Origin of the sequence: Paenibacillus sacheonensis, assembly GCF_009909195.1 — a bacterium.
Taxonomy (GTDB): domain Bacteria; phylum Bacillota; class Bacilli; order Paenibacillales; family Paenibacillaceae; genus Paenibacillus_Z; species Paenibacillus_Z sacheonensis.
Genome location: NZ_JAAAMU010000002.1, coordinates 403,700 through 461,370 on the forward strand (window position 1 = coordinate 403,700; position 57,671 = coordinate 461,370).

A 57,671-nucleotide genomic window follows, 5' to 3' on the forward strand; every position below is an offset into this window, starting at 1 on the left:
CGGGAAGGCAGCCGCGGATCGGAAGACGGTTCTCGTTCCGAACGTTCACGAGTTCCCGGGGCATATTGCCTGCGATGCCGCCTCGCAGTCGGAAATCGTCATTCCGCTCGTCAAGGACGGCGAATTGCTCGGCGTGCTCGATATCGACAGCCCCGAGCTGGAACGCTTCGATGAGATCGATCAGCGATACTTGGAGCGTTTCGCGCTGCAGCTCGTCGCTGCACTGTAATTTCGAGATCGGCGAAGATAGCTGGGCTCTCTACCAGCAAGATATAGATATCTGCTAGAACGATTTTTGCTAGAATGATATCTGCAAAAACGAAGTCGAAGCAAATAGAACCTTCCGTTCCACGTCCACGTAGGTGCGGAAGGTTCTATTTGCTGCGTGCGGTTCTCTGCGTCACCGCTGGGCCAAGCTCTGCCGATAAGCGCGCGGGGCCATCCCGTATCGCTGTTTGAACAGCTTGGAGAAATGAAATTCGTCATAGAATTGAAGCGCCGACGCGATTTCCTTCAACGCGGCATTCGTCGTTTCGAGTGCCGCCTTGGCGGAGGACAGCTTGAGCTCCTGCATGTAGCGGCTCGGAGACATGCCCGTTCTGGCGCGGAAGCGGGCGAAGAAGACGGTGCGCGACAGTCCGCTCCGGCGGACGAAATCATCGATCGGAACCGGCTGGCCGATATGCTTATGCATTTGAAATAAGATATCGTCCAATTCGGGATGCCGATTCTGCCCGTTGGCGGACCGTTCCCGCGCGAGAAGCAGCAGCAGTTCTTGCGCGGCCAGCTGCGCCGTGTACGCATAGCCGATCGGTTGAAGGATTAAGCTGTCGATCAGCCGTTCGCATAGACGGATCGCTTCCGTCATGTTGGCGGTGAACGCCGGCTGGCCGACGGCCAAGTCAAGCTCCGATGCCATATCCATCGGATCGAAGTGGAAGAAATAAAACTTCCAATCTCCCTCCGCGCATCGATACGAACAAGGCAGGCGGCGCGGAACGATAATATACGTCCCGGCATCGAGGTCATGCGTGCCGCCGGAGCTCGAGAACTGCCCTTTCCCCTCGTACGTGACGAAGATGCCCGGATACTCAAACCCCATAGAATTAGACACCTGATAGGCTTCATTCGCGACAACTTTCCAGATCGACCTGAAACGAAACGCGGCATTCGAGAAGTTCGGGTCCTGCTCATACGGAATATTCATGATCGCCAATTCGATATCCGCCTCCACCGTTTCGTATCTATTGGTACGATTATACATGTTTTCATAACGTCGTTCCATGGAAGGGATGCGCTTTCAGGCATACAATAATAGCATAATCGACGAGAGACTAGGCGAAGGAGTGAACGTGGATGTTGTTGAAAGTAGGCAGCCGCGAGCTGGAGCTGGGCGGACCGCATTTGACGGAACTCAGGGATTCGAACGATTTGCTGCACGACACGGAAGCGCTGAGAACGAGAATTCAAGAGGACGGCTATTTGCTGCTCCGCGGCTTCCACGATCGGGAGCAGGTGCTGAAGGCGAGGCGCGCCGTTCTCGAGAAGATGAATAAACTGGGCAAGCTGGATCGGGACACGATTCTGGAAGAGGGCATCATGGCGGATGGCAGCAAATCGTTGTTTCTGGGCGGCACCAACGAGGACTTGCCCGAGCTGCTGAACGTGTTGAACGGGGATCATATCATGGGCTTCTTCGATCGGCTGTTCGGCGAGCAATCGCTGACGTACCAATATAAATGGCTGCGCGCCGTAGGCAAGGGGGACTACACGGGCGCCCACTACGACATCGTCTACATGGGCCGCGGCACGCATAATCTCTATACGGCGTGGTCTCCGATCGACGATGTCGATTATGCGAAGGGCGGTCTTGCCATCTGCCTCGATTCGCACCGTTTCGAAGAGCTGAAGCAGTCCTACGGATCCAAGGATTCGGATCGGGACGGCATCGGCCATTATACGGATGATCCGCTGGTCATTACGAATAAATACGGCGGACGGTGGGCGACCACGGAATTCCAAGCCGGCGACGTGCTTATCTTCGGGATGTTCCTCATGCATTGCTCGCTGGAGAACACGACGAACCAGTATCGCATCAGCGTGGACACGAGGTACCAATCCTCGCTCGAGAAGATCGACGAACGTTGGAGCGGCAAGAAGCCGCGCGGTCATTTCAAAGACGCCGCAGCTCAATAGGGACAATAAGGATCAGCCTGAATAGGGGATGGAGACTATGGGTTCAAGGATTATGCATCTCATCATTGCGAATCGAATCGCGGAGACGCTGTCGTTGGAAGATCGCGTGCCGTTCTTGATCGGTAGCCTGGCGCCGGATGCCGTTGCGACGAAGAACGAATCCCACTTCTTCAAAGGCGATTTGAAAGACTTTACAAGGCATGTGGACTTTAAAGGGTTTTTGCAGAAGTACCGCGAGCATGCGGGCAATCCGTATGTACTTGGTTACGCTGCGCATCTGATCGCGGACGATATGTGGATGAAAGGCTTTAATCTTGCTTGGCTGAAGAACAGAATGGAAGCGGACCCCGGCTTGTATGCGCAGTACCATCGCGATTTCCGTTCCTTGAACGGCAAGCTGTTGGAGCATTATGGATATAGGGACGAGCTGCGTGCAAGGCTTCGTTACCTACCATCGATCATGGATTTGGAAGAGGTAACGGCCAAGGATGTAGATGCGTTCATTCCTGATGTACTGGGCGATATGGAGTACGGTGCTGCTGATTTGGACGAGAAGCTTAACGTGTTCACGCTGATTCAGATCATCGGTTATATCGAGACGTCCGTGGAAGCGGGCGTCATGCAGCTAAGGCCGCTGCTTACAACGAACTGCCTTCAGATGCGCGACAGCTCTTGAAGAGAGGCAGCCTATCATTCGAGGTACCCCCACTTGCGAGCGTAACGGCTGCAAGTGGTTTTTTGTTGGCGTTAGCCGTGCCCCCCGTGCTATTTCAGTGGCTTCATTTCCCATTGCTTTATGTCCGCCTGCTAATTAAGATAGTTAAATATTATCGCAATTAAATATAAATCCTCATCGGTCTTGATGAGGTAGAGGTCGCGATGTTGAAAAGTACGTCGGAGGAGGTCCAGCAATGGCCGTCGATTCCGATGGAAAGGCAGCATCGCCGAAGCCGCGCGGTGTGCTGACCGTGCCGGCTGGGGTCGTTTCCGAAAGGGACGGAACTGTCATGCCGTCGCATCAAACGCGGTATGTTGTGCTATCTTGTACAGGGATCCGCGTGGGAATCGAAGCCGCCTTGCTAAGCGATGATGCAGGGCGGCTATTTGCGTTCATTCGGCGATTGCGACGAATGCTAAGAAAGATCATTTTAAAGGGGCATACGGAAAGTGAAAGAGAACAGAGCCATGAAAGGGAACGAAACGTTGAAAGCGAACAAGCTGCGCAGAGGCCTGAAATCCCGCCATATGACGATGATTTCGCTCGGCGGATCGATTGGAACGGGGCTGTTTCTAGCCAGCGGCGGAGCCATTCACGATGCCGGTCCAGGCGGCGCGCTGCTAGGTTATTTTCTCATCGGAATCATGGTGTATTTCCTGGTCACCAGTCTGGGGGAAATGGCGACCTATATGCCGGTATCCGGTACGTTCAGTACGTACGCTACCAGATTCGTAGATCCATCGCTCGGCTTCGCGCTTGGATGGAACTATTGGTATAACTGGGCGATTACCATCGCGGCCGAGCTGTCCGCGGCAACGTTGATCATCAAATTTTGGCTGCCGGACAGCCCGTCGTTCTTATGGAGCGCGTTGTTTCTTGCTCTTATGGTCGGCTTGAACTTATTATCCGTGAAAGGCTACGGGGAATCGGAGTATTGGTTCGCCATGATCAAGATCATCACGGTCATCGTGTTCATCGGCATCGGTCTGCTTATGATCGTCGGCATATGGAACGGCGACGCCGCGGGATTCCGGAATTTCACGTCCGGCGACGCGCCGATCTCGGGCGGATGGCTTGCCGTGCTCGGCGTTTGCATGGCGGCCGGCTTTTCCTTCCAAGGCACGGAGCTCGTCGGCATCGCGGCGGGGGAATCGGAGAATCCGCGGGAAAACGTGCCTCGCGCGATCCGTAGCGTCTTCTGGCGCATTCTCTTGTTCTACATTTTGGCGATTTTCGTCGTCGGCCTGCTGATCCCGTTTACCACGGATACGTTGTCGAGCGACAGCGTCGGGGCAAGTCCGTTTACGGTTATCTTCGAGAAAGCCGGTCTCAGCGTCGCCGCTTCGGTTATGAACGCCGTAATCTTGAGCTCGGTGCTGTCGGCAGGCAACTCGGGCATGTATGCATCGACGCGTATGTTGTGGGTATTGGCGAGCGAGGGCAAAGCGCCGAAGCTGTTCGCGAAGCTGAACAAACGCGGCATTCCCGTCCATGCGCTGCTGGCGACTGCCGTGCTGGGCATGCTGGCATTCCTCGCTTCGTTCTTCGGCGACGGCCAAGTCTATATCTGGCTGCTGAACGCATCGGGCATGTCCGGCTTCATCGCGTGGCTTGGCATCGCGATCAGCCATTACCGCTTCCGCAAAGCGTACGTCGCGCAAGGGAACGACGTCGCCGATCTTCCTTATCGTTCCTTATGGTTCCCGTTCGGACCGATCTTGGCAGGCGTCATGTGCATGACCGTCATCATCGGCCAAAGCATCAGCGCCTACTCGGACGGCGAGGTCGACTGGACGCTCTTGTTCGCTTCCTACGTCGGGATTCCGCTGTTCCTGGCGGTGTGGCTGGGCTATAAGTGGAAGCGAAAAACCAAGGTGCTTAAGCTGGAAGAATGCGAGCTGGACCCTTCGGTGGATTAAGAAAGCCGGGGAGTGGAGCTGCTTGTCCATGACCGGCAAGAATGCAGCCAGCGTTCTGGGAAGATCGCTGCTATCGGATGCTAAGAAAACATCCAGCGGCTGGAGAGAACGGGGCTATCGCAGAGACCGCCTGAAGCTTGACTGCGTCACATTCGGCAGAGGAAGGGTAAACAGAACTATGTTTGCCATGAAAGCCGAAGGGAGAGACGGATAATGACTCCACTCACACAGCATCAAAGCGATGAATTGACCGGCTTGCTTCGCAAGGAGCATCGGGAATTGATGAATCATTTTGAGAACGAACGCTCCGAAGGCTCGGGAGCGGTATCGGAAACGGTATCGACCGGAGAGCTTTCCGCCTACGATAATCACCCCGGCGATTTGGGTACGGAGACATTCGAGCGCGAGCGGGATATGGCCATCGACGAGCATCTGAACGAACAGCTGGAGGAAGTCGAGGCGGCTCTTGGCCGGCTGTCCGACGGAAGCTACGGCATCTGCGAGACGTGCGGAGAGCCGATTCCGTTCGAGCGTCTCAAGGCAGTGCCGACGGCTTCGCGCTGCATCGAGCATGCGTCGGACACGCTCTCGGATGAGAGGCCGGTCGAGGAGCAGGTAATGACGCGGCCTCCATCCGGCGCCGGTGCTGGAAGACAGGCGAATGCCGGCCGATTCGATGAAGCGGACGCATGGGAGTCGCTCGAGGAATACGGCAATGCCAGCGGCACGGTGAATACGGGCAACCAAAGCGACGTAGAGAACACGGGCAAAGAAAGCGTGACGATGGAAACGGGCAAGGAATAGTACGAAGAATAAGATAGGATACCAAGGCGGCATCACGCAGATGCCGTCTTTTCTGTATGCCGAGTTTTGTTTCAGTTGATAAGAGGCGGGGACGGAGGGATGATTCGCCATTCGCATGCGCGGGAAGACAAGTTCTCGCAAGCGATGCTATCATAGAAGATAACGGATGCAGGGATGAACAGACGAAACACGAACATTGCACAGCAGAGCGGAACTTGAATGATAGGGCCGTTATGGATCGACTGCAGCAGAGTAATAACGCGGGTAAACGATGCGGAAGGGGTTGGATCGTATTGAAAGAGTTAATGCCATTAACGATTGAATCGCTGCTTAACCGGCTTCAGAAGAATTATGGATCGAATCTACTGCATATTTTGAACGGGCAAGCCATGTACGAACGTATCCATGCTTGGTCGTTAACGGACAGAGGCAGCTTCGTCCCCTTCAATGAAGCCATGTGTTCCCATGCTGCGACCGAAACCATATTCAGCGATGCCTTTAATGCTTTGCGGGCAGCCGGGCATGGAGTCACTCCTGAAGAATATGCGCGAATCACCCTGGTTCCTTTGCAGCCGCTGTTCGAAACTTCACACGACTGCATTGCGTTATGGTTCGGCGACGATATGTTCTGTCAGATCAATCTGTTGACCTTGCTGGCGTATTTGCGGCAGCGTTCCTATACGGGCCGAATCGTTTTCCTGATGATCAAGGAATCGACGACGACCGGTGACATCGCGGAAACGGAGCTGCCCGACTTGGACTACGAAGATTTATACAGGAAGACCCTCATCCAGAGGGAAGCAGTCGAAGTGCCGCAATTCCCCGTCCTATCCGAAGGAATCAAGCGCTATCTGACGTATCGCGCGCAGGATAACGAAATTACCGCGTACATCCGAGCGCATCAAAATCTGCCCCAGAACGAATTATTGCAGCGTCTCTTCCGGGAGTTCGCTCATTACGGTCTCGGCGATACCCAATATTTGAGCCTTATACGCGCCATGGAAACCTAGTAGAGAACGCTGCATAGACGACGATCTCTTTCACAGCCGCAAGACGAATAAGAGGCTGTCCCGAGCTTGCAGCTCTAGGACAGCCTTGCTCGTGCAGGCGGAGGCGCTTCTGCAGCCTTCGTTATTGAACCACGATCGATTTCTGAATGGCCGTCATCGTATTGCTGCCCAAGAGACCGAGGCGCCAGAAGGCTACGCCTTTCAGTCCATAACGTTTGGCGAGGCCGATCTTGTCCGGTACGGTCTGGCCGTTCTCGCTGCCCATGGAGATTCCGAGCACGAGCTTCGTCTTCGGAACATCGACTAGCGCGAGCCGGATCGCTTCGTCCACGCGTTTCATCGGCTCGGGCCCGCTCTCGTACGAATATTCGTACGCCATCAAGATGATCTCGTCCGCGTACGCGGCCAGCTGCTTATAATCATACCCATGATACGAACTGTTCTGCGGGTGAAGCGCGAGCGTCAGCTTCAATTTGGCCGCCTCGGCGCTCTGATCCAGCTTCTTCACGAAGCTCGTGTACGACTCCCGGATCGTCGGCAGGTCTCCGGACAGGCCGAGTCCTTCAAAATCGAGCGTAATGCCGCTGAAATGATTTTGAGCGGCTAACGCTACCAATTGTTCGATTACGCTCGCTTGGAGCGTCTGATCATGGAGCAGCTTGGTCAACTCGCCGTTGCCGTCCATCGCGACCGCCATCAGATTGGGCTTGCCGCCGGCGTCCGCAGCATCCTGAACGATCGTTTCGGGCGTCACGGTTCCTGCCGCTTGAGGCCAGAAGAAGTCTTTGCCTTCCAAGGTCAGATTGCCGGTCTCATCGATGCGCGTCCAGCCGAACGAGACGGCATTGAAGCTTTGAACGAGATTAACCTCTTTGAAGGAGGAGATCGCGTAAAAGGCCTCTGCGTACATCGGTTCGATCGGCGATGTGATGGAAACGGTCTGCGAAGGTCCGTCCCAGCTGGCAGCAGCGCCGAATTGTGCGCCGAAGAAGCTGAGCGGGACGAAGATGGAACCGTTCTTCGCGGCAGGAGCGACGCGGAGAGGCTGAGGCGTCCCGTTGACCGTGGCTTTCTTGTCGTTCTTGCGGAGAACGACCGTCGTCATCGCGCCATCGCGCATTTTGGTGGCGGTAACGGTCTGCGATTTCTCGGACCATACGACCGTAATATTCAACGCCTCGGCGATGGCGCGGAAGGGGACCATCGTCGTTCCTTGGGTCACGAACGGCGCAGACGGGAACGGCAGAGGAAATCCGTCGAGGAGGATGCCGATCGGCTTAGGGGCCGGTACGGCTGCCGCCGAGGTATGGGGGACGCCAGTAACTAGTAAAAGTGCGGCGCTCGCCGTCAATAGGGATGATTTGAGCGATAAACGCATGGTTGGTTTGTTCAACTCCTCAATGTAATGGTAATGGATTGCAGCGTGCATGCAGGAAGAATGGAATGCTTGCTGCTGCGGAAAGCGCAAGGAACTCTATCAGGGCAAAACAAAGTTCTAGTAAACACTACTATAACGCATTGCGTAGGAAGAAGTTGCATAATGGGTGAAATCCTTGCGTTGACGACTTACGATCCTGGGCCTGACGCATCTTAAGCCCTGCAAAATGACTTGCAGAGCTGTCGGACGAGCTATAAGAATGAATAGGAATGAAATCTCGCCTCATTACGCAGGCTAGTCCATATATCGGGGCTTTCGCCTCCCATGTACCAATACGCGTTGCCGGCTAAATCATAAGATTCGCCCATGGCGGCCTTCATGGATAAGGAACGTCCATCTTCGATCCAGATGCGGTGATTTCGAGAACCGTCCGCATATTGGGCCGTGTATTGACCCAACCGATCATCCCATAGTGGTCGGAGCTTCTTGGCGAGCACAACGCTATTCTGCTTATTGATATCGATATCCTGCGACGCGGCCAAAACTTTCCCGTCCATCGTCCAATCGCGCGTATATAGCGGCAAAGCGAGAATGACTTTGTCGGCAGGCGCCTTCAGAAGCAGCGTCTCGATTCCTTGCTTCAGCCAAGGCAGGGAAGAGACGGAGCCTGCTTGCGGATCGCCGCCCCAATGCTCGTCGTACCCCATCAATACGACGTAATCCGTATGGGCCGCGATAGCTTCATAATCGAATACTTCCGTCCAATCCGTCCCTAAGTCCGGCGAGACGTTCACGGTTAAGACGGCTGGGATGGCCTGTAATTCTTGGCGCAACGACGAAACAAAAGCCGTAAAGGAGTTCCGATCCGCGGGCAGCATGTTCTCGAAATCGATATTCAACCCGTCAATGCCGGATTTCTTAACGCGGTCGGCCAATTGACGAACGAACGATTGGCGAGTTGCCGGGTTCGCCAGCATGCCGTGCGTAGCCGCTTGATCAGCGTGATTGCCGACCATCGCCCAGACACGCTTGCCCCGACTATGCGCCCAGCCCAGCAGGGAAAGGTCGGATTGATCTTCGACAATGGCTGATTTTCCAAGATAATACCAGTGCGGGGAGAGCGTATTGATATTCGATTGCAAGACCGTCTGCTCGAATTGCGAAGTCGTTTGACCATATTGCCAGCCGAGCTGTATGTTCTCCGGCGATGCCGAATGCAGCTGATCGGACCATCCCGCATGCGTCCATATGCGATTCATCACGACGGCAGCCTCTTGCCTCGTCATCTGCTCCTGCGGAAGGAAACGGCCGTCATCGCCGTCCATCAAGTCCAATTGGTACAAGCGATAGACAGATGATGCTGCCCACTCGTGAATGCGTTCCTGATCCTCGAACAGACCTTCCGGCAAATCGGATGATAGCTCCGACGACGACTGCTTCAAGGCGCGTGCCAAGATGACAGCCGCTTCTTCGCGCGTGACGGGACGGTTCGGTTGGAATAAAGCGGCCGTCGTACCTTCGGCAAGCTGCAGTTGAACCGCGGGCTGCAGCCATTCATAGTACCAAGCGGACGATTGTACATCGGCGAAGGCCGGAATCGGACTCGCGGCGGGTTGAATGCCCAGCAGCCGTTCGATCATCGTGATGAATTCCGCGCGCGTGACCGATTTATCCGGCTCGAAGCGCCGATAGCCCGTGCCTGTAAGCAGCTGAAGCTTCGTCATGTTCACGATCGCTTCCGTGGCATAATTCGTGCGAATATCGTCATAGGGAAGAAAGGCTGCCGCTGCTGCCCTGGTTGTGAAATACGGGAAAAAGGAACTGACGCAGCCAACGGCCAGCGACAAGAGTAACGCAGCCGCCGTTCGTCTGACGGCATGAGTAAGCTTCATTTCTGGAATCTCGCTTTCCATTCGTAATGTAATAGATTTTCGTAAGTATGATTCATCTATCGTAACCAAACGGAACAAGAATACCTATCCTCAATTATTGGCAGGCAGTAGCGGTAGAAGAGGAACGTACCAATTACCTAAACCAGCCAAAACCACCGAAACCACTGAAGCAACCGAAACCACCGAAACCACCGAAACCACAGAAACCACAGAAACCACAGAAACCACCCATAAAACGTGTATTCCTTAATTTTCAAAAAGGGATGAATCTGGTCAACGAGGTGACTATGGCCCCAGTTTGCAGCATATAAACCCACAGATGACACAAATCCGGCTTCTACGAGGCAAATCGCGAATGATTCCATAATAGATGCAAATTTGCATTTAATTCTATGAGAAATGACTCGCGAAGATGAATAGGTGCAAATATGCACTTATTATCATTCCTATTCTACTTACATCGTGTTTACGGGCAATATAGCTGCATATTTGCACTTATTTTGAAAAATTCGCTAGAATTACGTCGATTAGTTGCATATTTGCACTTACTTTTGTCATGAGGGGGTGGGCATCGTCTTCATTCCGTCCGAATCCGGAAAGGAGAAAGCGGGTTACTTCAAGAAGGAAGTGGAAGGATAGCCTTAGGGTTATCTCATGCCGAATGCAAATCAGAGTGATCAAATAAACGCGGGGCGGCTGCCGATTCTGATTCCGATTTTATAGGTTTCGACAGCTAACGTGAGCGAACACGATTAACGAGAACTGCTTGATCCAGCATTTACCGCACGTTGAATGTGGATTCGGCTGGAGGTTATTTAATCACATTAATAGTCAGTACGAAATATAAGTTTACTTAATTATAGTTATGTAAACTAATGTGATTCCAGAAAGTTCAGACAACTACACGCCATTCCCGCTGCGAATATTCAGAATATTCCCTTGACTTTACGATCCAACTTCTGTATAAATGGATTAATCATCTTAGTGATCCAATGAACGGCGAATTGAATAGGCGAACATAAATGAATGGGACAGTAATTCACGAGGAACAGTCGCAGCGAGCCGGAGGCGGTGGAAGCCGGTACGTGACTCTTGAATGAAGCGGACCCAGGATATGATTGGTTGAACAGAGCCTTCCGGCTTGGAGCCATACGGCGCTCAAGGAAGCGGCTCCCAGTAGGCGAATCCGGTCACGGACCGTTAACAAGTCAAGCGGCTAACGTCATCGGGACGTTGGCACGTAGAGTGGTACCACGGGAAGCCCAACGGCGCTCGTCTCTTCATGGAGACGGGGGCCTTTTTGCATGTCCAAGAGGAGGAAGAGAACATGATTCATCACGAACTGAAGCAAGCGCTGCAAGACATTGCAGCAGCCATGCTCCGCGAAGCCGGGCATGAAGCACCGGCTGACATGGCGATCGTCGTCGAGCATCCGGCAAGTGCACTGCACGGCGAATACAGTACCAACCTGGCAATGAAGCTGGTTCGCATACTCAAGCGCAATCCGCTTGTACTTGCTAACGAGATCAAGGAGAAATTGGCCGGCAATTCGCGGTTGGCGCCGTGGCTGGATAAAATCGAAGTTGCACCCCCGGGCTTCGTCAATTTGCATATTGCTTGGCCGCACTGGATGCGACTTGCGAACAATCGGGACCTCTCGGCCCTAGGCGGTCCCCGCCAAAAAATCATGATCGAGCATACGTCCATCAATCCCAATAAATCCGCGCATATCGGTCATCTGCGGAACTCGTGCATCGGCGATACCTTGGCGAGATTGCTCGCGCGTCTCGGTCATGAAGTCGAGGTTCATAACTACATCGACGACTTGGGCAACCAGCTTGCCGATACGATCGTCGGAATTCTTCGCACCGCGGTCGTGCAAGAGCATGTCCGGTTCGGGGATTTCTGCTGGGACGTGTACGCGGAGATCAACCGTGCGTATAAGGAGCATCCGGAGCTGGTGCAAGAACGCGCCGAGGTCCTGCATCGCTTGGAAGAAGGTAACAACAACATCGCATGGCTGGGGCTGTTGATCGCGGAACGAATCGTCAAGGAACATGTGGAAGACATGCGCCAATTCGGAATCGATTACGATGTCCTAGTGTGGGAAAGCAGCATCGTACGCGAAGGCTTCTGGGCGCAAACCTTCGACAAGCTGAGCAAGACGGAATCGTTCCACATGGAAACGGCCGGGAAATTGGCGGGCTGCTGGGTGCTCAAGCAAACGAACGATGCGGCGGATGCAACGGAACAATCGGAACATCAAGCCGACAAAGTGCTGGTCAGATCCAATGGCATCCTCACCTACACGGCCAAAGATATCGCGTATCACATGTGGAAATTCGGCTTGCTGGACAAAAGCTTCCGCTATCAGCCGTTCGGCGAAAATCTCTGGTCCACGCATACTCAAGGCGTGGAACGCGATATCGGACGCGCGGATGCGGTAATCAACGTCATCGATCATCGCCAGGAGTATCCGCAGCAGATGGTGAAGCAGGCGCTGCAGGCTTTGGGCTACGAGGCGCAGGCCGGACAGCTGCGACACGTCAGCTATGGCGTCGTATCCTTGAGTCCCGCAACGGCCGCACGCCTCGGCGTAGACACTTCCGAAGGTAGAACCTCGTATCCGATGTCCGGCAGGCAAGGGATCGGAATCAAGGTCGCCGATCTCGTCTCGCATATGGAGACCGTCATCGACGCCAAACGTTCGCAGCATGAAGGGCTGGACAGCCGAACGATCGCCGCCGCGTCGATTCGGTACTATTTGCTTAAGTTTCATCTGCACACAGAAGTGGTGTTCGATCTCGACCAGGCAACGGAAGTAACGGGGAATACCGGCGTGTATCTGATGTATGCCTATGCCAGAGCCAGCGCGTTATTGGAGAAAGGCCGTTCGTATGCCAATACGACCTCTGACGACGAATCCGCCGCTGAAGCATCCGAAGACGAAGTCTTCGTTCCTGCGAATCATTCGAACCTGCTCGGCGCCGAAGGGCTGGTACCGCAAGAGTATGCGCTGATGAAGCAGCTGGCTTACTGGCCGGAGATATTGGAGGAAGCGATGAACGAATTGGCCCCGAACGTGTTATGCACGTATGCGTACGAGCTCGCGATGCTGTTCAATCATTTCTACGCGACTTGCACGATTCTAAGGGCTGACGAGGGCTTGCGCAGGTTCCGCCTATGGCTGACCGAACAGGTTCGTGCCACCCTGCACGATGCGTACGGCATTCTTGGGCTGCCGGCGCCGGCTCGGATGTGAATCGCCGCCGGCTCAAATATGTGCCTCCTCGCCGGGAAGAAGTCTTCGATTCCGAAAATGCAACGATGCGGTCGGCCATATGCGGCCATTGAATTAAATGAAAAGCCGCCTAAAGTCTCATCGACTGTCAGGCGGCTCTTTACAGGTACGGTCAAGCAAGATTACAGATGAGATACTTTCGAGAACCGCTGCCGGTACTGCTTCTCCAGTCCGACGGATATCAGATGGAAGCCGAGAATGAACAGAATGTAAGCGGCGAGCGGAATAAACAGCAGCCATTGGTAATAGAACAATTGATCTCGCGCTTGGCCGATTAGCCCGCTCCATTCGTTCGTGCGGCTGTTATATTCCGCTGGGTCAAAGAACATCTTCGTTCCGCCGACGAAAATATTGAAGATCGCCATCTGGCCGAACAACGCCAATGTAAGGACGATTTCCTGCACGAACATAACGGCGAAGCTTTCCTTCAAATGGGGAAACACATGCGTTCGAACGATCGTCCATTGGCCGGCTCCGATCGACTTGGCCGACAGCACGAATTGTTTCTCTCGAATGATCATCGTTTTCTCTTTGATGACGGATGCGACGGAGGGAAGACCCACCAGCGTCAACACGACGACGAGAATGACCGTCATCAATAACGGGGAAGCTGCCGGATTCATGGTGATGCCGATCATGATCATCCATACGATGACGAACACCGGAAAGCCGCTAAGTACGTTCCAAATCGGCAGCCGGCCCATGCGTGACGGTTTGTCGCTGCCGTAATAACCGAGCAGCAAGCCTATGATTCCTCCGATAAACAAGCGCCCGAAGGCGACGGCAATGGCCCCGATGATCGTATATTTCGAACCGGCCAGCATCTTCGCCATCAGATCGTACCCGTATTTATCGGTTCCGAACGGATAGTCGGCGGTCGGCGGAGAAGGAGGGACGGTGAGCGTGCCTTCTCCGTTCTCGTCGACGGAATAGTCGACGCCCAGATGCTCGCTCAGATCATGAGGAGCGGCAAAGCGTCCGAGCAGCGATGCCGCGATGATGAGGAACGTAAGGATCAGTCCGGCGAGCAAGGTTTTGTTCATCGGACGATCACCTTCTCCCAACCGAATATCACCGTTCGGAGCAAGGCGTACATGAGGGCATAGAGGACGAGCAGGGTAAGAATCCCGTTGACCACGAAGCCGTATTGGTAGCCATTGAACGCGAACGCATTGGAGAACAGCATCATGCCGACGCCGTTCAGGTTATAGAGGTATTCGAAGATGAACAAATTTCCGAATAGAATGCCCAGAAACTTGTGCAGGTCGGCTTTGACATAAGGAAGCACGTTAGGCAGGGCGTGATAGAAGATAATGTACGTTTTGCCGAGTCCGCGCGCCTTGGCGAAGCTGATATAATCCTCGGTCAGCGTTTGGTTCATATGCAGCGCGACGTTGCGAATCATGTAATTGGCCGGAATGATAATCGTCGACAGCAGCGGAAGCGCGATCGCGGGGTCATCCGTCGAAGGGCTGGCGACCTTGAATACGACCAGGCCGGTCTCGGAAGCGATGTACACGATCAAGAATTGCAAGAGAATGACGATAACGAAGTCCGGCAGCACGCTCGTCAATTCAAGCGTTCGCTTGAGCCACGGTTTGCGCGCTACGGCAGTACGGACGCCGAGCAAGACGCCTGCCGTCATTCCGACGAAGCCGCCGACAGCCATATACGAGAGCGTGACGGTGAAGCTGCGCCCGATTTGTTCCCAGAACGATAATTCGGTCTTTCCCGATAAATAATGAAAGGAATGCCCGTTCCATAGACCTTGCACGTACTCGCGCAGGCTCGTAAAACCGTTCGCGAAGTGGAGCTGAAGCGCGCCGTCCGCTTGGCCTGCTTGAAGCACTGCGGGAAACATGGCGAAAACGAGCACGAACATCAGTATTCCGGGTACGATCAGCGTGAATTGCGCTACTTTTGACATACGGGTGCTTCCTTTCGATCCAGATTCTAAGATGCTAGACGATCATCTATTCAGTATAGTTGCATGTTTCGCAAATACAAGTCTTGACGGTTTCGGCTCTTATCGAACGGCTGTCCGGACAGCCGACAAACGGGGAATTGACGCGATCGGCCAAGCGTCGTTTTATAAGCTATAAGCGGTGGCGTCCATGCTACAATTAAGCCGATGAACGATCCGAATGCCGAGGAGCGATTAGAGATGACGAACCGATTGAAACGGAGATACGAGCCGGATTACGTGCACGAAGTTCCCGTATTGAAGCATGGGGACACGGATGCCGATATCCAAGGCGCCAGAGAACCGTTTCTATTCCAACATGAAGGTCGATTTTACTTGCATTACGATGGCAACGGAACGCGCGATTGGGGCTGCACGCTCGCCGTCTCCGATGATTTATACCATTGGGATAAGAAGGGCCGCATGCTTCAAGCGGGAGAAGAGGGTGACACGGACCATGGCGGCGCTTGTTATGGACCGACCTTCTTGTTCGACGGCAAATGGTACATGTACTACGTATCGGTGGCCAATACCTCCGGCGCGCCGTGGTTCGTTCCCGCGCTCCCGTACCGCACGGGGCTCGCGACCGCCGATCGGCCGGACGGGCCATGGACGAAGGCAACGACGAATCTATTCACGCTCGGCGCGCCGGGCAGCTGGAATGAAGGATGCATTTGCGCGCCGTATCTCGTTCGCGAGGGGGAGACGTTCTATGCCTTCTACAGCGGCAGCAACATGGGGCCGAACTTCAAGCGCACGATCGGATTATTGACCGCTTCCTCGCCGGAAGGACCCTGGACGGACAGCGAAGGACCGATCCTGCCGCTGGACGAGAATCTGGAGAATCCGAGTCTTTATTACGAGCCGGCATGCGGGCTATGGTTCATGTTTGTGAATCATGTCGGGAACAACGAGGAGGGCGTGGAATTTACCGATGCCGTCTGGGTGTACTGGAGCGAATCGTTGACGGAATGGAACGCGGAGAACAAGGCGGTCGTGCTCGACGCCGCCAATATCCCGTGGGTGAAGCAAGTCGTGGGCTTGCCTGCCTGCCTCGTAGACGGGGACAAGCTCTGGATCGCGTTCGACGCGTCCGACGGCACGATTCACGAGAATTTGCACGGCCACAGCAACCGGGACATCGGATTGAGCTACTTCGATCTGCCGCTGCGTTCGCCGAATGACAAGCAATATTTAGGATAGACAACCCTATCAAAAGCCGTTATGATGAACAGGAAAATCGAATAATGATCCGTAAAGGTGCGGCCTGCATGTTGTGCATGCCGCTTAAAAGGGAAGTCCGGTTAAATGCCGGCGCGGTCCCGCCACTGTAATTGAGGAGCGACTCCACACGGTGCCACTGGTTCGTCTTGAACCGGGAAGGCTGGAGAAGCGATGATTCATGAGCCAGGAGACCTGCCTATACGCGAATGTTTCTTAATTCTTCGGGGGGTGGGAATTGGAAATGATCACCGTTACGCATGCGCGCATGATGAAGCTATGCTTCTGAATGCGATGCTTTTGTGTCGTTTTTTAAGCCGCCCCGGTTAGGGGCGGCTTTTTTGGTTCCAAGCGAGATTTTGCAAACCGTGTGCAAGGACTGGCTCTATCGATAATTGAAAAGAGGATGGCTATGCGTACTCATGTATTCGTAAATCTATCAGGAAAGATCGGCAAGCGATGGTTGTCCGTCTTGCTCGCAGCCGTGCTGCTCCTTTCCGCGTTCGTTCCGGCCGGTGCCGCCTACGCGGATGAAGCCGATTCGACAACCGACCCCTTGCTGCAGCAGGTGGAAGCCGCCATCGAAGGGGCTTCCCAAGCGATCGTGAGCGGCGCGGGCATCGGAGATTGGGAGTCTGCCGGGCTGTCGGCTGCCGGCAGGACGGTCCCAAGTGCATATGTTTCCACGTTATACAAGCAAATGGCTGGCAATCATGGCAGCTTCTACTCGGTTACCGATTACGAGCGAACGGTCATCGGACTGACGGCCACGCATCAGGATGCGACGAAGTTTGCCGGCTACGATCTGGCGGAACGCATCTATGATTATCCGGCGATCGGAACGTTGAACGGCTTGATCTTCGCGCTCATCGCGCTGGACAGCGGCCATTACGCCGTGCCCGATAACGCCCTATGGACGAGGGATAAGCTGATAGCCGCCATCTTGGCGAGGCAAAATCAAGACGGCGGCTTCAACTGGACGCCGTCGGCAAGCGATCCGGACATCACGGGCATGACGCTGACGGCGTTGGCGCCTTACAAGGGCCAGGAGGCCGTTCAGTCCGTCATCGATCGCGCGGTGAATTGGCTGTCGGTCAACCAGCTGGGCAACGGCGGCTATGCTTCCTATAACGTCGATAACAGCGAAAGCGTCTCGCAGGCGATCATCGGGCTGACTGCGCTTGGCCTGGATCCCACGGGAGCCGACTTCACCAAGAACGGCCATCATCTCGTCGAGCGGCTGTTATCCTTCCGGATTGCCGACGGAACGTTCTCGCATAAGCCCGCCGGAGCTTCCAACGGCATCGCGACAGAACAAGCGCTGCAGGCGCTCGCCGCCTTCGACAAGTATAAGAAAGACGGCAGCCGCCTATACGATTACGGCGTCCGCATCCCTTACGGGTGGGCGAGCGATTGGCTGCTCGGAGACGCGAACGGGACGGGCATCTCCGACTGGCAGGTGGTTGGACTGTCGCGGGAGGGCCGCGAGGTTCCCGGCAGCTACTTGAGCGACACGCTCGCCAATACGATCGATATCTTGAACCAATATCCGGAATATGCGTTGGTGACCGATTACGAGCGCAGCACGATTGCCTTATCGGCGCTGCATCTCGATGCGACGGATTACGCGGGCATTGACTTCGTCGAACGCATCTACAACAGCGGCATTATGGAGGATCAAGGCATTAACGGGTTGGATTTCGCCCTGATTGCCTTGGATGCGGGCGATTATGCGACACCCGGCGATGCCAAGTGGAATCGCGACAAGATCATCGCCGCCATTCTGGCGAAGCAGCATGACGACGGCGGATTCTCGCTGAGCACCGGCGCCAGCGATCCCGATCTGACGGCCATGACCTTGACGGCGCTTGCGCCTTACATGGGCCGGAATGAAGTAAAGACGGCCGGAGAGAAAGCCATTCAGTGGTTATCTCTCAAACAGGATGCGCACGGCGGCGGGTACCCGACGGATAACTGGGGGACGATCGTCGACTCCAGCGAAAGCGTCTCGCAAGCCATCATCGCGCTGGCATCGAACGGCATCGATCCGACGAGCGCGCCGTACACCAAGAACGGCATCACGCTGATCGATAAGCTATTCACGTTCATGCAGCCCGACGGCGGCTTCAAGCACGCGGCCGATCCCCAAGCCCCGACCGATGTCATGGCCACCGAGCAGGCGCTGCAAGCGCTGGCGGCTTACGAGATGTTCGTCGATGGCCGAGGACGCCTGTACCAGTTCGGCGCCCCGGTCTCCCTGCAGGTCGAGGGACCGTCAGGCGCGATCGCAGGCGGCGGCGCCTCCGCCGGCATTGCTTTGGACGCGCTGAAGAAGGTGCTTGACGATAAACGGGTCCCCGTCGTCGTTACTGAATCCTCTTACGGCAAATACGTGAGCGCGATCAACGGCATCGCGGCCAGCGGCACCAACGGTTGGATGTTCGACGTCAACCGAGGCGGCGAATGGAGCTTCCCGGGCGTCGGGATGGATGCGTTCGAGCTGCAGCGAGGCGACAAGCTCGTCGTCTATTATGGCGGCTCCGATACGGCGCTCGTTCGCTCCGTGAAGGTCGAACCGGCAGCGCCTAAAGCCGGCGAAGCGTTCAAGGTCACCGTCATGCAGACGGCTTCCGTCTGGAACGGCACGTCCAGCGAAGTCGTTACGGCTCCCGCTTCCGGCGTGCGCGTCGCTATTGGCGGACAGTCCGTCACGACGAACGCGAGCGGCGAAGGCGCGTTCGATTCGGGCATTGGAACAGCCGGCGATTATCGGCTTGAAGTAACCGGTTATCGGGAGGGCAGCGTGCCTAGCCTGGTTCGTTATGCGCAGTCTTTGACGATTGCAGCGAAGACTTCCGACAATGGCGGCGGGAATCCCCCGACTTCTCAGTTCGTAGCGCTGTCCGTGACCGGCGATTCGCGGAAGGGGACGATTCTCGGCAGCAAGCAGGTTGCGCTCCAAACCGGCGATACCGCGTATTCCGTGCTGGCGCGCGAGCTTCCCGGCAAGGTGCGCGATACGGGGGCCGGCGCCACGAAGTACGTGCAAGGCATCGATGGCTTGAGCGAGTTCGATCGCGGACCGGAGAGCGGATGGATGTATGCCGTCAACGGGAGTTTCCCGAACTACAGCGCCGGTATATACGATCTGCAGCCGGGCGACGTCGTGGCATGGCGGTATACGACGAACTTAGGATGCGATCTAGGTGCGCCGGGCGGTAATTGCAGCGCGGCAGGCGGCGGCTCGGCGCCGATCGCCGATCCGGTCACCGTTGTCGACGTGCCTAGCGATCCGAAACAGGATTACGTTCACAAAGTGACGACGGCGGAGCAAAGCAAAGGTCTTCAGTTCAATATTCCGATTGCCGCGCCTAGAGTTATCCTGAACGCCGACGACGTGAAGGACGCTTTACCGCGAGTAACGGCGAACAAAGGAAATCTGTCGCTCGTCATCGACAAGGGAACGAAGCTGCTCTCCGGCAGCGGGAACATCGAATTATTCACGCAGCAGGATCCGGCGGACGCGTCGCTGCAAAAGCTGATCCAAGGAAACTTGATCGGCAGCGACAAGCTGGATGGCATCGGCAATGCATTTATCATGGGCGCGGCGAACGGATCCTTCCTGTTCGACAAACCGCTGACCTATACGATCAAGAATGGCAAAGGCCAATTGGCCGGTTACATCGAGAACGGTACGTTCCATCCGATAACGATTTACGGCTCGGAGGAAGAGGGCGCGCAAGCTGCGAAAGGCAGCGAGCGAATCACGTATGCTTACGTCTCGGGCAATGACCTGATCATTCGTTCGAACCATTTCACGGCTTACGTGACGTACGCCGTCAAGAAGACCGAGCCGGTCGATATCAACAAGCAGTATTCCGATGCCAAGCTAATCGCGTCGTGGGCTTACGGAGCGGTCGGAGACGCGACGGGACGAGGCTTCATTCTAGGCAGTTCCGGGCAATTCCATCCGAAGGCGACGATGACGCGGGCCGAATTCGCCAAGCTGATGGTCGAGGTCCTAGGCTTGAAACAACCGACCGGCCCGTCGAGCAGCTTTGGCGACGTACCATCCGGCACGTGGTTCGCTCCGTACGTGAACGCTGCTTACCAAGCAGGCTTCATCACGGGTTACGACGGCAAGTTTCTTCCTAACGAGACGATCACGCGCGAGCAGATGGCCGCCGTCATCGTCCGGGCATTCGATTTGAAACCGGCCGCATTAACGACGCCGCTCGGCGATATGTCAGCCGTATCCACTTGGGCGCAAGCCGACGTTCGTACGGTCGCGGCGCGTCAAATCATGGAAGGCGCCGACAATCGCTTCAACCCTCGCGATTCCGTTACGCGCGAGATGGCTGTCGTCGTCGCCATGCGGGCATATGCGGTCAAAGGCGACGAACCGAACGGCAGTCAGCCGGGAACAACGGCCCAAGAGGCGCTGCGCCAACAAATCGCGGCCACCGCGGCGTATCAGCTTCGTACCGTCAAGAACCCGTCCGTCGGCACGCTCGGCGGAGAATGGACGGTTCTCGGGCTTGCGCGTTCGGGGACCGCGGTTCCGACTGACTACTATGCGCGCTATTATGCGAATTTATCGAATACGTTACGAGAAAAATCGGGGCAGCTGCATACAGTCAAATTCACGGAATACGATCGCGTCATTCTGGCCTTGTCCGCCATCGGGAAAGGAATCGATAACGCAGCGGGCTATGATTTGGCGAAGCCGCTCGCGGATTTCGATCAGGTGACCAAACAAGGCATCAACGGGCCGATCTTCGCGCTAATTGCGCTCGACAGCAAGCATTACGAGATTCCGGCCGTAGCGGGCGCGAAGACGCCGACGACGCGCGAGCGGCTGATTGACTACATCCTAGGCAAGGAAATCAAAGGCGGCGGTTGGGCACTGGGCGAGAATGCGTCTGCACCCGATGCGGACGTGACCGGCATGGCGATCCAAGCACTCGCGCCTTATGATAGTTCCCGTTCGGATGTTCATGCCGCGATAGAGCGGGCGTTGGCCTGGCTGTCCGGGGCTCAGCAGGCCGACGGCGGATTCGCGAGCCAGAATGCCGTCAACGCGGAAAGCGCCGCGCAGGTGATCGTCGCGTTGACGAGCCTAGGCATTGATCCTGCCCAAGACGAGCGATTCAAGAAGAACGGCCGCACCGCGGTGGATGCGCTGATCAGCTTCGCCGATCAAGGCGGAGGCTTCTACCACGTGAAGCCGGGCGCAGTCGGCAACGGCGGGGCGTCGCCCGGCGAGGTCGATGCCATGGCAACGGATCAAGCGTTCTATGCGCTCGTCGCCTATGACCGTTTGCTCGGCGGCAAAACCTCCCTGTTCGACATGACGGATACGAAATTGCAATCCTAGTCGGTCATTCACCGGGGCAGTTAGTCGCGAGACGCGCTGCAGCAATAAGAGATCCGCAGCTGCGCGAGAAAACATGGCAGCTTAAAGAGAAACCCGCTGCAGCAAAGAGATAAACACTGTAAACAAGGGCGATCCGTCTCGCCCTTGTTTTATATTTGAGAGGGGAACGTAACATGCGTATGACGGCCAGGAAATGGTTCGCGCTAATCGGCATTCTCGCTATTTTAACGGTCTCCTATTTCTGGGGAGGAAGCGGTCACGGCGGGACGGGGAAAATGGCCGATCAAGCCGCCGATTCGCGCGAAGTTCGTGCACCTGCTGCGTCAACAACCGATTCGGGCGGAGCTCCTGCTAGGTCGGACGATTCCGTTTCGTCCACCGCGAATCAGTCGGATAATGCCGCTTCAAAACCGGATCAGCACGCCGTCGAACCGTCTTCGTCAGCACAGCAAGAGACTATGCCGGGAAGCGGAGACAACGGGAAGCAGCCAAGCGCGACTGGGGCGAAGCCGCCGGTAACGCAGGACGCAGCCAAAGGTGCGGCAGTCGGAACGGATCATTCAGCAACGAAAGGCAACTCGGATCCGGCCATGGACAGTTCGAACGCGAACAGCGGCACCAAACCAACCAGCGGCACCAAACCAACCGGCAGTTCGAAACCGCCCGAGGATTCAAAGTCAACCAACGGTTCGAAACCGTCTGGCGATTCAAAGCCAACGAGCGGTTCAACGCCGAATGGAAATTCGAAGCCCGGCAGTACCGACACGAACAAAGACCCGTATGAGACGACTCCCGTCCCGGCGGGCAAACCCAAGCCCGTCGAATGGCAGGACGCCAAGATCGAGAAGACGACGTTCACGGCTACCTTGTCCGTTACATGCTTAACCATCCTCGACCGCCTGGACCAATTCGACAAGGATAAGCTTGAGGTGCTGCCGGATAACGGCGTCATCTATGCAGCGAAGAAGGTTGAGTTCCATGAAGGCGAATCCGTCTTCGACGTTCTCCTCCGAGAGATGAAGAAGAATAAGATTCCGATGGAATTCGAGATGACGCCGATCTACAACAGCAACTATATCGAAGGCATCGACAACATCTACGAATTCGACTGCGGCGAGCTGAGCGGCTGGATGTACAAGGTGAACGACTGGTTCCCGAATTACGGCAGCAGCCGGTACAAGCTGAAGGACGGAGATGTCGTCGACTGGGTATATACATGCGACCTGGGACGCGATGTCGGCGCGGAACCATCGGCTGGAGATGCGGGGACCGACCGATGAGACGGAGCGCATTCGCCGCTTATCATCCGTTCGTCAATTTCGTCTATTTCGCGGCGGTGCTGGCATTCTGCATGCTGTGGATGCATCCGGTCTTTCAAGCGATCTCGCTGCTTGGCGCCGTCGTCAATGCCGTCTTGCTGAACGGCAGGCGCGCCATCCGTTTCCAGCTGCGTTTCATGCTGCCGCTCTTCGTGATCATGGCGGCCGCGAATCCCATGTTCAGTCATGCGGGCGTCACGATTCTGTTCTACATGAAGGACGGGAACCCCGTCACGCTGGAATCGATTCTGTACGGCGCTGCCGCATCGGCGATGTACGTGACCGTGATCGTCTGGTTCTCCTGCTATAACGCGGTGATGACGTCGGATAAATTCATGTATTTGTTCGGACGAATCATGCCCGCGCTGTCGCTGATCTTCGCTATGGTGCTGAGGTTCGTCCCGCGATATATGCATCAGCTCAAGGTCATCTCCGATGCCCAAGCCTGCATCGGCAGGGACTATCGGCAGGGCGGCTGGATTCGCAGAGCCCGCAACGGCATCCGGATGCTGTCGATCATGACGACTTGGGCGCTGGAGAATGCGATCGAGACGGCCGATTCCATGAAATCGCGCGGGTACGGTCTCCCGAACCGAACAAGCTTCTCGATCTTCCGCTTTGACCGGCGGGATCGCAGGCTGTCTGCCTGCATGGCCGGCTTGCTTCTCGTTCTCGTGCTCGGGGCCGCTTCGGGCGCCAACGCGATCCGATATTTTCCGTCCGTGCACGTACAGGCCATGACGGCGTTCAGCGTTCTTGTCTACGCGGCGTACCTGACGCTTTGTTTGCTGCCGGCACTGATTCAGACCTGGGAGGATTGGAAATGGAAATCTATACGATCAAGGAATTGAACTTCGCCTTCCCCGGTCAAGACAAGGCCGCATTAGCGAATATTAACCTGACCATCGAGGAAGGCGAGTTCGTTGCGATATGCGGTCAGTCGGGCTGCGGCAAAAGCACGCTGCTTCGGCAGCTCAAGACCATCCTTACGCCGCATGGCAGACGGAGCGGTACGGTAGCGTATCGCGGATTGCCGCTTGAGGAGGCCGATCGGCGCACGCAGGCCGCGGACATCGGTTTTGTTCTTCAGCAGCCGGATAATGGCATCGTAACGGATAAAGTATGGCATGAGCTGGCTTTCGGCTTGGAGAGTCTGGGCTGCGATCAACGGACGATTCGGCTGCGCGTCGCGGAGACGGCAAGCTTCTTCGGCATTCAAAATTGGTTTCACAAACCCGTGTCGGAGCTGTCAGGGGGACAGAAGCAGCTGCTGAATCTCGCTTCCGTCATGGCGATGCAGCCATCCGTGCTGATCCTCGACGAGCCGACCTCGCAGCTGGATCCGATCGCGGCGGCAGACTTTCTCGCGTCCGTCGGCAAAATCAATCGCGAGCTCGGAACGACGGTCATTCTGACGGAGCATCGGCTGGAAGAAGCGCTGCCGCTAGCCGATCGGGTAATCGTGCTCGACCAAGGAACGATGATCGTGAACGATTCGCCGCGGGAAGCAAGCGCGAAGCTGGCTGCGATGCAGCATGCGATGATCGCCGCCATGCCCACGCCGGTTCAAGTGTATTCGGCCGTAGAACGGGGAGGCGAGCGGCAGGTGCCGATTCCCTTGACGGTCAAGGAAGGCAGGCAGTGGCTCGATCGAATGAAGGGAGATTCCGTAGGCGGTCTAATGATGGAATCGGACGAGAGGGATGGATCCGTTCTTGACCCGTATGCTTCTAACTTCGCTACCGGAAGCGCGAGGCGGGCTGCCATCTGGAATTCGATCTTGAACCGGAAGTCCGATGCCGCTAAAGCCGATTCAGCAGCCGTAGCCTTCCGGGACGTTTGGTTCAAATACGAGCGGGAAGGTCCGGACGTGATCAAGGATTTGTCGTTCGAAGTAAAAAAAGGGCAATTCTGCTGCATCGTCGGCGGGAACGGGACGGGAAAATCCACCGCGCTGTCGCTGATCAGCGGGTTATTGCAGCCCTATCGCGGAAAAGTGACGATCAATGGCCGCAATCCGGCCGCGGCGCGGGCAAGCGAGCTGTTTACGAACGGCCTCGGCGTGCTTCCGCAAAATCCGCAGTCGCTATTCGTGAAGAAGACGGTCGGCCTCGATCTGCGGGAGATGCTGTCCGATACGAAGCTGACAACAGAGCACAAGCGAGCGAAGCTGGATGCCGTCATCCGTTTCGCCGAACTCGAGTCCCTGCTCGGCAAGCACCCGTATGATCTAAGCGGAGGCGAGCAGCAGCGGGCCGCGCTGGCCAAAGTACTGCTGCTCGAGCCGCGGATTCTGCTGCTGGACGAGCCGACGAAAGGGCTGGACGGGTTTTTCAAAGCAAAGCTGGGCCGGTATCTCGAGCGGTTGAACGCGGACGGCGTCACGATTCTCTTAGTCTCGCATGACATCGAGTTCTGCGCGAGGTACGGGCAGATCGGCGCGATGTTCTTCGATGGCGCCATCATTTCTTCGGATTACGTCAAGCCATTCTTTGCGGGCAACGGCTTCTATACGACGGCAGCCAACCGCATGGCACGGCACCGTTGGCCGAACGCCGTAACGGCAGAGGATGTGATCGCGCGATGCAGCAGCAAGAGCCGTTAATCCGGCGAAGATTATCAAGGCGGACGCCCGTCGCAGCCGCGCTCGTTCTCATCGTCATTCCGGCTACGATTCTGTTTGGCTTATTCGTGCTGGACGACCGCAAATATATGTTCGTCAGCGTTCTGATCGTCTTGTACGCGATGATCCCGTTCGCGATGATCTTCGAGCGCCGCAAGCCCCAGGGAAGAGAGATCATCGTGATCGCGGTGCTTGCCGCTATTGCCGTAGCGGGCAGATCCGCTTTCTTCATGCTGCCGGAATTCAAACCGGTCGTCGCCATCGTGATTATCGCGGGCGTATGCTTCGGGGGCGAAGCGGGCTTCATGGTCGGGGCAACGGCGGGCTTCGTCTCGAACTTCTTCTTCGGGCAAGGCCCTTGGACGCCCTGGCAGATGTTCTGCTTTGGACTCATCGGTTTCATCGCCGGAAATCTCTACCGTGCGGGCTGGCTGAGAAGGAGCCGATGGTCGTTATGCATCTTCGGCGGGTTATCGACGCTTATCGTATACGGCGGGATCATGAACCTTGCCTCCGTCATGATGTTCGCCGCCAAGCCCAGCCGGGAAGCCATACTGGCTTCTTATGTTTCCGGCTTCTGGTTCGATTTGGTTCATGCGGCCGCGACCGTTCTATTTCTCTTCTTCCTTGCAAGACCGATGCTGGAGAAGCTGGACCGAATTAAGCTGAAATACGGCATGATGGAGTGAGAATGAAAGCTTAGGCGGCGGCAGACAGACAGACAGCAGAAAGACAGCAGGCAGACAACAGGCAGACAGCAGACAGACAGCAAGCAGACAGCAGACTGGCCGCGGTCGGCTGCGGTAGGCAGTTACGCGTGCAGCGTCTTGAAATAACGATACACCTTCTCCAGTTTCTTGCCCTGCATCCCGTTCGGCTGTTCCATTCACCCGAATTCGAAGAACTTCACCTTCTTGATGCCGACGAATCGAAACAATGCTTTGCGCATCAGCGCTTTATGCGCGTTATTCAGCAGGAACAGCGGGTAGAGCGCCGGGCCTTTCATGGTGGACACGCAGACGACGGATTTGTTTTTCAGCAATCCTTCCGGCAGCAGGCCGCCGTTGTCCCGATATGCGAAGCCGGAGGCAAACATTTGGTCGATATACCCAAGGAGCATCGCGGGCGGTCTGCCCCACCAAATGGGGTAGACGAGGACGATCTTGTCGGCCCAGAGCAGTTGTTCCCGGTAGACGGCCAACGCCGGATCGCTGTGCATATCCCTTCTGCGTTTATCCGAATTGAACACGAGCACGGGATTGAAATCCGCCTCGTACAGATCGAGCACCTTCACTTCCGTGACGGCGTCATTCTCGCCGCTGCCCCGAATGACCTGCTGCAGGAAGGCATAGCTTAAGCTCTGGTGATTCGGATGGGTATAAATAATGAGCATGTTCATCGTGTTTAACCACCTTTTAGTTATCATTTGACAATCACTTGACCATGAAACCGTACCATGAGGATAAGTTAGTTGTCAAATGATAATTATTAAAAGATAATTGTTAAATGATAAATAGTTTGTTATCGTATCGGGTAAGAGGTGGTTAGCGGCATGGACAACAAAGAACTTTTCCATCAGGCGGTTTCTTTCATAACAGCCGTTCATCAGGTAACGTTCGACATGACGAAGGATTTTGAGCTCGGGGACATCACGCCGGTCCAGTACGGCATGCTGGAATATATCGCGGTATCCCAGCCGGTGACGCTCAGCGAGATCAGCGAATGCAAGCATATTTCGATGCCGAACACGAGCCGGGAGCTGAAGAAGCTGACCGATCGAGGGCTGTGCGAGAAATTCGATGCCCCCGAAGACAAGCGCAAGCAGTACATCCGGTTGTCCGCAGTCGGACAGTCCTTCATGAACGCGGCGTTCGCGCATATGGAAAAGGAGTTCCAGTATCGGCTTCGGCATTCGACGGAGGCGGATTTGAAGCGAATCGCGGAGGCCATGCAAGTGCTGCAGGAGAGCTTGTTTCAAGAGGGGTTCAAATCAGGCGGAGCATGAATTCGCGGATAACGAAGATCGGCCCGTACCCGGGGTCGCCAGGAGGAATATACGATGGCTAACCAAGAAAGAATCATCCCTTCCGCCGCTTCGATCGCGCCATGGCTTTCGGTGAGCAGCGCGGCGAAGGCGCTCGAATTTTACAAGGCCGCCTTCGGAGCGGCCGAGTTGTACCGGCTGGAGGAAGAAGAAGGACGGCCCCTCATAGCCGAGCTCGCCGTCGGGGGAGCAAGCTTCTGGGTTCAGGAAGATTCAGAATCGCGAGGGGCAGGGGGAAGCGGCGGCGGTCCGGTCCGCATGATTCTGACCGTGAACGACCCGGACGGCATGCATCGGCAGGCTCTCATGGCGGGAGCGAACGAAATCATGCCCGTCGGGGAAGGCCATGGCTGGCGCATCGGACGAATCGCCGACCCTTTCGGTTATCATTGGGAGATCGGCTGCAGGCTCGAGTAGTCGAACAGAATAGGAGAGATGCGCATGACCCAAGTCCAAGCCGTCATATTCGACATGGATGGAACGCTGTTTCAAACGGACAAAATTTTGGAATTGGCACTCGACGATACGTTCGCTTTTTTGAGATCCGAACATGGCTGGTCAGGGGAAACGCCCATTCATACGTATCGCAAGATCATGGGCGTGACGCTGCAAGTCGTCTGGGAAACGTTATTGCCGGGCCGATCGGACGAGCTGCGGAACATTGCCAACGAATTCTTTCACGCGAAATTAATCGCTAACATTCGAAGCGGGAACGGTGCGCTGTATCCGCATGTCTACGAGGTTCTGGATGGCTTGAAGCAAGCCGGCCGCCGCATCTTCATCGCAAGCAACGGGCGGCTCGACTATCTGAGCGCTATCGTCGGCTATTACGGCTTAGAGCGATGGCTAACGGAAACCTTCAGCATTCAGCAGATCGATTCGCAAGACAAGACGGATCTGGTTCGGCATATTATGAACAAATACGGCATCGTCCAAGCCGCTGTCGTCGGCGACAGGCTCTCGGATATCCGGGCCGCCAAGAACAACGGTTTGACGGCTGTCGGCTGCCGGTTTGATTTCGCCCAAGAAGATGAATTGGCGCAAGCGGATGCCGTAATCGACGACTTGCTGGAGCTGAACACGGTATTCAATCTTCGCTAATGGCAGGTTAGATGGTACGCAAGAGCCGCAAGTTGCAACGAAGGGCAGCGATACGCTATAATGGCGCTATTCAGCTTCGTTACATGAAGGAGAGCTAACGATGACAGCCATCTTGTCGAGGCAACTTCATCATCACAAGCAGCGTTAGCACGCCTGTATATTGACAGGGCGGGCTAACGCATCTCGCGTTGGCCTCCCTGCGGCATACGAACGCGCAGGACCTCGAGGTCCTGCGCGTTTTTTATATTTTAAAGGCCGATCAAACCTCGGAAGGGAAATGATGCACATGCAAAATGTCAAAGGGACGTTCGACTACTTCGGTCCGGAGCAGGCGGTCCGCAAGCAGGTTCAGACGACGCTGCAGGAGGTATTCGAGCTGTATGATTTCGACAGCTTGGATTCCACGATCTTGAACGAGCTCGAGCTGTTGACCTCCAAGTACGCGGGCGGCGACGAGATATTGAAGGAAATGTATCAATTGACCGATCAAGGCCGGCGGAAGCTCGGACTGCGCTACGATCTGACCATTCCTTTTGCCAAGATCATTGCCCTGAATCCGGGCATCGAGCTGCCGTTCAGGCGCTACGAGATCGGCAAAGTGTTCCGGGACGGCCCCGTCAAACGGGGCAGGCTTCGCGAATTCCTGCAGTGCGACGCCGATGTCGTCGGCATTGCAGGACCGGAAGCGGAAGCGGAGCTGATGCAGCTGGCCGTAGAAGTCTTCGGACGATTGGCTGTCCCCGTCACGCTGAAATGGAACAACCGCCGTTTTCTCGGCGAGCTGCTCGAAGCGATCGGCGTTCCGGCCGATTTGAAGCTCACCGTCATGCTGACGCTCGATAAAATCGAGAAAATCGGCTGCGCGAACGTGCGAAGAGAACTGCTTGACAAAGGATTGCCCGCCGAGGCGGCGAGCGAATTGATCACGCTCGTCGAACGGGATGATCCCACATTCGAAGCCATCGCGATTCAATACGGACTGCGCGGCGCGCCCGGTGCGCTTGAGGTCATCGCGCTTCAGGAACTGATTCGAACCTTGGGTCTGGATGATATCTGCAGATTCGATCCCTTCTTGTCCCGCGGCTTGTCCTTCTATACGGGTACCGTGTACGAGATCTTCGATGCGACGGGCGTCTTTGCCTCGAGCCTGGGCGGGGGCGGTCGATACGACGATATCATTGGGCAGCTGGTCGGCAGAGAAGATCTTCGTTATCCGACGGTCGGGCTATCATTCGGCATGGAGTCCATCATGGAGCTGCTTGGCGATCGATCCCGGCCTGCCGCGAATCCGACTGCCATGATCATCCCGATCGGGGATACCGTCGGAGAGGTACTTCGAGCCGCATCCGCGCTTCGAAGTCAGGGTATCCGCATCCGAGTGGACATGTCGAAGCGCAAGCTGCGAAAATCGTTGGCGAGCGCCTCATCCAAAGGTATCCGCTACGTCCTATTAATCGGCGAAACCGAAGCTGCGGCGAATAATCTTTTGCTGAAGGACATGGAGGAGCAGACGGAAACCGTGGTCGGAATCGATGAAGCTGTTGCCTTGTTGAAGCGGGAGCGTTGAGCAACAATTCAATCTCCCCATGCGTCTGTAGGACAAAGAAACACGGGGGTGGGCTGCATGGCAAGATCGATCGTAAAGCGATTCCTGCTTAGTTTGCTGATCCTGGCAATCTCGGGCTGCGGGTCGCGGGTCGAGTCGAACAATGACGGTGCCGATAACCCTTCGCATTCAAAACGCGGTACCGGGAGCAGCGCAGGAATAGGAGAAATCGCGCCCATGATCGAAGGAACTGGAACGATTGATGCGTCGTCGGCCCCAGGCGAGGTTCGGAGTTTCCTCGAGGAGCATCAGCTTGCCAATGGCGATATTTACCTGAAAGACGGCAAGATTTATATCAATCTTGTTGAATTAAACGATGAAACGAGCCGTTTGCTGGCGGACCGATATAAGGCCGGTACGTACGCGCTCGTTCATGTCGCCCATTCGATCGAGGAATTGGAAGCTGCGCAGCAGTCGCTGACGGACAATGACCTGTACGACGAACTGAATATGTACGCTTCCTCGCTGGACGTCACCAAGAACAAAATCGTCATCACGATGCCGGAATCGAGCGAGGCGCATGCGAAGCCCGAGATCGAGAAGCTTATCGATCCCGACCTGCTTGCCTACGATATCCAACTCATGAGCGAGAAGCCGGAATACATGGGAACGATCGTCAAGCTCGACGCCTACGCGCACCGCATACTGCTGTTGGTCGATGGGGAAGAGGAACCGAGTATTTTCTTCGGCTTCGACGAACATTCCGAGATGGCGACTGCCGACGGTTCGCCGATAACCTTTGACGATCTTAAGGTTCAGCAGGAAGTTCGCGTATGGTCTACGGGCATGATCAATGATTCCTTGCCGGCCCAAGCAACGGCCAAGAAATTGGAACTGGTCGTTCCGAAAGCGTAAAGTTGCCGTACGAAGAAAGAGACTCATCCTCGGCGTCGCGAAGTCGGCTTTGGCGAAACCCGGAATGACGTATGCCGCTATCGGTAAACAATAACGGGAACCAAGTTATAGTTTCGGAGTACATTGAAACGAAAAGCGTCAATAATCGTTATATAGAATAAAATGAAACCACGGAGGTAGATCGGATGGATATTTTGAAAGGGATCGGGAAATTGGCGGGCGATGTGACGGGTAAAGTGCTGGGAGGTACGGTGCGCGTTGCCGGAGAGCTGGTTCACAGCGATTACATCAAAGAAATCGGCAATGACGTCGAACGAGTAACGGCGAAGACAGGCGAAATCGCAGGCCAGGCGGCGAGCGGCGTATGGGATGTCGGCGCGGGCTTGGTTACGTCGGATAAGCATCAAGCCAAGAGCGGATTGAATGAGCTTGGAGACGTGGTCACGACAACGGTGAAAAGTGCCGGCCAAGGCATCGAATACGTGGTTAACAGCGGAGCCGATTTGGTAACGGGAATCAAGGAACGCGACACGGAACTCATGAAAGACAGCGCCAAGAAGCTGGGGAGAGCGGCTGCGGTCACGATCCTCGCCGTCGGCGTCGTGGATCTTGTCGATGGTCCTGACGGCGCGGATCCGTCAGGCACAGTCTAGAGACACGCTGTGGAACGAACATTGTTGAGCAGATAGTCGCTCATGTGCTGAGGCAGCCAATTCGAGTTGGCTGCCTTTTCTGCGCGAATGAACATCATCCCCCTGTATCCCTAGCACCCATTAATTTTAGAAAATACTGGAACTTTACGCCGTGCCGTGCGTCTAATATTCATGCAGCAGCCTAAATAATGGAGGAGGAGCCGCATGAATAAACGCGTCCTCTATTTCCTGTGTGTCGTGATCGCGTGTTTGATGGCCGCGGGGTGCAAGAAACAGTTACCCGATGAGCCGGTACGACCTACAATAAAGTGGGGAAAACAGGCCGTTACCTATCTCGATGGTCAATCTTGTTGGTACGGCACGAACGAAGAGGAAGGCATATGCGACGATCCTCAGAGTCCGGCTGCTTTCCAGCAGAGCATCAACGCGCAAGCGATTGTCGCAGAAACAGGCGGCATCATCCGAATTACGTTTCCGATCAAGCCGGATGTCTTTACGTTAACGCTTGCTCGGACAGATCGCAGCGAGGAACAGGTAGGCGAGCCCAATCAAAGCCGTTTCCGGCTTCCTCTAAAACCCGGTTATTACAGCTATCGTCTGTCGGCAGTTTGGGACAAGAAAAACACGGCTTCGTATCACTTCGGGATTCATATTAAAGAATAACGGACATGCGGCCGATATCACGACGAATGTAGGCAAGCCACTGGAGGAACGTGAAGATGAGACCGAAATTAGTCTTGATCGAAGGACTGCCGGGGTCGGGGAAAACGACAACCGCTCGATTGGTTCATGAAATTCTTGCGGAAATGAACGTGGCGGCTCAACTGTTCGAAGAAGGGAATCTGGATCACCCTGCCGATTATGACGGCGTGGCCGTATTTACGAACGAGGAATGGCATGCGTTGTTGACTGGCCATGAAGCGTTCAAAGAGGTGTTGGCTCGCCGTGTCGTTAATGACGTTAATCATTATTTCCTCGAATATCGAAAGATGTTCAATGAGCATGGCTTCCATTTCCCCGATGAATTGGTGCATGCCATTTTCAAACACGATGTCTATGAATTGCCGCTCGGTCAGAATCGAAAACAGATCACGGAACGATGGAAGACGTTTGCGGAGAGCGCTTCGCAGGGCTCGGAAACGTACATATTCGAGTGCTGTTTCATCCAGAACCCCGTAACGATGGGGATGATAAAGTTCGGGGCGCCTAGCGAAGACGTAATCGGTTATGTCGCTGAATTGGCTGCTATCGTGGAGCGGCTTAATCCCGTATTGATCTACGTCGACCAGGACGACCTGGATTATTCCTTCAGGAAGGCGGTAGACGAACGTCCAGCGGAATGGTCAACGGGATTCATCGATTACTATACCTTGCAAGGCTATGGACAAGCGCAGGGATACACGGGGTTAGAAGGAACGGTGGAGGTCCTGAAAGCAAGGAGCGAGCTGGAGGACACGATATTTAATGATATTAATATTGCAAAAATAAGAGTGATTAACTCCCTGAATGACAGACAGGCGTATAAGCAGGTTTTAGTGGAGTTGTTAGCCGAGTACTTCAAATGATCCGCAGGACAACGCAGGAAATCTGCGGTCTATCCGATCCTGCGCCTCTATGTGATGGAAGGCAATGATGCGGAGTCCGTCTATCTGAATCTTGGATTCGCGCCGGGCGCGCAGGAGATCCAAACGATGTATCTGCATAGGAATGAATAGACTTGGCAGGATGCTTTGATTAACGGGGGAGATGGAACTGTGGCAGATCATGGGAAATTGGAATATCCTCCATTAGAAACCGAGCGGCTAGAGCTGCGCATTCTGACGCTGCAAGACGCCGAAGCGGTGTTTCAACATTTTGCGGATGAGAAGATTACGCGTTATATGGATATCGAGCCCTGCGCGGACGTGAAGGAAGCGGAAGAGATCATTCGATTTCATCTCGAGGATTCGGGCTGCCGGTGGGGGTTGTACGACAAGATGAACGATGATTTCGTCGGCACATGCGGCTTTCACTGTTTGAGAAACACGAAGGATGACTTTGTTGCAGAGATCGGGTTCGACTTGTCCGCAGCCTATTGGGGAAAGGGCCTTATGAGAGAGGGATTACAAGAAATCATCGGATATGGATTCTCCACGATGGGATTGACCATGATTGATGCGACGGTGCAGCCTGAGAACGCGAGGTCCATTCAACTGCTGAATAAAGTAGGGTTTACGCAAACAGGAGAGCTCCGGGACCAATTGCTCGAATTCTATTTGAAGCCGCCGATAGAAGGGACTTTATGAAAAGAGGACAAACAAAAACCCGTTCTCGAGGCTGTCCAGCCTGGGAACGGGTTATTTTTGCAGAGACCTAAAAATGTCATGGATACATAATAGATTACAAAAAAATTGAACATAAGTCTATACCTTTTTTGGCATCGATTGTATCTTTAGGATGCGACCGCGGCGCAATAACGAATAGGGAGTTGTAACATGGAGCTGAATTGCAGGGAAGCTAACATGGAGCAGGGGATGGAACGCAAGCCGGCGCTTTCCCTCCGGAAAATCACGCTGGACAACCGGCGGGCCATATTTAACCTGGAAGTATCCGAGGATCAGCGCCGCTTCGTCGCTTCCAACCTCTCAAGCGTCGCGTCCTGCTATGTCCTTGCAACCAATGGAGGCCATCCGTTTCCGTTTGCCATCTACGCGGACGAACTGCCGGTCGGATTCGTGATGATTACGTATCGCATCACCGGTTACGAGCTCCCCGCGATCGCGGAAGGCAGCTATTGCATTCTTCGACTGATGATCGACAAGCAGTACCAGTACAGGGGCTATGGCCGGGAAGCGATGAAAGAAATCCTGGCCTTTATCCGAACGTTCCCGGCCGGGCCGGCGGAGTACTGCTGGATTCCTTATAAATCCGAGAATGCGCCCGCCGCAAAGCTATATGAAAGCTTTGGCTTCCGCGATAACGGCGAAATCTGCGAGAATGAGCAAACAACCGTATTACGGCTTTGAGCAATCGTTTATCCTGGAATTCCAGGCCTCACGCTATAAATCTAAGCCATCGGTATCGGATTAGGGTAAACGCAGCCTCCAAAATGTGCTATAATAAGTGCGCAAAATCAATGTTTTGCGCACTTTCGATTCTAGTCGATTATATTCGTGCGGCATGGGCTGGATTTCGACATATTACGCGCGAGGTGGGGACGTTTTTGGCGAGACATCATGAGCTGGACGAAGTGTACGGCGAACAGACGCATGCCTTTCGGATATGGATGAAGCAAGCCGGTTATACGGACTCGACGCAAAAGGAATATCAGCGTGAAGTTTACGGTTATCTGCATGCATTGGATGGACTGGCAGTCGACAAAGCCGCGAAGATGAACGTGATCGCCCATCTCGTCTCCAAGCAGCAGGCCGCGGGAGACCGGGCGAGAAACCGGACGTTGTCCGCGATCCGCGCCTTCTATATCGCGTTGATCGATTTCGAGCTTGCCCAGCGCAACCCTGCGCTCGAGGTGAAGAAATCGAAGACGGAGAAAAACAAGAAGCCGGTTTACCTGGAGGAAGAGGAGCTTGTCGAAAGCTTCTCTTACATCGATGGACGCTACCGCAGCCGGAATATGGCGATCTTCCTGCTGATGAGCTATTGCGGCCTGCGGGTCGGCGAAGTCCATCGGCTTAACCTGGGCGACTTCAAGCGAGCGAAAGGGATGATCGAGGTGTTCGGCAAGGGGCGGAAATGGAACGAAATTCCGGTTCCCGATGCCTTGCTGACCGTGCTGTCAGACGTCGAGCAGGAGAGAATCACGCCGTATCGCGAGAAGGAAGACGCCTTCTTCGTCTCTCAGAAGGGCAGGCGGCTGTCGATTCGGCAGATCCAGAAGATTGCCGCGGAGACGTTCGAGGCGTTCAAGAAACAGAACCCGAAGGTCATGGACATGAAGCTGTCCTGCCACAAGCTCCGGCATACCTTTGCAACGATGCTGCTGAAGAACGGCGTGGACATCCGGGTCGTGAAGGAATTGATGGGTCATGCCTCGATCGAAACGACGATGATCTATACGCATGTCAACGACAGTCAGAAGAAGCAGGCGATGTCGACGATCCGCATTCCATCGCAGGCCATTATCTAGCGAGGGGAAGCAGCTAATCCCTCAATCCTCTTAATGCTTTACAAGCAGCATGGCGATTGTGTAAAATGAATAGGAACTTTTCATAGGAATACCCCGGTGGAGCCTGTCAACGATGGGCTCTTTTTGTCTTTTTTCGGGGAATGATAGACGTAAAGCATAATGGGGAGGTCATCACGGCAGTGGAACAGCAAGCGATTTGGGCCATTATTATCTTCTTGGCGGCCTATGCACTCATGATCTCGGAGAAGATTCATCGTACCATCGTGGCCATGATTGGCGGACTGCTCATCGTCGCAGTCGGGATCGTAGATCAACAAACGGCGATATCGCATATCGACTTCAATACGCTCGGCCTGCTAATCGGCATGATGATCGTCGTCTCCATCACGGCCGATACGGGTTTATTCGCATTCATTGCGGTATGGGCCGCCAAGCGGGCGAAGGGCAAGCCCGTCAGCATTATGATCTTGCTTGCGCTGATTACGGCGGTCGCATCGGCTTTCCTGGATAACGTGACGACGATTCTGCTGATGCTTCCTGTCACCTTCAGCATCACGAGGCAGCTGAGCGTCACTCCCGTGCCTTATTTAATGACGCAAATTATCGCTTCCAACGTCGGAGGCACGGCGACATTGATCGGCGATCCGCCGAATATCATGATCGGGAGCGCCGCGAAGGAGCTGACGTTCGCGGCCTTTATCGCCAATTTGGCGCCGATAGCCGCTATCGTCATGGCCGCTTACGTCCCGCTGTTCATCCTGCTGTTCAGAAAGCAGATTCAGACGACGCCGGAACGAACGCAAACGATCCTGGCGCTTTCTCTGAGCGGTCTAATTACGGATCGCAAGCTGCTAACAAAAAGTTTAATGGTGTTAACCGTAACGATGGCGGGCTTCTTCCTCCATCAGACGCTGCATCTGGAGTCGGCCGTCGTCGCATTGTCCGGCGCGTTCATCCTCCTGCTGCTGACCGGCGAACACCGAATGGAACAGGCGTTCAGCAAAGTGGAATGGACTACGATATTCTTCTTCGTCGGTCTGTTCGTACTCGTGTCCGGACTGGTGGAAACCGGCGTCATAGCCGATCTGGCGGCCAAAGCGATCGACCTTACCGGGGGCAATCCGGTCGCGTCCTCCATGTTGATTCTATGGCTGAGCGCCATCGCATCCGCCTTTATGGACAACATTCCGTTCGTGGCGACCATGATACCGCTGATCCAAGAGATGGGGAACATGGGCGTCCACGACTTGGAGCCGTTATGGTGGAGTCTCGCGCTCGGCGCTTGTCTCGGGGGCAACGGAACCTTGATCGGAGCCAGCGCGAATCTGGTCGCGGCCGGATTGGCCGGCAAGGAAGGCTACCCGATTCGTTTCATGGCTTACATGAAGATTGCGTTTCCGCTGATGCTGCTGTCGATCGTCTTGTCGACCGCGTACATCTATTTGCGCTATCTCATGTAAAGGACGAACGAAGGGGATGGCAGCCCCGCATTTGGCTAGGAACACCCGTTTGAATGCGCTGGTCATTCGATCGGGTGTTTTTGTCATGAACAGATCGTGATCGCGACAACCCGGCTTGGACGCGGAATCTCCTTCCGCGCGATCGAATAATGTAATAAGGGGACGCTTGAAGTCGGAGTGGGACAACGATTGACGGAAGGGCGGAATGTACCTTGGAGAACCCTGTTTATCGCCCGCGACACCATGTACGCTTCGTAACGGCAGCCGCTTTATTCGACGGTCACGATGCATCCATCAATATGATGAGACGGATTCTGCAGGCATCCGGCGTGGAGGTCATCCATCTGGGCCATAACCGTTCCGTCACGGATGTGGCGAGCGCGGCGATTCAGGAGGATGTCCAGGGAATCGCCATCAGCTCGTATCAAGGCGGACATCTCGAATATTTGACCTATCTGTACGATGTGCTGCAGCGGGAAGGCGCGGGACATATCCGGATTTTCGCCGGCGGAGGCGGGGTTATCATTCCTGCGGAAATCAAGGCGCTGCAGGATTACGGCATCGCCAAGATCTTCTCGCCTGACGATGGCCGGGCAACGGGGCTGCAGGGGATGATCAATCATATGATTCAAGCCTGCGATCATCGGACGCCGCGGCAAGCGGAGCAAGATCTGGCGGCATTGTCAGTTGGCAATCAAGGCGCCGTCGCCAGATTGATTTCCCTTGCCGAGGCGAACGCGTCGAAGGAACGACTGGAGGATGCCGAGTCAGCCGTGCTGAAACAGCTGCAGGCAGCTAGTTCGACGGTCCCCGTGCTGGGCATTACCGGTACCGGCGGTGCCGGCAAGAGCTCGCTGACCGATGAGCTGGTACGCCGTTATCTGGCTCATTTTCCCGGCCGGTCGATTGCCATCCTCGCGATCGATCCCACCAAATCGAAAACGGGCGGGGCGCTTCTCGGCGATCGCATTCGCATGAACGCGATTCAACATTCAAGCGTTTACATGCGAAGCATGGCGACCAGAGGCTCCGGATCCGAGATTAGCGAAGCCGTCCGAGACGCCATTACAATCGTCAAGCAGGCCGGGTATGATGGGGTCATCGTGGAAACGAGCGGGATCGGCCAGGGCGATGCGGCGATCGTCGATGTATGCGATATATCGATGTACGTCATGACCGCAGAATTCGGCGCCGCGACGCAGCTGGAGAAGATTGCGATGCTCGATTACGCGGATCTGATCGTCATCAACAAGTTCGAACGCCGAGGGTCGGAAGACGCGCTGCGGGACGTACGCAAGCAATATCAGCGAAGCAGGCAGCAATTCGGCGTCCCGGCCGACCAACTGCCGGTGTTCGGAACGACAGCCAATCAATTCAACGATAACGGAACGACCGTGCTCTTCCATCGGCTCATGAAACTCGTGGAGGAGAAGACCGGCGGAAGCTGGGCTGCGGGGCAGCCTGCGGTAGGGTTGACGTCGGGAAACGATAGCGCGGCGCGGTATGCGGGCATCATTCCATCCGATCGCATCGGCTATCTGGGCGAAATCATTCAGACCGTACGGCGATACCGGTCTTTCGCGCGGGAACAGGCCGATGCCGCCCGCAAGATCGATCAGTTGAAGGGAACGAGGCAATTGATCGCTGCCGACGGCGGGCGGCTTCTCGCCGAGACGGACGCAATCGCTTTCGCGGCGAAGCTCGATACCATGATCGCGGATTACGGGAAGCGGCTCGATCCGGAGTGCCGGAAGCTGCTCGAGGAATGGCCGCTCATCCGGGAGGCTTACGGCAAGGATCAACTGACGGTCCGGCTCCATAAGCGTGAAACGATAACGGAATTGAAGAGAGAGTCCCTGTCAGGAACGCAAGTTCCGCGCGTCAGCCTGCCGAAATTCGAAGAAGCCGGGGAGCTTCTTCGCTGGCTGCTGAACGAGAATCTGCCCGGCTATTACCCCTATACCGCAGGGGTCTTTGCCTTCAAACGAACGGACGAAGCGCCGAAGCGTCAGTTCGCCGGCGAAGGAACGCCTGCCCGGACCAATCGCCGTTTTCACTATCTTAGCCGGAACGATACGGCCAAACGGCTGTCCGTCGCTTTCGACAGCGTGACGCTGTACGGCCAGGATCCGGGCGACCGTCCCGATCTGTATGGGAAGATCGGCAACAGCGGCGTCAACGTGTGCACCTTGGAAGACATGAAGGAACTCTTCGCCGGCTTCGACCTCTGTCATCCGACAGTCAGCGTATCGATGACCATTAACGGCCCGGCGCCGATTATTCTAGCCATGTTCATGCATGCGGCGATCGGCCAGCAGCTCGATCGGTTCGCGGCGATGCATGGACGACCGCCCGGGGACTCCGAATACGCGTCAATAAAAGCCATGGCGCTCCAATCCGTCCGCGGAACCGTGCAAGCGGATATTCTGAAGGAAGACCAAGGGCAGAATACATGCATTTTCGGCACGGAGTTCGCGCTGCGCATGATGGGGGACATCCAGCAGTATTTTATCGATCATCAGGTTCGCCACTATTATTCCGTCAGCATCAGCGGCTACCATATCGCGGAGGCGGGAGCCAATCCGGTCACCCAATTGGCGTTTACACTGGCGAACGGCTTCACCTACGTCGAATATTATTTGTCCCGCGGCATGCGAATCGACGATTTCGCTCCGAACCTGTCGTTCTTCTTCAGCAACGGCCTCGATCCGGAGTACGGCGTCATGGGGCGCGTGGCACGCCGTATATGGGCGATCGTGATGAAGCGCAAGTACGGGGCCAACGAACGGAGTCAGAAGCTCAAATACCATATTCAGACGTCGGGCCGATCGCTGCATGCCCAGGAAATGGACTTCAATGATATCCGCACGACGCTGCAGGCCTTAATGGCGATCTACGATAATTGCAATTCCCTGCATACGAACGCGTACGACGAGGCCGTCACGACGCCGACCGAGAGCTCGGTGCGCAGGGCGATGGCGATTCAGCTCATCATCGATCAGGAGTTCGGCTTCGCGAAGAACGAGAATCCGCTGCAAGGCTCGTTCATCGTGGAGGAGCTGACCGACCTCATGGAAGAGGCGGTGCTCCAAGAGCTGCAGCGATTGCACGACCGCGGCGGCGTCCTCGGCGCGATGGAAACCCGTTACCAGCGGGGCAAAATTCAAGACGAATCGCTGCATTACGAGCTGAAGAAGCATAGCGGCGAGCTGCCGATCGTCGGGGTGAATACGTTCTTGGATCCGACGCCGAGCGAGCGAACGGCGGATATGGAACTGGCCAGATCGACGGAGGAAGAAAAGCAGGAGCAGATTCGTCGGTTGCAGGCGTTCCGATTGAAGCATCAGGACGCGTGCGCGGACGCGCTCGAGCAATTGAAGCAGACGGCCCTGGCCGGCGGCAATCTGTTCGAAGCGTTGATGGAGGCGGTGACGTCGGCGACGCTCGGTCAGATCACGGATGCGCTCTACGACATCGGGGGGCAGTACCGGCGCAATATGTAGACATCCACGAGGAGGGTTGACATGAAACTGTACACGAAGACGGGAGACAGCGGTCAAACGAGCTTGGTTTACGGAAAACGGGTATCGAAGCATTCGCCGATGGTTCATGCATACGGAACCTGCGACGAAGCCAACTCGATGATCGGCTTGGCCATGTCGGCGCTGGGCCCGGGCGAAGAATGGACTTCGTTCCGGCAGGTGATGCATGTCGTGCAGACGAAGCTATTTCATGCCGGAGCGGAATTGGCGACGCCGCCGCTCATGAAGGTGGCATGGCCGCTGACGGAAGCGGACGTGAAGTTTCTGGAGGAGCACATCGACGAGATGGATGCCGCCCTGCCGCCGCTGACGCAATTCGTGCTGCCCGGCGGCCATCCGTGCGGAGCCGCGCTGCATGTGGCCCGGACGATCGTGCGCCGCGCGGAGCGAATGGCCGCTCAGGTGTGGAAGGAGGAGAACATCAATCCGCTCGTGCTCGCGTATCTGAACCGGTTGTCCGACCTCCTGTTCGTGGCCGCCCGCTATGTCAATCATCGGGAAGGATGTTCGGAGCCGGAGCTGCATCAGGACCGGACGTAATGCAATCGGCTTGCGGCATAGAGTCGATTGTTCCTTGGAATCCGCGAGAACGCGGATTCTTTTTGTTGGAGAACTGGTATACTGGCGGAAAGCACTTGACTCTGACATTGATGTCAGCCTTTATACTAAAGCAGTCAACAAGCCGCAAAGGAAGGATTCCCATGAAAATCGGCCAACTGGCCCAAGAGACCGGCGTGAGCGTTCGTTCACTCCGTTATTACGAACAGCAGGGCTTGATATCGCCGCTGCGCCAAGCGAACGGTTATCGGGACTATTCGCCGTTAACCGTTCATACCGTCGATACGATCAAGCTCTACCTGAACCTGGGACTGTCGACCGAGCAAATCGCGGGATTCCTGACCTGCGTCTTGCGGAACAAGGAAGCCTTCTGTACGGAGATTCTGCCGATCTACGAGCGGAAGCTTACGGAGATCGAAGCGCAAATTCAGCAGCTTAACCAGATCCGGGGCAATTTGCTGGATCGTATCGCGGCCGTTCAGTCGGAGCGGGCAGAGGAAGATACGAATAAGGAGTGAGATGGTATGGGAATTCAACATGTCGACAGCGCCGAGCAATTGGCGAATGTGACCCAAGAAGGAATCGTGCTGGTCAATTACGGGGCGACGCACTGCCCGCCTTGCAAGGCACTAGCGCCAATTCTGGAGGAACTGGAAGGCGAGATGTCCACGCAAGTTCGCTTTGCTTATGTCAATTGCGACCGGCTGCCGGATGCCGCAGCTTCGGCCGGCATTATGGGCACGCCGACGGTAATCGTCTACAAGAACGGCGAGCCGATGGACAAACTGGTCGGTCTGCGGCCCAAGCTGACGTACCGACTGGCGGCGGAGAAGCTGATCTAACGAAAGAATCGCCGAATCAGACCAATCTGAAGCGTGCAACGGCTTCATACATCGGCTGCTGATGCATGTGGGTGCGATACAGTACGATCTCATCGGCCGACCACTGGAACGGGCTCGTATGTATGCTCGGTTCATCCGTCCGAATAAGCTCCGGCAGTCGGAACCCTTCCTTCCCCACATAGGTGCGGGCGATGGTAAGGTGGGGGCTGTACGGGCGTTCTTCGGCCCGGAATCCGAGCGGCGCCGTTGCTTCGAGGATCAGTCGCTGCAGTCGGTGGAGCTGCTCCAGCGCGCCTTCGATACCAGCCCAGAGCACGCGCGGCTGCTCCGTCCTGCCGAAGATGCCCATGCCGCGCAGCGATAACCCGAATGGCTGAATGGCCATTGAACCGGCCGCCGCCGTCAATGCTGCCTTCAATTCCGGCAGCAGGATTGGATTCGTATCCCCGAGGAATTGAAGCGTTATATGCAGATCCGCTTCATTCGTCCATTTGCGGAAGGGAAGCTCCTCGCGAATGCGCGTGGACCATGCGCCGATCGCTCGTTTTATGCCGTCCGGAAGCGGGAGGGCTATAAACAAGCGATCGGTTTTCTTCGGTTGCGAATCATCGTGGATCAGTGCGGTCATCGTCCGTTTTCCTCCTTGCAGTTCAAGGTCGCGTGAAGCCCTGGTTAATTCTAAAGTTATGCTCGAATTAATCTAGGTGTATTCTAATTCATTTTAACCGAATCGGCGAACGAGCAGACGCTGACAGGTTACCAGAACGGGTTATTTCTCGCTGGCCGGCCATTGTCCCATACCTGATCCGCAAACCCGACATATGATGAAGCATTAATTTCGTCGGGGAGGCCTGGGGATGAAAGCGGTCGTTACGGGAGGAGCCGGGTTCATCGGTTCCCGGCTTGTGGATGCACTGATCGGGCACGGGGCGGAGGTTCACGTGCTCGATAATCTATCCACGGGCAATAGGGGCAGATTGCACGCGCAAGCCGTTCTGCATCAAGCGGATATCCGCGATCCGGAAGCCAAAGCGATCTTGGCCGGCATTCAACCGGATACGCTGTTTCATCTCGCGGCGCAAGCCGACGTACAGCGGTCCATTCAAGAGCCTGGCTGCGATGCCGGCATCAATATCGCGGGAACGGTTAATATGCTGGATGCATGCCGCGAATCGGGCGTCCGCAAATTCATTTTCGCTTCCACGTCGGCCGTGTACGGGAAACTCGAGCGGATGCCGCTCGCCGTGACGGATCCCGTGCAGCCGATATCGTATTACGGATTATCCAAATTAACGGCCGAGCACTATATCCGTCTGTACCATGCCTTCTATGGATTGAACTATACGATTCTGCGGTATGGCAACGTTTACGGCCCGGGGCAGACGGCCAAAGGGGAGGGCGGCGTCATCGCCATCTTCATGGAACGGCTCAAGAACAACCTAACGCTGCCCATAAACGGCGACGGCGAGCAAACGCGGGATTTCGTCTATGTCGACGATGTTGCGGCAGCCAATATTGCGGCCGTAAAGCTCGGAGACCGGGGGACGTATCATGTCAGCACGGGAAGCCGTACGTCGATCAACCATGTCGTTCGAGAGCTGCAGCGGATCAGGGGCGAAGCCGTTACCGTGCAGTATCGCGATGCCAAGGAAGGAGATATCCGCGACAGCTGCCTCGATAATCGCTTGACGACAGCCGAGCTGGCCTGGCAGCCGGCCGTACCGCTTGAAGAGGGGCTGCTTCTCACCTACAAGTCCTGGCAGCAGCAGACCTAGCGCATCGCTGGCTCAATAAGCCGTCAAATGAAACAGCCTTGTTCCCGGGCCGGGTATCGGACCTGCCGGAAACAAGGCTGTTTCGTTATTCCCCGTGCACCGTGCCCTGCAGCGAGTAGGGTCCATAAATGATGGCTCGCTGCTCCAGAGAGCGAACGGTCAAATAAAACAGCTCGTAGTCGCTTTGCGCGCGCAGCGATATCGTTTCTTTGAATCTGGCTTTGATCATGCAGCTCTCTTGCGTCCAATACACGACGGGACCGTCCTCCGTGCCGCGATGAACAAGCACTTCCATCTCGGCCAGATCCAAGTTCATCGGTTTGCCCCAGCCGATATCGATTTTGAGCGATATGCGGTCGCCCTTTTCTGTTTTCTGCATCAGGAGTCCCGTCAGCACGATCTCCTTCTCCTGAACCGGGAAGGGGGGAAACGTTCCCTCCTTCGCTTCGTTCTTGCCTGTATATTTAACGCTCATTCATCCCGCTCCCTTCATAGAACGTGCAGCATTTGAATAAATTCACCGGCATACTTGGCGGGGTGGAATTCGGTTCGCACATGATACTGCGCTTGAAGCCGGATCACTTCTCTTAACGTCGCATCGTACATGAGCTCGCAGATTTCTTGAATGGCGAGATCGACATTGCCGAGCGGGTATAATTTGCCCGTCGCATTATGAAAGATCGCGCTGGTTACGCCATCCGAATTCGTCGCCAGCACCGGGCAGCGGCAGCTCATGGCTTCCAAGACGCAGTACGGCCCGCCTTCCACTTTGGACGTCGACACCAGCATGCCGCCCGAATCCCCGATCATCGAGAACATCTCTTGCATTTTGGCATTCGGCACGTTGGCATGCAGCGTCAGGCGGCCGCGAAGCACAGGATCGCTCTCAAGCAAGCGCTCGAAGTCTTCCCGCTCGGAGGGGACCGAAAGCGAAGGATCCTCGAACATCCAGAGCCGGATATCCGGCCGAATGACGGCCATTCTCGCGCCGATCGCCAGGAACTCCCGCCAGTTCTTATTGTCCTCGATTCGGCCGATCCAAGCGAGAACCGGATAGGGCAGGCGGGGGAGCTCGCGATACGTAAATGCGTCGGAGTCGAAGCAGTTGTTGATCGTGAAATGCGGGAGATGCGGATACAAGGTTTTGAAGATCGTTCCGATGTGCGGCGTATTCGGATGAAGCAGGGCGGAGGCGTGGCCGTTGATCTCGGGAGCGGCGTTGGTCAGCTCTCTCCATGCGACGTCCATGGGGCCATAGCCTTGAATTTCAAGGATGAATTTGCCCGTGTAACCGAGCAGGCGAAATTTGGGAAAGGTCCTATGATCGGTCGTGACGACGATGAAGTCATACTTCATGTGATCCAGAATATGCTTGATCGCAATGTCGCTGTCCGTGATGAAGACGGACGGATCCGCAGAGTTCTGTATGCCTGCCCCCCATCGATAGTAGAGGCATTGCACGTTGATGCCAGCATCGCGCAGCGCGCGGACGCGCTGCCGGTTCAAGGTTTCCATGCCGCCGCTTGGAACATAGTAGACGAATAATAGATTCAGGTTCGGTCCTCCTCCCGCGGGATCAGTTCATGCGCTCGCAATTGTCGTGCGTGAAGACCGCAACCGTCGCCCCTTGATTCTTCGCGATGATCGTCAAGCTCGTTGCTTTGCTTTGATTCAGATTCGTGACCACCAACAGATCGAATGAAGCGAACCGGGTAAGCAAATTCGTTTGGATATGAACGCTCCCCGGTTTAACCTCGCACAAGGAGAGATACAGGATGCCGCTCGCATCCTTCATTTCGACGAGTACATCGAATGCCTTCTCGCCAACGTTCGCGATCGTCAGATCGACGGAATCGATATACCGGCAGTCAATCATCTCATTAGGCGCCGCGTGCAGCGCGAATACGGCCATGCTCGTTCCCTCCCCGAATAAGTAAAGCGGCTAGTACCAGCTTATGTTGAAAACGCGCGAGCGTACGGGCATATTCATGCCGGACAGACACCCGTTGTGCATCCGGATAGGCGATTGACCATGCAAGAAGCATCCTATCTGCATTTGATAGAACATGAACGGCTGTCCATATATATTGAAAGGATGTGCAAGCAATGAAATTAGCTGCTTTGAAAGGCGAATACGATGCCATCTACAGCCTCGGCCATCTATGTCTGGCCGCGATTCAGATGGAGAAGAACGATCTGCGGCAATTCGCCGGCCCGCTTGACTGGGTCGCTTCGTACAATTTGCCCCAGGTAACGCGGCTGCTGGCCAATCGTTTCGCGGGCTTTCTGGAATACGGCAATCTGAAATTCGTCGGGTACGCGAACGACAAGATTATGATGGTGCAGGATACCGATTACGACATCGTCTCCAATCACGACTTTTACACGCACAACAACTTCCCCCCGCACTATGCGGCTTATCCGGAAATCAAAGCCAAATATGACCGCCGCATCGCGCGGTTTCTGGAGAAAGCGGCATCCAGCAGCAGCATGCTCTTTATTCGGACGGAAGCCACGCAGCAGGAAGCGCTCGAGCTGAAGAAGGTGCTGTCCGGCTTGGTTGCCAAGGATTTCCGCCTGCTGGTCATCAATCATGTCGACGTGCCGGGCATGGTCGAATTGAATTGGGACATCGATAAAGTCGTGGCCGTCCAATTCCCGAACGTCGAGATCTGGGAAGGCAATAACCACTTGTGGACGGGTATTTTCTCGGGCGTTACGATGAGCGATTCGGATTGACGCTGCTTTCGGAACGAAAAGGACGCTGATTTGCCGTTTGTTTCGGCAAACCAGCGTTTTTCGCATGCGGGCCGGCATCGGACGTAAGCCAAAAAGACTGATGGCTGCCCATCAGTCCGGAAGCTACGGTTTCTGTATAAGAATCGATACTTCTTCAACGGTGCACGTTCTCGGATAGCTCGTAATCGCCACCGGCTGATAGGCAGAGAGCGTCGTCATGACCTCGTTCCAATCGAAAAAATGGTTCAAGTGCCCATCTTGGTGCTCCTTCAAGTTAAACGTTGTCGTTCCGAGGCCGTAGAAGAAGTTCACCAGCACGTAGCTCGAGCTGACGCGGTACAGCTCCGAGAACCCGGCTTTCCAATCGTCCAAGTGGTTCAACACGTCCTTGCAGTAGACGAACGGGAATTGATTGTCCTCGAATGGCAGGCGGTTGATATCTCCCTGCAAGAATCGGCCTTCCGGATAAGTGCGGCTGCAGTGCTCCACCATCTGGGCCGTGATATCGACCCCCGTATAATCGATCTGCGGATTCGTACTGACCGCCCCCAAATGATCGACGCCGGGACCGCAGCCCACTTCAAGCATCCGCTGTACTTTCAGAATGGACAGAAGGGAACGGTACAACTGGCGAACGGGCTTGTCGTAGCCTTCGCCCGGCGACTGGAGGAACTCGCCTGGATTTACGCGGCTCCAATAAGAAGTAATATCTTTGATGGTCGTCACTCCTTAAAAAGTAGATAGGAAAGCCAGCACGGTCATATCCGGCACCTTGTAATCGTCCGGCAATGCCGCGAACAGTTGATTCCACACTTGGTAATCGACCCATATATCGGACTCCAGCATCTTCGACGTGAAGATCCGATTATACAAATCGCCTCGCACTTGAAAATTAGGATCCATGCCGCTACAACTCCCTAGTCAGGCTTAGTAATGACGGAGGCATACACTTTGAGCAGCCGTTCGATCATGAGCTCCATCGACCAATGCTTGGACGCCCACGCCTTCGCGTTCGCGCCGAGCTCCTTGCGGTACGGTTCGTTCTCCAGCAGCAGCCTGATCTGCTGGCACAGCGCCGATGAATCGCCAACCGGAGAGATGAGCCCCGTTCGGCCATGTTCCGCCATCTCCGGCAATCCGGCCGCCGAAGAGAGCAGTACGGGAAGTCCCGCAAGCTGAGCTTCCATGACGGAGAAGGGCTGATTGTCCTGGATGCAGGAATGGACGAAGATGTCGGCCTGCTGCAGAAGCGCCGGGACATCATCCCGCTGGCCCAAGAAACGCACGTCGTTCTGCAAGGCATGGCGAGACACCTGCTGTTCCAGCTCGTGGCGCTGCTCGCCGTCGCCTACGATCCAGCACACCCAATCCTGGTTCACGCTTTTAAGCAGGTGTAGCGCGTCGATCAGCACGTGGATGCCTTTCACGTACACGAGTCTTCCAGGGAAGATGATGACCTTCTTGGCTTCCGGCCGAGCGATCGGAGTGCCGAGCCTGGCTCTGCGCCAGAAGGATTCGGCGTCGAGTCCGTACTGGAACGTGGTGATTTGCCGCTCCGAGACATGGAACTGCGAGACCAGCATCTTTCTCTGCCACTCGTTCGCCGTAATCGTCACATCGGAGGAAACCGCTCCATAATGCTCGATCGCATTGAAATAACTCCACTCCGCCGAGCGCTCCGTGATGCCCAGCTGCGGACGCTCCCGAAAATGATCATGAAGCTCCGTCGCCACCGAGCCATGGAGATGCGCCACGAGCGGCGTCCCCTTCGGCTTCACGCGGCTTAAGGCACGCGCAGCGAAAATATCCTGCGTGTGAATGATGTCGTACCGTTCCAGTCCGAAATAAGCCGCGGACAGTTCCATGCAATAACGCTCCAGCTCATACGTGCGGATGATGCCGTGCGGATCGAGGCGGTGGGGAGGAACTTGCAGCGCGTTCACCTTACTGATCAGAAGCGGCAGCAGTTTCTCCTTGGACAGCACAAGTCCCCGGTTCACGAGGTGGTAATTGGAATAATCGGGCCCTTTGCCCATCATGTCCACTTCGTGGCCTCGCGCTTCGAGCTGCTCCTTGAGCTGGCTCATGAATGTCCAGACGCCGCCGACATGAGGCACGAGCCAATAGGTTGCCAGCAAAATTTTCATTGAATCCCTCCGAATCGAGCAGAGTGCGAGCCGCTGCCAACTCACGTCGTCAGTACCGGGGCGCATGGCCTACAATGCTAGCAGTATATGAAAATGCGGTTCGAAGGGACACGGCACCTGGCATGCTAGCCTCCTTCGTACTCCTATCGCGCTCCGTTCATTCTATGAGCGGGAAGATAGAACGCGCCGGCATTCGTATATGAGGCTTTAAAATAGGAACATTTCACAGAGGGAGGATTGTACGATCGCATCTCGAATACCAAAAGAAGATAGGCAACGATCTCCCGTATTGCAAACTATGTTTCGAAGGAGCTGCGTCATGAAACTATCATTCGAGCAAAAAGCATCCATGCTGAAGAACGGGTACATTCATGTGCCCGGCGTCATTCCTAAAGTCATGGTCGACCAAGCCATGCGGCAAATCAATCATTCGGTCGGCGAGGGGATGGATCCCGCCAAGATGCCGACGTACCGTTCGCAATCCTTTTGCCCCGAGCTGCAGGACCTGCCGGTCATCGCGGGACTGTTCAATGATACGCCGGTCAAAGCGCTGGTCGAAGATTTGATCGGGCACGGGGAGGCGAAGCCGGTGGGCAGCGGACAAATCGCGCTTCGTTTCCCTACGCTGCAGGATCCGCCGAAACGTCCCCAGCCTCACCTCGATGGCATGTATACGCCGTTTAACGGCATGGAGGAGGGTACGATCGGAAACTTCACCATGCTGGTCGGCGTGCTGCTCAGCCCGGTGAGAGACGATTATGCGGGTAATTTCACGGTATGGCCGGGAACGCACGCGTTGTATGAATCGTATTTCCGGGAGCATGGACCCGAAGCGCTGCTGAACGGCATGCCTCCGGTCGAGCTGCCGGAACCGATTCAAACCAAGGGAGAGCCGGGCGACGTGTTCTTGGTTCATTATCAGCTGGCGCACGGCGTGGCCACGAATGTGTCGCCGTTAACCCGTTACGCGATCTTCTTCCGCGTCAAGCACTCGGAGCACGAGGCGGACTGGAAAGCGCCGATGAAGGATATTTGGCTGCATTGGCCGGGCATTCGCGAGATTCAGTAAAAGCCTGAACGTCAAGCAGGGGAGCGGGATCGCGAATCCCGCGAATGGACACCTGAGATGGATAAAGCCGTTAAGAAGCTGTCATGCATCCGTTAGGATCTCGACTTGAAAACGGACGCGAAAAAGGACTGTTCCCTCATGGAGGAACAGTCCTTTTTGCAATGCGTGCTCGCACGATGCGAATTCTTCCATGCCATATACCATGCGATTCTATACATACGAGGCGAGGCGGGACAGTGGATCGCCTGACGTGCATTTAGTAGGCATTCACGCCCAGCTTCTTGATGATCGCCTCGATGAAAGCAGGCTCATCGTCCGGCGTGCGGGAAGTGATCCAGTTATCGTCCACGACGACTTGATTGTCGATATAGCGGCCGCCGGCATCGTTCAGCTCGGCATGCAGCTCCGGATAAGCCGTCAGGTTGCGGCCCTGAATGAGCCCGGCTTTCTCCAACAGCTGCGGACCGTGGCAGATCGCGGCAATCGTCTTCTTCCGTTTATCCATGTGCCGGACGAATTCCAGCACCTTCTCATTGCCAATGAGATGGGCAGGGGATTTGCCCCCGGGGATAATCAGCGCTTCGTAATCTTCCGGCTTCGCCTCGTCGATGGAGAGATGCGACGTGTACGCGATCGTACCCTGTTTGCCCTTCAGCTCCGCTCCTTTCTCCAAGCTGATAATGACGCCTTCATTGCCGTTCTTCGTGATTGCATCGTATGGGTTTTTCATTTCCGAATCTTCGAAATCGTTCGCTAGCAGAAAAGCGACTTTATTGGTCATCATTTCCACATCCTTTTCAACTCTGGGTTAAGTTTATCTGCGTTGTAGTACCGGCAGCGTACGATTTATTACCCGAGGCGTTGAATGAGGAATCAGCTCGAGGTGAACGCGATTCATCGATACTTTGCCAGCAGCTCGGAAAGTCTTCTCCGGATCGCGTCTTTTAATTCCGCCGGCTCTCCAAGAACCGCTTCGTCTCCCAGTCCGATGAAGAACTCGGCATAGAACGAAAGTTCGCCGCGTTCCACGTCCCAATCGATCCTGCCGCTTCCGTCTGGTCTCACCTGCATCATCGGAGCGAGCCACAATTCGGTTTCGCATCGCTGGACGCCGGCCGGGCTGAGTTCCGCGCGAAGGCGGACAGGGTCCCGGGGCGCTGCCGCTTCTCGTCTGCTGAGGTTAACGTCTTCCAGATCGAGCGGCTCCGTGCCGGAATCGTCCAGAGCCGCATGACGAATCCGATCGCATCTAAATACGCGAAAGCCCTGGCGCAGGAAGCAGTAGGCCGTGCAATACCAGAAACCATTGTTCGCGTATAGGCTAACCGGCTGTATGCGGCGGCGGCCCAGCCCATCGTCCTTGGCGTCGTATTCGATGGCGAGCACCTGCTGATGTACCGCCGCATCGAGAAGAATGGGGAGATACGGAGCATCGCCGCGTCTTCTCGGGGTAATGAAGTCGACCCGGTTCTTCATGCCGTCGATTCGGTCCCGGACGTCTCCGGGCATATGCAGGTAGAACTTGTGCAGCGCAGAGGCGGATTCCGTTTCGAACGGCAGCGAGGCGTAATGGCGCAGGGCGTGCACCGCAAAGAACATCGCCACGGCTTCTTCCTCCGTGAAGGCGATCGGCGGCAGCACCCGCTCCCTAACGACTTGATAGCCCCCATGCGGTCCGACTTCCGAATAGAGCGGCACGCCAAGCTCGCTCAGCTCCTGCAAATCCCTGAGAATCGTGCGCGTGGAGACGCCGAACTCGTCTGCAAGCTCCTGTACCTTGAACCGCCGCTTCCGGTTGACCGTCATCATCAGTTCCATTAATCTTTTGGACTTGGGCATCCTGGTCAGCCCCTTTGTAAAAGAGTGAACACTCGATCAAGACAGAAATTGTCACTATTATACCTTCGCCTGACAGCCCGGACAACACGGAGTTCGTAAGTTTCGTCCTCCTTGCCTCGATAAGGGAGGAACCGCAATTAGGTGGAGAAAGTACAATAAATGCAGGAATGCGGACATTGTCCGCAGGATTCGGCATGCTCGATAATAAAGCTATATCATACGCCATGCTAATCGAGCTGTTGCCGAAGGAGCGATACAAATGTTATTTACGGAAGAACAGATGAAACAATACAAGGAAACGGGTTATGTGATCCTAGAGGATCTATTCAGCGCCGATGAGATGGATCGGATCCGCGGCATTATCGATGTATACGACCTGGAGGGGGAAGAGGCGCTGAAGGTGGGAAGCAAAGGCTTCAACAACATTCCCAATCAGATTAATTTCACCTGCAATTTGACGCATCGCGACGAGAATTTGACCGCCTTTATCGGCGACCGCCGGTTCGTGGACTTGACGACAGGCGTGCTTGGGCCGGACATTCGCCTGTATTGGGATCAGTCGGTCTACAAACGCCCCGAAGCGAACCGTGATTTCCCGTGGCATCAGGATAATGGCTACGTGCCGACGGAACCGGTCGAATATATGACCTGCTGGCTGGCGCTTGACGACGCGACGATCGAGAACGGCTGCATCTGGGTCCAACCGGGTTCGCATCATCAGGGCTATATCGAGCATGTGAAGACGGATACGGGCTGGCAGTGTTACTTCGGCGAAGACCCGGGCATCCCGGTCCCGCTCCGCAAAGGAAGCATGGCCGTATTCTCCTCGCTGCTGCTGCACCGCAGTACGCCAAACCAAAGCCAGGGTACCCGCAAAGCTTACGTCATTCAATATACCGTCGACGGTACCCGCAATCCCAACACCGGCGTGGTGTTCAACAACGGTCCGCTGATCGCCAAGGACGGCGTGGCCTTGTTGGCGAGATGAGTGCGGTCATCGTTTGCTGCCTTCGGAATTTGCAGGAGAATCGCCACGGCGAGCTGCTTAACGAGCTCGTCGCTGCCGGCCATGACGTATCGCTCGCGCATTGTTTGAATCACTGCATCGGCTGCCGCAAAGGACCGTCGCTCACGATGGACGGCCAATGGATCGGCGCAAGCGATCAAGCCGAGCTGAGGCAGGCAATGGGGTTCGATTCGCAGGAGCGGGCCGATGAAGATGCAGGACACGGCGAGCGGTGAGAATGACGGCGAGGTTGAAGGCAATCATTGAAACTAAGACGATCTATGTTCAGTAGGTGCCGCCGCTGCAGCCTCTTCATCGTTCGGTAAGCGCTCCCGTGGTGCTTCGCACCAAAGTCGCTCTTCCTCGAACATGACGGTGCTTTCGCTCCGTATGGGAGTTTGGGTAACAGCACGGCCTTCGGTTCATGCTTGGACGCTGCTGCCGTAGGTGCCGCCGCTGCAGCCTCGTCATCGTTCGGTAAGCACTCCCGTGGTGCTTCGCACCAAAGTCGCTCTTCCTCGAACATGACGGTGCTTTCGCTCCGTACGGAAGTTTGGGTAACAGCACGGCCTTCGGTTCATGCTTGGACGCTGCTGCCGTAGGTGCTGCCGCTGCAGCCTCTTCATCGTTCGGTAAGCACTCCCGTGGTGCTTCGCACCAAAGTCGCTCTTCCTCGAACATGACGGTGCTTTCGCTCCGTACGGAAGTTTGGGTAACAGCACGACCTTCGGTTCATGCTTGGACGCTGCTGCCGTAAGTGCCGCCGCTGCAGCCTCGTCATCGTTCGGTAAGCGCTCCCGTGGTGCTTCGCACCAAAGTCGCTCTTCCTCGAACATGACGGTGCTTTCGCTCCGTACGGAAGTTTGGGTAACAGCACAACTTTCGGTTCATGCTTGGACGCTGCTGCCGTAGGTGCCGCCGCTGCAGCCTCGTCATCGTTCGGTAAGCGCTCCCGTGGTGCTTCGCACCAAAGTCGCTCTTCCTCGAACATGACGGTGCTTTCGCTCCGTATGGGAGTTATGAATAACCGCAAGCCTCAGCTTGCGGTCGCTTATCGCGATACTGGCGTCGTATGCTTATCCTTTGAGGCTATCGAATAAATAAGTGCAAATATGCACTTATTCGGTGGCAAATTTCTCTTTGATGCGAAATAGATGCAATCGTGCACTTATTTCGGGGGATTATGCCATTCCTCGCTCCGTATGGTAGAAATAAGTGCATATTTGCACTTATACACTTGACTGAAGCCATCTTGGAGCCAATTAAGTGCATAATTGCATTTATTCCTCACGAGGGAACAGTCCGTCGTTCCAATAATCAAAATCACATCACTGCTTGTCTGAACCTTATCAGCCGACGCTGGACTACAGCCGGCAGCCGGCCTATCGAATCGCCGTCCTGCCTGATGCCAAGCGCCAAACCGCAGGCGCTCGATGAAATCCAGGCCAAGCTGAACCGCTCGAGGCAGGCGCTCTTGCAGGTCACCGAGCATGCAGGCGAGGACGTGCTTGTCCGCAAGTTTTATCCGCATCCCGTATTCGGCATGATGGACGGGAAGCGGTGGCTCGATTTTGTCGGTATCACGAACGGAGGCACTTGGCGCAGCTCGAAGAACTGGAAGCACTGGCCGGTTACGTGCAGCAGTCTTAATTCGCATTTCTCGCCCCAAGAGCAAGAGATCACCGTTAATCGGGCGTCTCTTGCTCTTCATTTTGCGCAGTTCGCAAATCACAATTCCGAACCGATATCCCCGTTCCGCACTAAGCTATCACAATTCAAAGCCCCGCCCCCGTCTGCAACTAACAGTTCTTCCGCTCAAATTACGTTCCCCAAACGCTATTCACGGATCGGCCACTGCCAATTCCTACATATTTCCTGACGCTCGGCTGCATAATAAGCGGAAAGAAAGCAGGGAGGCTAGCCAGTGGCGTTGATGAATCGATTTCGTAATAAGCTGCGCGCTAATACGGCCCTGTCCGCATCAAAGGAACGCGACGGGGAGGAAGCCAAGGCGGAGGCGTCCGTAGACGTCGCTTCCCGTATCGCCTACTTGCGCAAGCGGTTCTCGCAAAGCTCCGATGTCGCGTACCACAACTTCGTAACCCCGTCCGGACTCGCTTGCGCGCTCGTCTATATCAAAGGCATGATTGATCTGAAAACGGTAGAGGAGAAAGCGCTGAGCGTGTTGACCTGCCTCGATCCGGACACGCCGAACGAAGATCTCTTCTCGCGTCTGTTCGAGCGCATGCAGCTGCCCATTGCGCTGCAGAGCGTCATCCACCTGCTTAAGGAAGCGGAGAGGTGCGTGCTGGACGGCGAAGCGCTGCTGCTCCTGGAAGGCGAACGCCGCATGCTGTGTTTATCGGTGAGCGTGACTAAGGAACGTTCGATCGACGAGCCTCCGAACGAATCCGTCATCCGTGGACCGCGCGAAGCGTTCGTCGAGAACATCGAAACGAATATTACGTTGCTGCGAAGACGTCTCCGAACGCATCGCTTTACGCTCGACATGATGCACTTCGGCTCGGAAACCCATACCTCCGTGGCCCTGGCGTATCTGTCCGGCGTCTGCAAGCCGGAATTGGTCGCGGAAGCGAAGCAGCGCCTGTCGAATATCGAGATCGACGGTGTTTTGGGCGCCAGCTATCTCGAAGAATTCATAGAGGACAATCCTTATTCGCCTTTTCCCCAGATGCAATATACGGAGCGGCCGGACGTGGTCAGCGCCGCGCTCCTCGAGGGCAGGTTCGCGCTGCTCGTGGACGGGACGCCGATTGCCATCCTGGCTCCGGTCACGCTGTTCATGCTCATGCAGTCGGCGGAAGATTATAATCAACGCTATATCGCGGCGAGCTGGATTCGCATCATTCGATTCATATTTATGTTCATCTCGGTGATGCTCCCCTCGATCTACATTGCCATCACGACCTTTCATCCCGACATCATTCCGGAGCGGCTGCTCATGACCGTCTCGGCGGCCAGGGAGAACGTGCCGTTCCCGGCGCTCTTGGAGGCGTTCATGATGGAGCTCTGTTTCGAGGCGCTCAGGGAGGCTTCACTTCGGATCCCGAAAGCGATCGGACAGGCGGTCTCGATCATCGGCGCGCTGATCATCGGCACGGCGGCCGTCCAAGCAGGCATCGTATCCGCCGCCATGGTCATCATCGTATCCGTTACCGGCATCGCATCCTTTATCATTCCTCACTACGATCTGGGACTCGCGCTCCGTTTGATGCGGTTCCCGATCATGGTGCTCGCGGGAGCGTTCGGCTTATTCGGCATCGCCTGCGGGGTGATCCTGATCTATTTTCACCTTATCGAGCTCCGCTCGTTCGGCGTACCTTACCTCGAACCGCTGGCCCCAAGGCAAGCCGGGGATTTGAAGGACGTGTTCGTCCGGGCGCCATGGTGGGTGATGAAGAAGTACCCGTCTCATGCCGCTTCCGGCAACGGCTTGCGCACCCATGGGCGGGAGTGGGCAGCGCTCAAGGACGAGGAGGAGTGAGCCAAGGTGACAACGCCTCGGATAGTAGGTACGGTTATCCTTCTGGTCGTGCTTGTCTTCGCGACATGCGGATGCTGGACGAGCGCGGAGCTGAACGAGCGCGCGTTTGCCCGCATTATGATTCTGGACAAGTCCGATAGCGGGGTCGAGCTTACGATCGGATTTCCGCTGCCGAATCGCCTCGTGGGAGGAGGCGTGAGCGGGTCGGGATCGATGCCGTCGGAATCGCCGTTCACGCTCGTCTCGAAGGTCGGCCGCGATCTCGGAGAAGCGTATCAGCTCATTCAAGCCGATCTATCGCGGCGCATAACGTTCGGGCAGCTCCGTAACATCCTGATCAGCGACGCTTTCGCGCAGGAAGGTCTCTTGCCGTTAATGGACTTTCTCGCCCGCAACACGGAAATCCACATCAATGCCAATATGATCGTGACCAAAGGGGCTGCCAAGCAGATCGGAAACATACCGCTCACCTTCGAACGGTTTCCGACGGACATCTTGATCGCTTATGCGAAGCATCGTACCATGATGGCGGAATCGGCCAAAAACGTGCTTGCGGCGATCTTGTACGGGGGCGGCGATTTCGTGCTTCCGATCGTTCAGTTCGGTCAAATAGGCGCGAAAACGGAGAAAAACGCGAAACACTGGATGGGCACCGACGGCGCGGCCTTGTTCCGGCAGGGCAAGCTCGTATCGGAGCTGGACACGAAGGAAATGCGGGCGGCGATGTGGCTCTTGGGCAAGCCGGGCGAGTTCGTCACGGTCGTCGACTCTCCTTCGGACGGCAAACCGGTCAGCCTCAAGCTCCTCGGATCGGCATCCAAGATCAAACCTGTCCTGTCCGGAGGGCGAATCCGGTTCATTATTTCGTGCAAAGGGTTAGCGAAGGTGGTCGCCAGCGAATCGACGATCGACGTGACGGACGGACGAGAGATCGACGTTCTGGAGAAGAGCTTGAATAAGGACATGCAGGCGTTGATCGGCCGGACCGTGGCGCGCACGCAGGCCAATCGAACGGATCCGTTCAAGCTTGGGCAGCGAATCCGGTTGCGAAGTCCGAAAACATGGGATCGGCTGAAAGGCGAT

General features: G+C 55.7%; 51 protein-coding genes, 1 pseudogene, 2 riboswitches and 1 other annotated feature (2 of these 55 running past the window's edge). Of the genes and pseudogenes, 37 read left to right on the forward strand and 15 right to left on the reverse strand.

Annotated elements, in window-relative coordinates:
* Positions 1-229, forward strand: partial view of a GAF domain-containing protein gene (locus GT003_RS04790; protein ID WP_161694989.1) — the 3' end only. Its footprint begins 251 nt before the window's first position; the window shows 229 of its 480 coding nt (coding positions 252-480); its start codon lies off the left edge, out of view; it ends in the stop codon at positions 227-229.
* Positions 230-400: 171 nt separating this feature from the next.
* On the opposite strand, the gene GT003_RS04795 is transcribed toward GT003_RS04790, so the two are convergent.
* Complete coding sequence (locus tag GT003_RS04795; protein WP_161694991.1) at positions 401-1,285, reverse strand: AraC family transcriptional regulator; 885 nt, start codon at positions 1,283-1,285, stop codon at positions 401-403.
* 71 nt (positions 1,286-1,356) lie between these two features.
* On the opposite strand from GT003_RS04795, the gene GT003_RS04800 reads away from it, so the two are divergent.
* From GT003_RS04800 to GT003_RS04820, 5 genes are all read left to right on the forward strand, one after another.
* Positions 1,357-2,196 (forward strand): phytanoyl-CoA dioxygenase family protein, encoded by an 840-nt coding sequence (locus tag GT003_RS04800; protein ID WP_161694993.1) that lies wholly within the window; start codon positions 1,357-1,359, stop codon positions 2,194-2,196.
* A 37-nt stretch (positions 2,197-2,233) separates the two neighbouring features.
* The gene (locus GT003_RS04805; RefSeq protein WP_161694995.1) at positions 2,234-2,872 is read left to right on the forward strand and encodes a zinc dependent phospholipase C family protein; all 639 of its coding nucleotides are present in this window, start codon (positions 2,234-2,236) and stop codon (positions 2,870-2,872) included.
* Positions 2,873-3,056: 184 nt separating this feature from the next.
* Positions 3,057-3,244: riboswitch (Lysine riboswitch) on the forward strand.
* 137 nt (positions 3,245-3,381) lie between these two features.
* Positions 3,382-4,833, forward strand: a complete 1,452-nt coding sequence (locus tag GT003_RS04810; protein ID WP_161695319.1) for an amino acid permease — start codon at positions 3,382-3,384, stop codon at positions 4,831-4,833.
* Between the two features lie 213 nt (positions 4,834-5,046).
* The gene (locus tag GT003_RS04815; RefSeq protein ID WP_161694997.1) at positions 5,047-5,637 is read left to right on the forward strand and encodes a TraR/DksA C4-type zinc finger protein; all 591 of its coding nucleotides are present in this window, start codon (positions 5,047-5,049) and stop codon (positions 5,635-5,637) included.
* 293 nt (positions 5,638-5,930) lie between these two features.
* Positions 5,931-6,647, forward strand: a complete 717-nt coding sequence (locus tag GT003_RS04820) for an AraC family transcriptional regulator (protein ID WP_239565606.1) — start codon at positions 5,931-5,933, stop codon at positions 6,645-6,647.
* A gap of 121 nt (positions 6,648-6,768) precedes the next feature.
* Here GT003_RS04820 and GT003_RS04825 read toward each other — a convergent pair whose 3' ends face one another.
* Positions 6,769-8,025 (reverse strand): stalk domain-containing protein, encoded by a 1,257-nt coding sequence (locus tag GT003_RS04825; RefSeq protein WP_161694999.1) that lies wholly within the window; start codon positions 8,023-8,025, stop codon positions 6,769-6,771.
* A gap of 251 nt (positions 8,026-8,276) precedes the next feature.
* Complete coding sequence (locus GT003_RS04830) at positions 8,277-9,917, reverse strand: S-layer homology domain-containing protein (RefSeq protein ID WP_161695001.1); 1,641 nt, start codon at positions 9,915-9,917, stop codon at positions 8,277-8,279.
* A 1,013-nt stretch (positions 9,918-10,930) separates the two neighbouring features.
* Positions 10,931-11,200 (forward strand) — a binding site (T-box leader).
* A 44-nt stretch (positions 11,201-11,244) separates the two neighbouring features.
* On the opposite strand from GT003_RS04830, the gene GT003_RS04840 reads away from it, so the two are divergent.
* Entirely contained in the window at positions 11,245-13,179 is a 1,935-nt protein-coding gene (locus tag GT003_RS04840) for an arginine--tRNA ligase (RefSeq protein WP_161695003.1), read from the forward strand.
* 161 nt (positions 13,180-13,340) lie between these two features.
* On the opposite strand, the gene GT003_RS04845 is transcribed toward GT003_RS04840, so the two are convergent.
* Together GT003_RS04845 and GT003_RS04850 are read right to left on the reverse strand one after the other, a co-directional pair.
* Complete coding sequence (locus tag GT003_RS04845) at positions 13,341-14,261, reverse strand: ABC transporter permease subunit (RefSeq protein WP_161695005.1); 921 nt, start codon at positions 14,259-14,261, stop codon at positions 13,341-13,343.
* Positions 14,258-15,145: an ABC transporter permease subunit gene (locus GT003_RS04850; protein WP_161695007.1), complete on the reverse strand. Its 888-nt coding sequence runs from the start codon at positions 15,143-15,145 to the stop codon at positions 14,258-14,260. The genes GT003_RS04845 and GT003_RS04850 overlap by 4 nt, the downstream gene beginning before the upstream one ends.
* Before the next feature lie 237 nt (positions 15,146-15,382).
* On the opposite strand from GT003_RS04850, the gene GT003_RS04855 reads away from it, so the two are divergent.
* The 6 genes from GT003_RS04855 (at position 15,383) to GT003_RS04880 (ending at position 26,410) form a co-directional block, all read left to right on the forward strand.
* Positions 15,383-16,384, forward strand: coding sequence for a family 43 glycosylhydrolase (locus GT003_RS04855; RefSeq protein WP_161695009.1), 1,002 nt, complete (start codon positions 15,383-15,385; stop codon positions 16,382-16,384).
* A gap of 38 nt (positions 16,385-16,422) precedes the next feature.
* Positions 16,423-16,619, forward strand: a riboswitch (cobalamin riboswitch).
* Positions 16,620-16,814: 195 nt separating this feature from the next.
* A complete protein-coding gene (locus GT003_RS04860) occupies positions 16,815-21,779 on the forward strand; it encodes an S-layer homology domain-containing protein (RefSeq protein WP_161695011.1) in 4,965 nt (1,654 codons plus the stop codon).
* 173 nt (positions 21,780-21,952) lie between these two features.
* Entirely contained in the window at positions 21,953-23,059 is a 1,107-nt protein-coding gene (locus GT003_RS04865) for a DUF4430 domain-containing protein (RefSeq protein WP_239565605.1), read from the forward strand.
* A complete protein-coding gene (locus GT003_RS04870) occupies positions 23,056-23,949 on the forward strand; it encodes an energy-coupling factor transporter transmembrane component T (protein WP_161695013.1) in 894 nt (297 codons plus the stop codon). Before GT003_RS04865 ends, GT003_RS04870 begins: the two co-directional genes overlap by 4 nt.
* Positions 23,922-25,703, forward strand: a complete 1,782-nt coding sequence (locus tag GT003_RS04875; protein WP_161695015.1) for an ABC transporter ATP-binding protein — start codon at positions 23,922-23,924, stop codon at positions 25,701-25,703. The genes GT003_RS04870 and GT003_RS04875 overlap by 28 nt, the downstream gene beginning before the upstream one ends.
* Positions 25,682-26,410 carry an ECF transporter S component gene (locus tag GT003_RS04880; RefSeq protein ID WP_161695017.1) on the forward strand — a complete coding sequence of 243 codons (729 nt, stop codon included), beginning with the start codon at positions 25,682-25,684 and terminating at the stop codon, positions 26,408-26,410. The genes GT003_RS04875 and GT003_RS04880 overlap by 22 nt, the downstream gene beginning before the upstream one ends.
* 122 nt (positions 26,411-26,532) lie before the next feature.
* Here GT003_RS04880 and GT003_RS04885 read toward each other — a convergent pair.
* Positions 26,533-27,120, reverse strand: a pseudogene (locus GT003_RS04885) (NAD(P)H-dependent oxidoreductase).
* Positions 27,121-27,273: 153 nt separating this feature from the next.
* Here GT003_RS04885 and GT003_RS04890 point away from each other — a divergent pair.
* From GT003_RS04890 to GT003_RS04965, 16 genes are all read left to right on the forward strand, one after another.
* A complete protein-coding gene (locus GT003_RS04890; RefSeq protein ID WP_161695020.1) occupies positions 27,274-27,726 on the forward strand; it encodes a MarR family winged helix-turn-helix transcriptional regulator in 453 nt (150 codons plus the stop codon).
* A 54-nt stretch (positions 27,727-27,780) separates the two neighbouring features.
* Complete coding sequence (locus tag GT003_RS04895; RefSeq protein WP_161695022.1) at positions 27,781-28,182, forward strand: VOC family protein; 402 nt, start codon at positions 27,781-27,783, stop codon at positions 28,180-28,182.
* 24 nt (positions 28,183-28,206) lie between these two features.
* Entirely contained in the window at positions 28,207-28,866 is a 660-nt protein-coding gene (locus tag GT003_RS04900) for an HAD family hydrolase (RefSeq protein ID WP_161695024.1), read from the forward strand.
* A gap of 286 nt (positions 28,867-29,152) precedes the next feature.
* Positions 29,153-30,433: a histidine--tRNA ligase gene (locus tag GT003_RS04905; protein WP_161695026.1), complete on the forward strand. Its 1,281-nt coding sequence runs from the start codon at positions 29,153-29,155 to the stop codon at positions 30,431-30,433.
* A 57-nt stretch (positions 30,434-30,490) separates the two neighbouring features.
* A complete protein-coding gene (locus GT003_RS04910; RefSeq protein ID WP_161695028.1) occupies positions 30,491-31,327 on the forward strand; it encodes a DUF3221 domain-containing protein in 837 nt (278 codons plus the stop codon).
* A 185-nt stretch (positions 31,328-31,512) separates the two neighbouring features.
* Positions 31,513-31,980 (forward strand): hypothetical protein, encoded by a 468-nt coding sequence (locus tag GT003_RS04915; protein WP_161695030.1) that lies wholly within the window; start codon positions 31,513-31,515, stop codon positions 31,978-31,980.
* 204 nt (positions 31,981-32,184) lie between these two features.
* Entirely contained in the window at positions 32,185-32,643 is a 459-nt protein-coding gene (locus GT003_RS04920; RefSeq protein WP_161695032.1) for a hypothetical protein, read from the forward strand.
* A 56-nt stretch (positions 32,644-32,699) separates the two neighbouring features.
* On the forward strand, positions 32,700-33,545 hold the full coding sequence (locus GT003_RS04925; protein ID WP_161695034.1) for a P-loop NTPase family protein: 846 nt from the start codon (positions 32,700-32,702) through the stop codon (positions 33,543-33,545).
* A 189-nt stretch (positions 33,546-33,734) separates the two neighbouring features.
* Entirely contained in the window at positions 33,735-34,265 is a 531-nt protein-coding gene (locus GT003_RS04930; protein WP_338045837.1) for a GNAT family N-acetyltransferase, read from the forward strand.
* A gap of 189 nt (positions 34,266-34,454) precedes the next feature.
* Entirely contained in the window at positions 34,455-34,985 is a 531-nt protein-coding gene (locus tag GT003_RS04935) for a GNAT family N-acetyltransferase (RefSeq protein ID WP_239565604.1), read from the forward strand.
* Positions 34,986-35,182: 197 nt separating this feature from the next.
* Positions 35,183-36,106 carry a tyrosine-type recombinase/integrase gene (locus GT003_RS04940; protein ID WP_239565603.1) on the forward strand — a complete coding sequence of 308 codons (924 nt, stop codon included), beginning with the start codon at positions 35,183-35,185 and terminating at the stop codon, positions 36,104-36,106.
* Between the two features lie 179 nt (positions 36,107-36,285).
* Complete coding sequence (locus GT003_RS04945) at positions 36,286-37,566, forward strand: sodium:proton antiporter (RefSeq protein ID WP_161695038.1); 1,281 nt, start codon at positions 36,286-36,288, stop codon at positions 37,564-37,566.
* Positions 37,567-37,778: 212 nt separating this feature from the next.
* Complete coding sequence (gene icmF, locus GT003_RS04950; RefSeq protein WP_161695040.1) at positions 37,779-41,069, forward strand: fused isobutyryl-CoA mutase/GTPase IcmF; 3,291 nt, start codon at positions 37,779-37,781, stop codon at positions 41,067-41,069.
* Positions 41,070-41,090: 21 nt separating this feature from the next.
* Positions 41,091-41,648 (forward strand): cob(I)yrinic acid a,c-diamide adenosyltransferase, encoded by a 558-nt coding sequence (locus GT003_RS04955; RefSeq protein ID WP_161695042.1) that lies wholly within the window; start codon positions 41,091-41,093, stop codon positions 41,646-41,648.
* A gap of 161 nt (positions 41,649-41,809) precedes the next feature.
* Positions 41,810-42,184, forward strand: coding sequence for a MerR family transcriptional regulator (locus GT003_RS04960; RefSeq protein ID WP_161695044.1), 375 nt, complete (start codon positions 41,810-41,812; stop codon positions 42,182-42,184).
* 6 nt (positions 42,185-42,190) lie between these two features.
* On the forward strand, positions 42,191-42,508 hold the full coding sequence (locus tag GT003_RS04965; protein WP_161695046.1) for a thioredoxin family protein: 318 nt from the start codon (positions 42,191-42,193) through the stop codon (positions 42,506-42,508).
* Between the two features lie 16 nt (positions 42,509-42,524).
* On the opposite strand, the gene thpR is transcribed toward GT003_RS04965, so the two are convergent.
* Positions 42,525-43,136, reverse strand: a complete 612-nt coding sequence (thpR, locus tag GT003_RS04970; protein ID WP_161695048.1) for an RNA 2',3'-cyclic phosphodiesterase — start codon at positions 43,134-43,136, stop codon at positions 42,525-42,527.
* A gap of 229 nt (positions 43,137-43,365) precedes the next feature.
* On the opposite strand from thpR, the gene GT003_RS04975 reads away from it, so the two are divergent.
* Positions 43,366-44,283: an NAD-dependent epimerase/dehydratase family protein gene (locus tag GT003_RS04975; protein ID WP_161695050.1), complete on the forward strand. Its 918-nt coding sequence runs from the start codon at positions 43,366-43,368 to the stop codon at positions 44,281-44,283.
* Between the two features lie 85 nt (positions 44,284-44,368).
* On the opposite strand, the gene GT003_RS04980 is transcribed toward GT003_RS04975, so the two are convergent.
* From GT003_RS04980 to GT003_RS04990, 3 genes are all read right to left on the reverse strand, one after another.
* Complete coding sequence (locus tag GT003_RS04980) at positions 44,369-44,758, reverse strand: hypothetical protein (RefSeq protein ID WP_161695052.1); 390 nt, start codon at positions 44,756-44,758, stop codon at positions 44,369-44,371.
* A gap of 14 nt (positions 44,759-44,772) precedes the next feature.
* Complete coding sequence (locus GT003_RS04985) at positions 44,773-45,798, reverse strand: glycosyltransferase family 4 protein (protein WP_239565602.1); 1,026 nt, start codon at positions 45,796-45,798, stop codon at positions 44,773-44,775.
* Between the two features lie 61 nt (positions 45,799-45,859).
* The gene (locus tag GT003_RS04990) at positions 45,860-46,195 is read right to left on the reverse strand and encodes a hypothetical protein (protein ID WP_161695054.1); all 336 of its coding nucleotides are present in this window, start codon (positions 46,193-46,195) and stop codon (positions 45,860-45,862) included.
* 194 nt (positions 46,196-46,389) lie between these two features.
* On the opposite strand from GT003_RS04990, the gene GT003_RS04995 reads away from it, so the two are divergent.
* The gene (locus tag GT003_RS04995; protein WP_161695056.1) at positions 46,390-47,022 is read left to right on the forward strand and encodes a DUF1796 family putative cysteine peptidase; all 633 of its coding nucleotides are present in this window, start codon (positions 46,390-46,392) and stop codon (positions 47,020-47,022) included.
* 123 nt (positions 47,023-47,145) lie between these two features.
* Here the strand turns inward: GT003_RS04995 and GT003_RS05000 are convergent, their stop codons facing one another.
* Genes GT003_RS05000 through GT003_RS05010 form a run of 3 tightly spaced genes read right to left on the reverse strand, consistent with a single transcriptional unit; the run spans position 47,146 to position 49,169 of the window.
* Positions 47,146-47,748 carry a methyltransferase domain-containing protein gene (locus tag GT003_RS05000; RefSeq protein WP_161695058.1) on the reverse strand — a complete coding sequence of 201 codons (603 nt, stop codon included), beginning with the start codon at positions 47,746-47,748 and terminating at the stop codon, positions 47,146-47,148.
* A 3-nt stretch (positions 47,749-47,751) separates the two neighbouring features.
* Positions 47,752-47,925, reverse strand: coding sequence for a hypothetical protein (locus tag GT003_RS05005; RefSeq protein WP_161695060.1), 174 nt, complete (start codon positions 47,923-47,925; stop codon positions 47,752-47,754).
* A 14-nt stretch (positions 47,926-47,939) separates the two neighbouring features.
* Positions 47,940-49,169, reverse strand: a complete 1,230-nt coding sequence (locus tag GT003_RS05010) for a glycosyltransferase family 4 protein (protein WP_161695062.1) — start codon at positions 49,167-49,169, stop codon at positions 47,940-47,942.
* A gap of 319 nt (positions 49,170-49,488) precedes the next feature.
* Between GT003_RS05010 and GT003_RS05015 the strand changes: the two genes are divergently transcribed.
* Positions 49,489-50,238, forward strand: coding sequence for a phytanoyl-CoA dioxygenase family protein (locus GT003_RS05015; protein WP_161695064.1), 750 nt, complete (start codon positions 49,489-49,491; stop codon positions 50,236-50,238).
* 256 nt (positions 50,239-50,494) lie between these two features.
* Here the strand turns inward: GT003_RS05015 and GT003_RS05020 are convergent, their stop codons facing one another.
* Both GT003_RS05020 and GT003_RS05025 read right to left on the reverse strand, forming a co-directional pair.
* Positions 50,495-51,019: a type 1 glutamine amidotransferase domain-containing protein gene (locus tag GT003_RS05020; protein ID WP_161695066.1), complete on the reverse strand. Its 525-nt coding sequence runs from the start codon at positions 51,017-51,019 to the stop codon at positions 50,495-50,497.
* Positions 51,020-51,132: 113 nt separating this feature from the next.
* Positions 51,133-52,077: a helix-turn-helix transcriptional regulator gene (locus GT003_RS05025; RefSeq protein ID WP_161695068.1), complete on the reverse strand. Its 945-nt coding sequence runs from the start codon at positions 52,075-52,077 to the stop codon at positions 51,133-51,135.
* Between the two features lie 259 nt (positions 52,078-52,336).
* Between GT003_RS05025 and GT003_RS05030 the strand changes: the two genes are divergently transcribed.
* The 5 genes from GT003_RS05030 to GT003_RS05050 all read left to right on the forward strand — a co-directional run.
* Positions 52,337-53,065 (forward strand): phytanoyl-CoA dioxygenase family protein, encoded by a 729-nt coding sequence (locus tag GT003_RS05030; RefSeq protein WP_161695070.1) that lies wholly within the window; start codon positions 52,337-52,339, stop codon positions 53,063-53,065.
* The gene (locus GT003_RS05035; protein WP_161695072.1) at positions 53,062-53,319 is read left to right on the forward strand and encodes a hypothetical protein; all 258 of its coding nucleotides are present in this window, start codon (positions 53,062-53,064) and stop codon (positions 53,317-53,319) included. The genes GT003_RS05030 and GT003_RS05035 overlap by 4 nt, the downstream gene beginning before the upstream one ends.
* A 1,016-nt stretch (positions 53,320-54,335) precedes the next feature.
* Positions 54,336-54,962 (forward strand): hypothetical protein, encoded by a 627-nt coding sequence (locus GT003_RS05040; protein ID WP_161695074.1) that lies wholly within the window; start codon positions 54,336-54,338, stop codon positions 54,960-54,962.
* 54 nt (positions 54,963-55,016) lie between these two features.
* A complete protein-coding gene (locus tag GT003_RS05045; protein WP_161695331.1) occupies positions 55,017-56,588 on the forward strand; it encodes a spore germination protein in 1,572 nt (523 codons plus the stop codon).
* Between the two features lie 6 nt (positions 56,589-56,594).
* Positions 56,595-57,671, forward strand: partial view of a Ger(x)C family spore germination protein gene (locus GT003_RS05050; protein ID WP_161695076.1) — the 5' portion only. 126 nt of this gene lie beyond the right edge of the window; 1,077 of the gene's 1,203 nt are visible here — the first part of the coding sequence; its start codon is at positions 56,595-56,597; its stop codon lies beyond the right edge, outside the window.

Excerpts from the sequence above, each read along its gene's own strand:
- GT003_RS04825 (WP_161694999.1), bottom strand. The coding sequence starts at position 8,025 with ATGCGTTTATCGCTCAAATCATCCCTATTGACGGCGAGCGCCGCACTT.
- GT003_RS05045 (WP_161695331.1), top strand. The coding sequence starts at position 55,017 with ATGAATCGATTTCGTAATAAGCTGCGCGCTAATACGGCCCTGTCCGCA.
- thpR (WP_161695048.1), bottom strand. The coding sequence starts at position 43,136 with ATGACCGCACTGATCCACGATGATTCGCAACCGAAGAAAACCGATCGC.
- GT003_RS04800 (WP_161694993.1), top strand. The coding sequence starts at position 1,357 with ATGTTGTTGAAAGTAGGCAGCCGCGAGCTGGAGCTGGGCGGACCGCAT.
- GT003_RS04815 (WP_161694997.1), top strand. The coding sequence starts at position 5,047 with ATGACTCCACTCACACAGCATCAAAGCGATGAATTGACCGGCTTGCTT.
- GT003_RS04855 (WP_161695009.1), top strand. The coding sequence starts at position 15,383 with ATGACGAACCGATTGAAACGGAGATACGAGCCGGATTACGTGCACGAA.
- GT003_RS04985 (WP_239565602.1), bottom strand. The coding sequence starts at position 45,798 with ATGGAAACCTTGAACCGGCAGCGCGTCCGCGCGCTGCGCGATGCTGGC.
- GT003_RS04895 (WP_161695022.1), top strand. The coding sequence starts at position 27,781 with ATGGCTAACCAAGAAAGAATCATCCCTTCCGCCGCTTCGATCGCGCCA.
- GT003_RS05025 (WP_161695068.1), bottom strand. The coding sequence starts at position 52,077 with ATGCCCAAGTCCAAAAGATTAATGGAACTGATGATGACGGTCAACCGG.
- GT003_RS04990 (WP_161695054.1), bottom strand. The coding sequence starts at position 46,195 with ATGGCCGTATTCGCGCTGCACGCGGCGCCTAATGAGATGATTGACTGC.
- GT003_RS04980 (WP_161695052.1), bottom strand. The coding sequence starts at position 44,758 with ATGAGCGTTAAATATACAGGCAAGAACGAAGCGAAGGAGGGAACGTTT.
- GT003_RS04875 (WP_161695015.1), top strand. The coding sequence starts at position 23,922 with ATGGAAATCTATACGATCAAGGAATTGAACTTCGCCTTCCCCGGTCAA.
- GT003_RS04845 (WP_161695005.1), bottom strand. The coding sequence starts at position 14,261 with ATGAACAAAACCTTGCTCGCCGGACTGATCCTTACGTTCCTCATCATC.
- GT003_RS04920 (WP_161695032.1), top strand. The coding sequence starts at position 32,185 with ATGAATAAACGCGTCCTCTATTTCCTGTGTGTCGTGATCGCGTGTTTG.
- GT003_RS04905 (WP_161695026.1), top strand. The coding sequence starts at position 29,153 with ATGCAAAATGTCAAAGGGACGTTCGACTACTTCGGTCCGGAGCAGGCG.
- GT003_RS04965 (WP_161695046.1), top strand. The coding sequence starts at position 42,191 with ATGGGAATTCAACATGTCGACAGCGCCGAGCAATTGGCGAATGTGACC.
- GT003_RS04865 (WP_239565605.1), top strand. The coding sequence starts at position 21,953 with ATGCGTATGACGGCCAGGAAATGGTTCGCGCTAATCGGCATTCTCGCT.
- GT003_RS04995 (WP_161695056.1), top strand. The coding sequence starts at position 46,390 with ATGAAATTAGCTGCTTTGAAAGGCGAATACGATGCCATCTACAGCCTC.
- GT003_RS04795 (WP_161694991.1), bottom strand. The coding sequence starts at position 1,285 with ATGGAACGACGTTATGAAAACATGTATAATCGTACCAATAGATACGAA.
- GT003_RS04925 (WP_161695034.1), top strand. The coding sequence starts at position 32,700 with ATGAGACCGAAATTAGTCTTGATCGAAGGACTGCCGGGGTCGGGGAAA.
- GT003_RS04870 (WP_161695013.1), top strand. The coding sequence starts at position 23,056 with ATGAGACGGAGCGCATTCGCCGCTTATCATCCGTTCGTCAATTTCGTC.
- GT003_RS04830 (WP_161695001.1), bottom strand. The coding sequence starts at position 9,917 with ATGAAGCTTACTCATGCCGTCAGACGAACGGCGGCTGCGTTACTCTTG.
- GT003_RS04850 (WP_161695007.1), bottom strand. The coding sequence starts at position 15,145 with ATGTCAAAAGTAGCGCAATTCACGCTGATCGTACCCGGAATACTGATG.
- GT003_RS04840 (WP_161695003.1), top strand. The coding sequence starts at position 11,245 with ATGATTCATCACGAACTGAAGCAAGCGCTGCAAGACATTGCAGCAGCC.
- GT003_RS04860 (WP_161695011.1), top strand. The coding sequence starts at position 16,815 with ATGCGTACTCATGTATTCGTAAATCTATCAGGAAAGATCGGCAAGCGA.
- GT003_RS05015 (WP_161695064.1), top strand. The coding sequence starts at position 49,489 with ATGAAACTATCATTCGAGCAAAAAGCATCCATGCTGAAGAACGGGTAC.
- GT003_RS04890 (WP_161695020.1), top strand. The coding sequence starts at position 27,274 with ATGGACAACAAAGAACTTTTCCATCAGGCGGTTTCTTTCATAACAGCC.
- GT003_RS05035 (WP_161695072.1), top strand. The coding sequence starts at position 53,062 with ATGAGTGCGGTCATCGTTTGCTGCCTTCGGAATTTGCAGGAGAATCGC.
- GT003_RS04975 (WP_161695050.1), top strand. The coding sequence starts at position 43,366 with ATGAAAGCGGTCGTTACGGGAGGAGCCGGGTTCATCGGTTCCCGGCTT.
- GT003_RS04900 (WP_161695024.1), top strand. The coding sequence starts at position 28,207 with ATGACCCAAGTCCAAGCCGTCATATTCGACATGGATGGAACGCTGTTT.
- GT003_RS04960 (WP_161695044.1), top strand. The coding sequence starts at position 41,810 with ATGAAAATCGGCCAACTGGCCCAAGAGACCGGCGTGAGCGTTCGTTCA.
- GT003_RS05030 (WP_161695070.1), top strand. The coding sequence starts at position 52,337 with ATGTTATTTACGGAAGAACAGATGAAACAATACAAGGAAACGGGTTAT.
- GT003_RS05005 (WP_161695060.1), bottom strand. The coding sequence starts at position 47,925 with ATGGATCCTAATTTTCAAGTGCGAGGCGATTTGTATAATCGGATCTTC.
- GT003_RS04810 (WP_161695319.1), top strand. The coding sequence starts at position 3,382 with ATGAAAGGGAACGAAACGTTGAAAGCGAACAAGCTGCGCAGAGGCCTG.
- GT003_RS04910 (WP_161695028.1), top strand. The coding sequence starts at position 30,491 with ATGGCAAGATCGATCGTAAAGCGATTCCTGCTTAGTTTGCTGATCCTG.
- GT003_RS05020 (WP_161695066.1), bottom strand. The coding sequence starts at position 51,019 with ATGACCAATAAAGTCGCTTTTCTGCTAGCGAACGATTTCGAAGATTCG.
- GT003_RS04955 (WP_161695042.1), top strand. The coding sequence starts at position 41,091 with ATGAAACTGTACACGAAGACGGGAGACAGCGGTCAAACGAGCTTGGTT.
- GT003_RS04805 (WP_161694995.1), top strand. The coding sequence starts at position 2,234 with ATGGGTTCAAGGATTATGCATCTCATCATTGCGAATCGAATCGCGGAG.
- GT003_RS04935 (WP_239565604.1), top strand. The coding sequence starts at position 34,455 with ATGGAGCTGAATTGCAGGGAAGCTAACATGGAGCAGGGGATGGAACGC.
- GT003_RS04880 (WP_161695017.1), top strand. The coding sequence starts at position 25,682 with ATGCAGCAGCAAGAGCCGTTAATCCGGCGAAGATTATCAAGGCGGACG.
- GT003_RS05010 (WP_161695062.1), bottom strand. The coding sequence starts at position 49,169 with ATGAAAATTTTGCTGGCAACCTATTGGCTCGTGCCTCATGTCGGCGGC.
- GT003_RS04915 (WP_161695030.1), top strand. The coding sequence starts at position 31,513 with ATGGATATTTTGAAAGGGATCGGGAAATTGGCGGGCGATGTGACGGGT.